The sequence below is a fragment of the Pseudomonas promysalinigenes genome, from assembly GCF_014269025.2.
Lineage (GTDB): Bacteria > Pseudomonadota > Gammaproteobacteria > Pseudomonadales > Pseudomonadaceae > Aquipseudomonas > Aquipseudomonas promysalinigenes.
This window is the reverse complement of sequence record NZ_CP077094.1, coordinates 853276-910153: the sequence shown is the minus strand read 5'-3', so window position 1 is coordinate 910153 and position 56878 is coordinate 853276. Positions and strand designations below refer to the sequence as shown.

Below are 56878 nucleotides of genomic sequence, written 5' to 3'. Positions count from 1 at the left end.
GGGCGATTTCTTCGGCAGACGCAGTGGCAATGAACTCAGCAGCACTGATGCCTTGGCCAGGGTTCATGCGCATGTCCAACGGGCCATCATTAAGGAAGCTGAAGCCGCGCTCGGGGTCATCCAACTGAGGCGATGAAACGCCCAGGTCCAGCAGGATGCCACTGACTTTGCCCGCGAGGCCGCGCTCGGCCACTTCCGCGCCCAGCTCTGCAAAACTGCGCTGCACAATGACAAAGCGGCCGTCTTCGGCCGCCAGCGCTTGCCCAGTGGCAATCGCTTGAGGATCTTTGTCGAAGCCCAGCAGCCGCCCTTGCGGCCCAAGCTTACTGAGGATCAGGCGGCTATGACCGCCGCGCCCGAAGGTGCCGTCGAGATAGCAACCGTCGGCGCGCAGGGCCAATGCCTCGACAGCTTCATCGAGCAGGACGGTGATGTGGTTGAAGCCGCTATCTATGGTCACAGGATCAGGTCACGCAAATCGTCGGGCATGGCGCCCGGTTGTTGGATAGCTGCAAGATCGGCTGCCGAAACCGCGTTCCAGGCATCCTCATCCCACAGCTGGAATTTGTTCAGTTGCCCTACCAGCATCGCCTTCTTGTCCAGCTTGGCGTACTCACGCAGGCGGGGCGGCACCAGAAAGCGGCCACTGCCATCGAGCTCCAGATCAACCGCATTGCCGATCAGCAAGCGCTGCAGGCGGCGGTTTTCCTCACGTAACGATGGCAAGGCGCGCAACTTGGCTTCTATCTGCTCCCACTCATCGAGGGGATAAACACATAAGCAGGGGTCGACTGCGTCGATGGTTACGATCAGCTGACCATTGCACCGCGAATCGAGCTCGTCACGATACCGGCTCGGCATGGCGAGACGGCCCTTGGCATCGAGACTAACGGCGTTGGCTCCGCGAAACACGGTAGCGATCCCCCACAATGTTATCTTTTTTGGGTGGGAAAACCCACTTCATCCCACTTTCTGCCACTTGCGCACACTATAGGAATCCGCCCGCTGCACCGTCAAGGCACGTTCATAAGGAAAACCCTTACAGGACCGAGATTTAGCGCAACAAAGCAACCAGGAAGGACTGCCAGGAAGAAAAAAACACGAGCAAAATCAAACCCACTCAAACGGATGCCGTTCGAAGTTAAAGTAATTTATTAAGAGTAAGATCTTTTTGGTATTACCCAGAGGGATCTGCTATCGATTCAAGCAGGAAGTGAAGAGGTGGAGAGTCGATCTGTAAGCCGGGTTTTGTCGAGGACAGTCATTCCTCTACGACGGCCATCACTGGACGCCTCTAGCAACCTACCCGGTTCCGACGCGGGCCACGCCTGATGGAACCCTATTTGGTCTTGCTCCGAGTGGGGTTTACCTAGCCACGGACTGTTGCCAGCCGCGCGGTGCGCTCTTACCGCACCTTTTCACCCTTACCGGCACCGAAGTGCTTAGGCGGTTGTTTTCTGTGGCACTTTCCGTAGGCTCGCGCCTCCCAGGCGTTACCTGGCACTCTGCCCTGTGGAGCCCGGACTTTCCTCCCCCGATCTTTTGCGGAACAAAAGACGGCAGCGACTGTCCAATCGACTCTCCGCCGACAAGGTTAACGGCACGCGCGCGCAAGAACAAGCAATACCGTGAACTATGTCATAAAGCCACTACTGGGTTTTCTGTTTATCGAGGGCGGCCTGATAAAGCAGATTCTTACGTACGCCGGTAATTTCTGCCGCCAATGCTGCGGCTCTTTTCAGCGGCAGTTCGGCCAGCAGCAAGTCCAGTACACGCTGCGCCTCAGCACTGATCGTCTGCTCCCCTTCAGGCGCCGTCCAGCCACCTACCAGCACAACGCACTCGCCCCGCTGCTGGTTGCTATCAGCGGCGACGAAAGCACGCAGGTCGGCCAGCGGCAGGCCTTTGAGGGTTTCGAAGGTTTTGGTCAGCTCGCGGGCCAGCAGCGCCGGACGATCACCACCGAACACCAACTCCATGTCTTCCAGGCACTCCAGGATGCGGTGCGGCGCCTCGTAGAAGATCAGGGTGCGCGGCTCCTCCCGTACTTGCTCCAGGCGCGCCCGGCGCCCAGCAGCTTTGGCCGGCAGAAAACCCTCGAAGATGAAACGATCCGACGGCAGGCCCGCAGCGGACAGCGCGGCAATCAGCGCGCACGCCCCAGGCACCGGCACTACGCTGACACCCGCCGCCCGCGCCTGACGCACCAAATGGTAGCCGGGGTCGGAAATCAACGGTGTTCCAGCATCGGACACCAGCGCCACATCTTCGCCTGCCAGCAACTTGGTGATGAAGCGACCGCCTTCATCGCGCTCGTTGTGCTCATGACAAGCCGCCAGGGGCGTATCGATACCGAAATGTTGCAGCAGACGAACCGAGTGGCGGGTGTCCTCGGCGGCGATCAGGGAGACATCGGCCAGCACCTTGAGCGCCCTTGCACTCATATCGTCCAGATTGCCGATAGGGGTCGCGACCACGTAAAGCGTCCCCACGGTGGATTTCGAAGTCCCGGCCACATCAGTCACTGCACACACCCTGCCTTTCGGATCAAAGGCGCCATTGTAGCCCGAGCACCAGCAACAGGGCGCAAAGAACTTCATCGGCAGCCGTCACCCTGGCGCCTATAGTGAAGGTTTCGCTAACGGCGGATCGCGCCCTGGCCACTGCTTGGGTACAATTGCCGGCCAACTTGATCGAGTAACAGGACCATTACATGATCGCTTGCCTGCGGCTGTTAACAGCCCTCTGCTTCGCTGCTCTGCTGGCAGCTTGTGCCAGTTCGCCCTCATCCAGCCTGGGCGAACTGCCACGCACCCCCGATGCCAGCATCGAGCAACTGCTCGAAAAGGCCGACAACAGCAAATCCGCCGAGGATGCGGCTCTGCTGCGCCTGAGCGCTGCCGACCTGGCCTACAAGCAGAAGGACTTCCCACGCGCCGCACGCATCCTCGAGCAGGTGCCGATGGACACGCTCAAGCCGGCACAGCAGATTTTCGCCGCCACCCTGGGCGCGGAACTGGCCATGAGCCGCAATCAGCCCAAGGCCGCCCTGGCCGCCTTGTCCCACCCAAGCTTGCAGCACATCGCAGAGCTGCCTGAGCAGCAGCAGGTGCGCACCTACAGCGTCCACGCCGCCGCCCTCGAGGCAGACGGCCAGTCCCTGGCAGCGGCTCAGCAACGGGTATTGCTCGGCGCACTGCTAAGCGCCGAAGCCGCCAGCGCCAACAACGATGCGATCTGGGCCCTGGTCGCCTCGTTACCAGCCGAACAGCTGCAGCAACCTGCCAACAACGCCGTACTGGCCGGCTGGACCAGTCTCGCGCTGGCCGTCAAAAGCGCGGGCACCCTAGAGCAGCAACAGGCTGCCATCGATGCCTGGCGCCAGCAGCACCCTGATCACCCAGCCGCCAAGCAGCTACCCACGGCGCTGACCAAACTCAAAGAGCTGGCTAGCCAGCCACTGACCAAAATCGCCCTGCTCCTGCCTCAGGAAGGCCCGTTGGCGGGCGTTGCCCGTGCCTTGCGTGACGGCTTCATGGCCGCCCACTTCCAGGCTCAGCAGGCCGGCGGGCAAGCGCCGGCGGTTCAGGTCTATGACAGCTCGCGTATTGGCTCGCTGGACGCCTTCTATCGCCAGGCCCAGGCGGACGGCGTACAGTTGGTTGTCGGCCCGCTGGAAAAGCCGTTGGTCAAGCAACTTGCCGGCAACCCTCAGCTGCCAATCACCACCCTGGCCCTGAACTACGCCGACGCAGGCCAAAAGGCGCCGCCGCAACTATTCCAATTCGGTCTGGCTGCCGAAGACGAAGCGCGCGAAGTGTCACGCCGCGCCCGTGCCGATGGCTTGGTCCGAGCCGCAGCCCTGGTGCCGAGCGGTGAGTGGGGCGACCGAGTGCTGGCCGCTTTCCGTCAGGACTGGGAAGGCAATGGCGGTACCATCGTCGCTGCTGAACGTATCGCGCAACCAGTAGCCCTGGCCCAGCAGATCGCCAACCTGTTCCAACTGCGCCAGAGTGAAGGCCGCGCCCAGAGCCTGCAAAGTACGGTTGGTGGCAACATCGCCGCGCAGCCGTCGCGCCGCCAGGACATCGATTTCATCTTCCTCGCCTCTACTCCGCAGCAGGCGCAGCAAATCAAACCCACCCTGAACTTCCAGTACGCTGGCGACGTGCCGGTCTACGCCACCTCGAATCTGTACAGCGCCAGCGGTGACGTGAACCAGTACAACGACATGAACGGCATTCGCTTCTGCGAAACGCCGTGGCTGCTCGACACCAGCAACAGCCTGCGCCAGCAGGTAGTGCAGCAGTGGCCTCAAGCCGCAGGAAGCCTGGGCCGCCTGTACGCCATGGGCGTTGATGCCTACAGCCTGGCGCCTCGCCTGGGCCAGCTCAAGGCACTGCCGGACAACCGTGTACAAGGCCTGTCTGGCAGCCTCAGCATCAATGCAAACCAGCGCGTCGAGCGCCAACTGCCGTGGGCCGAGTTCTCCGGCGGCCAGGTCAAGCGCCTGCCGGACACCTCACGCTGATGCACCGTGCATCGCCCGGCAGCGCTGGCCAGGCAGCAGAAGCCCAGGCCCTTGAACACCTTCAAGGGCAAGGCTTGAAACTGCTGGCGCGCAATTGGCGGTGCAAAGGCGGCGAGCTTGATCTGGTCATGCTCGATGCCGATACAGTAGTATTCGTCGAAGTCCGCTATCGGCTACATGCGGGCTTCGGTGGCGCCCTCGGCAGCATTGACGGGCGCAAGCAGAAACGGCTGGTGCTCGCCGCCACTTCGTTCCTGCAGAAGGAGCCCCGCTGGGCCGATCACCCCTGCCGCTTCGACGTTGTCGCCCTGCAGGGCAGCCAGCATGCCGGCAGGCCGCTTCAATGGCTGAAAAACGCCTTCGAATGCTGAACCCACTTTGTTTTCTTGCTCTACGTTTCGCGGGCTGGCCCTTGTTGCGCGTCGCAAAGGCCACCGCCCCACTTAAGGTCACCAGATGGACATGCAATCCCGAATTCGCCGGCTGTTTCAGGCCAGCATCGACACCAAGCAACAGGCAATGGACATCCTGGCACCGCACATCGAGCAGGCAAGCCTGGTCATGGTCAATGCGCTGCTCAACGAGGGCAAGATGCTCGCCTGCGGCAACGGCGGCTCGGCCGGCGACGCCCAGCATTTTTCTTCGGAACTGCTCAACCGCTTCGAGCGCGAGCGCCCGAGCCTGCCGGCCATCGCTCTGACCACCGACAGTTCGACGCTCACCTCGATCGCCAACGACTACAGCTACAACGAAATCTTCTCCAAGCAGATACGCGCCCTTGGCCAGCCCGGGGATGTGCTGCTGGCGATTTCGACCAGCGGCAATTCTGCCAACGTGATTCAAGCGATCCAGGCCGCACATGATCGCGAAATGATTGTCGTAGCATTGACCGGGCGTGATGGCGGCGGCATGGCATCACTGCTGCTGCCAGAGGACGTGGAAATCCGCGTTCCGTCCAGCGTCACCGCACGTATCCAGGAAGTCCACCTGCTGGCGATCCATTGCCTGTGCGACCTGATCGACAGCCAACTGTTCGGGAGTGAAGAATGACCCCCATACGCCTCGGCCTGATGGCCCTGACCCTGTGCCTAAGCGTCACCGGCTGCAGCTCGGTGCTGACCTCTACTCGCAATTCGCCCATTGAGGACGATCGTGGCACGCGCACCATCGGCAGCAAGATCGACGACTCGCTGATCGAAACCAAGGCTTCGGTGAACATTGCCAAGGCCAGCCCTGACCTGGACAAGGGCTCGCACATCGTTGTCAGCAGCTACAACGGGGTTGTTCTGCTTGCCGGGCAGACTCCACGCGCCGACCTCAAGAGCCTGGCCGAACAAACCGCCAGCCAGGTTCAGCGAGTCAAACGGGTACACAACGAGCTGCAAGTCATGCAGCCCTCCTCCATCCTGGCGCGCAACAACGACGCCTGGCTGACCACCAAGATCAAGGCCCAGATGCTCACTGACAATGCCGTACCCAGCTCGCGGATCAAAGTGATCACCGAGAATGGCATCGTCTACTTGCTTGGCCTGGTGACCCAGCAGGAGGCCAACTCCGCCACGGCCGTGGTGCAGGGCGTTTCGGGCGTGCAGAAGATCGTCAAACTCTTCGAGTACATCGACTGACCATCGGCTCGTCTTGAACCGGAATCTTTCTCAGAAAACCCCGCCCTGCGTTTGGCATGCACAAACGCAGGGGGCGGGCTCAACGGCAACGGGCCCGCAGCAGCAACCTGAATACACCTAGGTCCAAAGGAAATACGCAATGAACAAGCTTCTGCTGCCCGCTCTTCTGCTCGGCAGCCTCGCCACCCTCGCCGGCTGCTCGACCCCAAGCGTGATCACTTTGAACGACGGCCGTGAGATCCAAGCCGTTGACACGCCACAATTCGAGAAAGACACTGGCTTCTACGAATTCAAGCAGCTTGACGGTAAGCGTACCCGCATCAACCGCGATCAGGTGCGCACCATCAGCGACCTTTGAACCCGACGCAGCGATAAAAAAGGCGACCCACACGGGTCGCCTTTTTTGTTACTTGACCACCTTCAGGCTGGGGCGCCCGCTTGGACGCGGTGGCTGGCCACCACCCTCCGGCGGGCCATCGTCGTCAGGCTCGACGCTATCATCTGCCTGCTCATCGTCATCCATCAATGGCGGCTCCAGTTCGAATACCATGCCTTGGCCGTTCTCCCGGGCGTAGATACCCAGAATGGCACCGGCCGGTACGAACAAGGAATGGGATACGCCACTGAAACGCCCTTCGAAGCTCACGGCGTCGTTATCCATGTGCAGGTTACGCACTGCACTGGGCGAGATGTTCAGCACGATCTGGCCATCACTGGCGAAGCCCTGCGGCACTTGGACAGCCGGAAACTCGGCATTGACCAGCATATGAGGGGTGCAATCGTTGTCGACGATCCACTCGTACAGGGCTCTAACCAGATAGGGGCGACTGGAGTTCATCAACGGCTCCTTAAAGCTTGCGCATTTCACGTTCAACGGAAGACAGGCTCGCCACGAAAGGCTCGCGGGCGAATTGTCGCTCCATGTAATCCAGCAGCGGCTTTGCTTGCCGCGGCAACTCGATGCCCATCACCGGCAAACGCCATAGTATGGGCAGTAGACAACAGTCAACCAGGCTTTGCTCCTCGCTCATGAAACAGGCGAACTCGGCGAACAACGGCGAGACACCGGTCAGGCTTTCGCGCAACGCCTTGCGCGCATCGGTGCGGGCTGGCGCAGCGCTACGCGGGTCGAGAATGGTATCAGCCAAGGCACACCAATCCCGCTGTATGCGATGCATCAACAGCCGGCTATTACCCCGCGCTACCGGGTAGACGGGCATCAATGGCGGATGTGGATAACGCTCCTCGAGGTATTCCATCACCACGGTTGGCTCATACAGAGCAAGGTCACGATCGACCAAGGTCGGCAAACTGCCGTAAGGATTCACTTCTGCCAGCTTGGGCGGCAGCCGCGCAGGGTCGACATCGATGACCTGCACGGTGACACCCTTCTCGGCGAGCACCAGACGCACGCGATGAGAATAATGGTCAGCAGGATCGGAATAGCAGGCTAACCGGTTGGTTGCGCCCATGTAGCGCCTCCTCGCAGGGGATGCTTGTAACACTCTAAATGAAAACGCGCCCCTGGAACCCTGGCAGAATTGCCAGGGCTCGAGGGGCGCGTTCAACTACCAGAAATTACTGCGTGATCAATGCACGTCCTTCCAATATTCGCGCTTGAGCAAATAGGCGAATACGAAGAAGAAAGCCAGGTACAGCAACACATAGGTACCGATGCGCTGGCTTTCCAGTTTGACCGGGTTGGCCGAATAGGCCAGGAAGGTCACCAGGTTCTTGACCTTCTCGTCGAACTGCTCGGTGCTCAGGGTACCGGAATTCGGCGTAATGGTCAGCTGGTCACAGGCTTCGTGGGTCAATGGGCTGCCGGTCAATGGGTCATATTGCTTCTTGCCATCGGCCACCATCTGCACCTGCTTGCAGCCAACTACCTGATTACCCTGCAGGCCAACCAATACATTAGGCATGCCCACGTTCGGGAATACCTTGTTGTTTACGCCATATGGACGCGATGGATCTTCATAGAAGCTGCGAAGGTAGGTGTACAGCCAGTCAGTACCGCGTACCCGCGCGACCAATGTCAAATCAGGCGGGGCAGCACCGAACCAGGTCTTGGCATCGTTGGGCTGCATCCCGATCTGCATGTGGTCACCGATTTTGGCCCCCGTGAACACCAGCTTTTCGAGCATCAGTTCATGGGGAATGCCCAAGTCATCGGCCACTCGCTCGTAACGCTGGAACTTGGCGCTGTGGCAGCCCATGCAATAGTTGGCGAAGGTCCGAGCACCGTCTTGCATGGCTGCCTTGTCGGCCAGGTCGATGTCGACCTTGTCCAGCTCAAGGCCGGTCTCTGCAGCGAAGGAAAAGGCAGGCATCACTGCCAGCAACAGTACTGCAATCAACTTTTTCATCAGCCAGTCACCCTTTCCGGAACCGGTTTGGTCTTCTCAAGCCTTGTGTAGAACGGCATCAACAGGAAGTAGGCGAAGTACAGCACCGTACACACCTGCGACAGTAAGGTGCGTCCAGGGGTAGGCGCCTGGACGCCGAGAATGCCGAGGATGACGAAGGAAACGCAGAACACCAGCAGGAAGACCTTGCTGATCCAACCTTTGTAGCGCATTGAACGCACCGGGCTGCGGTCGAGCCAGGGCAGCACGAACAGCACGGCGATCGCGGCACCCATTGCGATTACACCCATCAGCTTGTCAGGCACCGCTCGCAGGATTGCGTAGAACGGAGTGAAGTACCACACGGGCGCAATATGCTCCGGGGTCTTGAACGCGTTTGCTTGCTCGAAGTTCGGTTTTTCCAGGAAGTACCCACCCATTTCCGGGAAGAAGAACACCACGGCGCAGAACACGAACAAGAACACCACCACCCCGACGATATCCTTGACGGTGTAGTAAGGGTGGAAAGGAATGCCATCGAGCGGGATGCCGTTCTCATCCTTTTTCTTTTTGATATCCACCCCATCAGGGTTGTTCGAGCCCACCTCGTGGAGCGCCAGGATGTGCAGTACGACCAGGCCGAGGATGACGATTGGCAACGCCACCACATGCAGCGCGAAGAAGCGGTTCAGAGTGATCCCAGAGATCAGATAATCGCCGCGGATCCATTGCGTCAGGTCACCACCGATCACCGGGATGGCACCGAACAATGAAATGATCACTTGCGCGCCCCAGTACGACATCTGGCCCCAAGGCAGTAGGTAGCCCATGAAGGCTTCGGCCATCAGTGCCAGGTAGATCAGCATACCGAACAGCCAAACCAGCTCACGGGGCTTCTGATAAGAGCCGTAGAGCAGGCCGCGGAACATGTGCAGGTACACCACGATGAAGAACGCCGAAGCACCGGTGGAGTGCATGTAGCGTAAAATCCAGCCGTATTCGACATCACGCATGATGTACTCGACCGAGGCGAAGGCCTCTTCGGCCGAGGGCGTGAAACTCATGGTCAGCCAAACGCCCGTAACGATCTGGTTGACCAGCACCAGTAGGGCCAGGGAGCCGAAGAAGTACAAGAAGTTGAAGTTCTTGGGCGCGTAATACTTGCTCAGGTGGTCTTCCCACATCTTGGTGGCGGGGAAGCGAGCGTCAATCCAGTCCATGAATTTGCTCATCATGCTTTCTCCTGGTCGACGCCGATGACGACTATGTCGTCGGACTCATAGGAATGCGGCGGCACTGGCAGGTTCAAAGGTGCAGGCTGCGATTTGTAGACACGGCCCGCCAGGTCGTAGTGGGAGCCGTGGCAGGGGCAGAAATAGCCGCCAACCCACTTGGGGCCGAGGTCTGCGGGCGCCACTTCTGGGCGGAAGGTCGGGGAGCAACCCAGGTGAGTGCAAAGGCCGACGAGAATGAGAATTTCCGGCTTGATAGAGCGTACTTCGGGGTCGACATAGGTCGGCTGCACCGAGTTCTTGGATTCAGGGTCGGACAGGTCACCTTCGATCTTTTTCAGGTTGCCAAGGATCTCTGGCGTTCGCCGTACAATGAACACCGGCTGGCCACGCCACTCGGCAACCATCTGCTGCCCTGGCTCAACCTTGGCGATATTGACCTTCACCGGTGCGCCGGCAGCCTTTGCCTTGGCACTGGGAAACCATGACCCCACGAACGGTACCGCAGCCCCCACTGCCCCCGCTGCCCCGACCACGGATGTCGCGGCTACGAGGAAGCGGCGCCGGCCTGCGTTGACGCCGTCATTGCTCATTCAGTCCTCTCCCATCAGCTTGCTTGGCCAGTTGAATCTGACCTGTACTTAGGTTGTGTCTGTGGCGCTAAAAATTGGCCGCCATGGTAAGAAACAAAACCACACAGTGACAAGGTGATTAGCCCTGCTGGGGCCTATAACCCGCGCTTTGCTTGATCTGCGTCTATGCGACAAGCGGTCACCGACATGCTGACAGGTTAGTTCAAGGACAAAAAAAAGCCCGGTTCCAAGGAACCGGGCTTTTTTCGACTGCCGAAGCGAGATTAACGCTTGGAGTACTGAGGACGCTTACGCGCTTTACGCAGACCCACTTTCTTACGCTCGACTTCACGAGCGTCGCGGGTGACGTAGCCAGCACGACGCAGAGCGCCACGCAGGGTTTCGTCGTATTCCATCAGAGCGCGGGTGATACCGTGACGGATCGCACCGGCCTGACCGCTGACACCACCACCGGAAACGGTGACGTAGATGTCGAATTTCTCAACGCTTTCGGTCAGCTCGAGCGGCTGACGAACAACCATGCGAGCGGTTTCGCGACCGAAGAACACGTCCAGAGAACGGTTGTTGATGGAAATGTTACCAGTACCCGGACGCAGGAAAACGCGAGCGGTTGCGGTCTTGCGACGGCCAGTGCCGTAATTTTGAGTCGCCGACATAATGAACTTTCCCGTTAGATCTTCAGTTCTTGAGGCTGCTGAGCAGTGTGTGGGTGAGCAGCACCCGCGTACACTTTCAGCTTACGGTACATGTCGCGACCCAGCGGGTTCTTAGGCAGCATGCCTTTGACCGCGGTTTCGATAACACGCTCAGGGGCCTTGGCGATCAACTTCTCGAAGTTGATTTCCTTGATACCGCCTGGGAAACCGGAGTGGGAGTAGTACATTTTGTCGGAAGACTTGGCACCAGTCACACGAACCTGTTCAGCGTTGATGACGACGATGTAGTCGCCGGTGTCAACGTGAGGGGTGTATTCTGGTTTGTGCTTGCCACGCAGACGGGTAGCGATTTCGGTAGCCAGACGACCCAGGGTCTGGCCAGCGGCGTCAACTACGAACCACTCGCGCTTTACTGTTTCCGGTTTAGCAGTAAAAGTTTTCATTCTCTAAAGCCTCAGAGGCCGCCCAGCGAAAAATAGACGGCGAATCTTACTGGATAGTGCACAGCTTGCCAAGGGCAAACGCGCAGCCGAACGCTGACGCTTTTGGGGGCTCGGGTCGGGCACGCCAATGTTCGACGGGGTTCTTCCTGCATGGTGGTGCATCACTTCCGCCACACGGAGAGGGACCGAATTATCCAGATTGCGCGAAAAATTTCAACCTGCTTTGATGGCTTCTTTTGTCAAGGAGTGCCTTTGCGATGCAATACCGTAAGCTTGGCCGTACCGACCTCGACGTCAGCGCCCTGTGCCTGGGGACCATGACTTGGGGCGAGCAGAACACCCAGGACGAGGCTTTCGAGCAGATCGCCCTGGCCAAGGCCAGTGGCATCAACTTCATCGACACCGCCGAAATGTACCCAGTGCCACCGCGGCCGGAAACCTACGCCGCCACCGAGCGCATCATCGGCAACTGGTTCCGTGCCAACGGCGACCGCGACGACTGGGTGTTGGCCAGCAAGGTCGCCGGCCCTGGCAATGGCATCAGCCACATTCGTGACGGCCAGCTCAAGCACAACCGTCAGCACATCGTCGCCGCGCTGGACGAGAGCCTCAAGCGCCTACAAACCGACCGCATCGATCTCTATCAACTGCACTGGCCTGAGCGCAGCACCAACTTCTTCGGCAAGCTTGGCTACCAGCACCTGGCCAGCGACCTGTTCACGCCGCTGGAGGAAACCCTCGAAGTACTCGACGAGCAGGTGCGTGCGGGCAAGATCCGCCACATCGGCCTGTCCAACGAAACACCCTGGGGCACCATGAAGTTCCTGCACCTGGCCGATACCCGCGGCTGGCCGCGCGCAGTCTCCATCCAGAACCCTTACAACCTGCTCAACCGCAGCTTCGAGGTGGGCCTGGCCGAGGTAGCCATCCGTGAGCAATGTGGGCTGTTGGCCTACTCGCCGCTGGCCTTTGGCATGCTCTCGGGCAAATACGAGCACGGCGCCCGGCCAGAAAAAGCTCGCCTGTCCCTGTTCAGCCGTTTTGCCCGCTATTCCAACCCGCAAACCGTGGCGGCTTGCAGCCGGTATGTACAGCTGGCCCAGGCACATGGCCTGGACCCTGCCCAGATGGCCTTGGCATTCGTGACTGGTCAGCCGTTCGTGACCAGTAACATCATCGGCGCTACTGATCTGGTGCAATTGCAGAGCAACCTGGACAGCCTCAAGCTGACCCTGAGCGACGAGCTGCTGGCGGCAATTGAGGCGATTCACCAGGAGCAACCGAACCCGGCGCCTTGAACAGCAGCCCCTGCTGCTTGCTTCGCGGTCGGACCTTGGCTCTAAAGCAGGTTCAACCGCGAACCAAACCGTACGAATGTGCGGGGTAGACACAATCGCCAAAAAATAAGACGATCCAGCCGGTGATTGACCACTCTACCCTATAAGAACAACGACAATGATGCTTACCCAACCCTGCGCGTCGTTGCGGCGCGTCAGCATCCTGGCCATCGACAAGGTGTTCGCTTCGACCCTGATGCAGGCCAAGGATTTCTTCCATCTCGCCAGTTTGCGCTACAGCAAGCAGCTGGGCCTGGGCTTGCAACCGATGTTCGACATCTGCCTGGTGAGCCCTGACGGCCAGCCGGTAGACAGCTTCAGCAACGTGCAGTTGCCGGTCGACGGAGGGCTCGATGATGCCGACGTGATCATCCTGCCAGCGTTCTGGGACGACTTCGACAACCTGATGCAGCGCTACCCCCAGGTACTGCCCTGGCTGCGGGCGCAGCACGCACGCGGTGCGGTGCTGTGCGCAGAAGCCAGCGGGGTGTTCTGGCTGGCCGAGTCCGGCTTGCTCGATGGCAAGGAGGCCACGACCTACTGGCGCTTCTTCGACAGCTTCGCCGAGCGCTTCCCGAAGGTCCGGCTGAACCAGGACAAGCACCTGACCGACGCCGACAACCTGTACTGCGCCGGCGGCACCACATCAGCCTGCGACCTGTACATCTACCTGATTGAGCGGTTCTGCGGCGCCAATGTGGCGCGTGCCGTGGCGCGCGACATCCTGTACGAGGTGCAGCGCAACTACACCCCAGGGCGCATGGGGTTCGGTGGCCAGAAACTGCACCAGGACCTGATCATTCTGCAGATCCAGCACTGGCTGGAGGAGCATTTCGCCGACAAGTTCCGCTTCGAGGACGTTGCCCGCAACCACGGCATGAGCATCCGCAACTTCATGCGGCGCTTCCAGGGCGCGACCGGCGACAAGCCGTTGCACTACCTGCAACGGCTGCGCATCGAGACGGCCAAAGGCTTGCTGTCGAGCACGCGCAAGAGCATCAAGACCATCAGTTACGAGGTCGGCTACGACGATGCCAGTTTCTTTGCCCGGCTGTTTCGCCAACATACCGAATTGTCGCCGAACCAGTATCGCCAGCAATTCATGCAAGAGGCCTGAGGGCAATGGGGGCCGCAAGGCGGCCCCTCAACATCAAGGCTTGTGCGCGCGCGATAGAAACTCGTGCGACTGCATCTCCAACAAACGGCTCAGGGTCCGCTGGAACTCGAAGCTCAGCCGCCCACCGGTGTAAAGGTCTTTGAGTTCTACCTCGGCTGAAATGATCAGCTTGACGTTACGGTCGTAGAACTCATCCACCATATTGATGAAGCGCCGAGCGATGTCGTCGGTGGTGACGCCCATCTGCTCCACGTTGCTCAGCAATACGGCATGGAAGATCTTGCCCAACTCGATGTAGTCGTTCTGGCTACGCGGCCCATCGCACAGGGCGCGAAAGTCGAACCAGGCGACGTCGTCGCAGGTGCGCAGGGCCTGGATCGGGCGGTTCTCGATCATCAGCACGTCGTTTTCGACAGCCTGAGCACATTCAGGCGTCAATGCCTTGAAGCTGGCACGCATGCTCTGGTGCGCCGCATCATTGAGCGGGTAGTGGAACAGCTCGGCTTGCTCCAGGTGACGCAGGCGATAGTCGACGCCGCTGTCGACGTTCACTACGTCGGTGTACTGCTTGATCATGGCGATGGCCGGCAGGAAGCGCGCGCGCTGCAGGCCATCCTTGTAAAGGCCGTCAGGGACGATGTTCGAGGTCGCCACCAACGAGACGCCGTTCTTGAACAGCTCTTCCATCAAGGTGCCAAGGATCATGGCATCGGTGATGTCCGAGACGAAGAACTCATCGAAACAGATGACCTTGGCTTCTTCGCTGAAACGCTTGGCAATGATGGTCAGCGGGTTCTTTTCGCCCTTGAGGGTTTTCATTTCCTCGTGGACACGCTTCATGAAGCGGTGGAAGTGCGTGCGCATCTTCTGCTTGAACGGCAGCGCTTCGTAGAAAGTGTCGACCAGGTAAGTCTTGCCGCGCCCTACCCCACCCCAGAAATACAGGCCTTTGACCGGCGTCTGCTCTTTCTTGCCGAACAGCTTGCCGAACATGCCCGGCTTGTTGTTCTGCGCGTGCACCAGGTCGTCGTACAGGCGCTGCAGGTGACGCACCGCAGTTTCCTGCGCCGCGTCATGGAAGAAGTCGGGACGTTTCAGATCTGCTTGATATCGTTCTAGGGGCGTCATGATTTCGTTAGCGAGGCAACAAAAAACGGGCCGTCACTGTAGCGACAGGCCCGCTCGATGGCAATCAGACTTGCGTCAATATGCCTCATCCAAAGCGATAAGGCGCTCGATGGCAGCGGCTTTATCGGTGTTCGCGGCTAAAGTCGCTCCTACAGTCGTACGGGTACTGGGAAAGCGGCTTTAGCCGGAAATGGGCCGCAACGCAGCCCGAATCGGCTCGATGCGTTTATACGTCCTGGGCCGGGGTCAGGGCCTCGCGCACGTTAGTAATGGCCACGTCACGGGCCTGGGTGGTGTCGAATTGTGGCCCATCGGCAACCTGCTCGCCGTTGAGCCACAGGCCGAAGCTCAGGCCCTCGATACGCACATCAGCTTCGCCACCCTGTTGCAGTTGCTTGCTCACGGCACCAGCACTCTTGCCGTCGGCGAAGCCGCGCGACAGCAGCAATTGTTCGCCATCGGCAGCCAGCAAACGGAAGCGGAAGCTACCGTCTTCGTCACGGAAGCTAACGAAGCGCGCAGTCTTGGCGGCTTTCTTCTTCACTTCAGTGTTGGCCTGCACGCTGCTACGGAACGAGCGCAGGCCAACAGCCTCACGCAGCTGCTCGAGGAATGGAGTGGCGATCTTGCGGGCCTTGGCGGCGCCGGCCAGGAGGATATCCTCGAGGTCCGCCGGGCGAGCGATCAGCTGGTGATAATGCTCGCGTTTCTCGGCCAGCTGGCCGTCGAGCAGCTGGAACAGGCGCTGTTTGGCTTCGCCCCAGCCCAGGCCCTGCAGCAGCTCATCGCGGAACTCGGCGCACTGCGCTGGCGTCGCGAAGGCCTGGAACAAGGTGAACAGGTGCGAGTTGTCCGGGTCCTTGGCTTGGCCAGGGGCGCGCGAATCAGTGACGATGCGCGAAATAGCATCTTTCATGTCCTTGGCGCTGGTGAATAGCGGGATGGTGTTGTCGTAGCTCTTGGACATTTTGCGACCGTCCAGACCAGGTAAGGTCGCCACGCTTTCCTCGATCACAGCCTCCGGCAGGGCGAAGAAATCCTTGCCCTGGCCGAACAGGTGGTTGAAGCGCTGACCGATATCGCGGGCCATTTCCACGTGCTGGATCTGGTCACGGCCGACCGGCACCTTGTTGGCGTTGAACATCAGAATGTCTGCAGCCATCAACACCGGATAGCTGTACAGCCCCATGGTCACCCCAGCATCCGGGTCCTCACCGTTTTCCAGGTTCTTGTCCACCGAGGCCTTGTAGGCATGAGCACGGTTGAGCAGGCCTTTGGCGGCAACGCATGTCAGCAGCCAGGTCAGCTCAGGGATTTCGGGGATGTCGGACTGACGGTAGAACGTCACCTTGGCCGGGTCCAGCCCGCCGGCCAGCCAGGTGGCGGCGATTTCAAGGCGCGAGCGCTGAATGCGCAGCGGGTCGTCGCATTTGATCAGAGCGTGGTAGTCGGCCAGGAAGTAGAACGAGTCGACGCCAGGCTGTTGGCTGGCGACGATCGCCGGGCGGATGGCGCCAGCGTAGTTACCCAGGTGCGGGGTGCCGGTGGTGGTGATACCGGTGAGGATGCGCGTGGTCATGGTGTTCGCTTATTCAGGCTTGGCTCAGTTCGAAAGGCGCGGCAGCAGCAGATCCTTCAGATCGGTCAGCTTGCCATGGAAGAAGTGTCCGCATTCTGCCACTTTCAGCAGCTCATGGGGGCGCCCCAGTGCGTCGGACCATTGGTAAACCAGTTGCGGATCGACGACTTCATCGGCGTCTGGCTGCACGACGGTGATCGCACAGCGCTGTGGCGGCGGGAAGTCAGCAGTCAGGCGCATCACCGCCGGGGCGATCATGAACAGCTGCTGCAGCTCCACACCCTGCGCTTCAAGGCGCCCGGCCAAGCTGGTGGCGACAAAGCCGCCGAACGAAAAGCCCATCAGCACCAGCGGCAGTTCCGGGTGCTTGGCGCGCAGCCACGCCGCCGCAGCCTCGGCATCGGCCACCTCGCCAGCGCCCATGTCATGGCTGCCGGCACTTTGGCCGACACCGCGGTAGTTGAAGCGCAAGGTCACAAAGCCCGCGTCGCGGGCGGTGCGCTGCAGGGTCGAAACAACCTTGTTGAGCATGGTGCCGCCCTGGACCGGGTTGGGGTGGCAGATCAGCACCGCACCGCGAGCGTCGGCCACATCCAGATACAAGGCTTCGAGCTGGCCGATCGGGCCATCGATGAGCAAGGGGGTTTCGCGAACAAGCAAGGCACTACTCCGTGACCTCGAAGGGGGTCGTTTCGTCTAGGTGAGGAATTCTGTTCTGATTTGCGATCGCTCGCGGTATACAGCGCAGGTCTGAGCCGTTAACGTAAAGCAAAGCCGTTTATAGAGGAAGGACTCGTGGAACTCTCGCTCCTTGTTTGGTTGTTGCCAACTTTGGCCTTGGTCATCGGTGTGGCGGTCGGTTTCATCGTGGCCCGCCTGCTGCCCAACGCAGCGCCCAGCAGCACTCAGCGTCAGCTGGACGATATTCAACAGCGCTTCGACAATTACCAGAACCAGGTGGTTACTCACTTCAACAGCACTGCGGTACTGGTCAAGAAACTGACCCAGAGCTATCAGGACGTACAGGATCACCTGGCCGACGGTGCCAACCACCTGGCCCTGGATGAGCTGACCCGTCAGCGCCTGCTCGCCGCTCTGCATTCCGAAAGCGCCCAGGGGCCGCGTGACCGCTTGACCCCGCCGAAGGACACTGCCGAAGTGCCACGTGACTATGCACCCAAGTCGCCGAACTCGCCGGGCATGCTCGACGAGAGCTACGGGCTCAAACGCTGAATATTCCAAAGGCCTCGCAAGAGGCCTTTTTGTTGCACTGCTCAAACCTGCCAAATGACCCCGCCATAGCGGGGCCACTTTCAGCTCACGGCTTGCGCCAGGACTGACCGCCTTCATCGTCGTCACCGCCACCACGGCGGATGACCAAGTCGCGTTCGATTACAGATGCTTTCATGGTGATACTCCTTGAGGATGCGCTGGCCAGTTCGCCAGCACCGCCAGAGTGCCTGCGCCATACCCGAGCAAGGCACTTGGCAGTAATTCCTGACCGTGCCTCATGCGCAAACATGCAGTGCCTGCTCTATATCTGCCAGCAAGTCCTCCACGTCCTCAAGCCCCACCGACAAGCGCACCAGGCCCTCAGAGATGCCGTGGTGCGCGCGTTGTTCAGGCGTGTAGCTCGAATGGGTCATGCTGGCAGGATGTTGCGCCAGTGACTCGGCGTCGCCAAGGCTGACGGCCCGGGCGAAAAGCTGCAGAGCATTCATGAACCGCCGCCCCGCCTCGATGCCGCCTTTGAGCTCGAATGCAATCATACCGCCAGGCAAACGCATCTGCCGTTGTGCCAGTTCGTGCTGAGGGAACGACGGCAGCCCTGGATACTGAATCAGCTCGACCAGTGAGTGGCGTTCAAGGTACTGGGCAATCTGCTGGGCATTGGCGCAGTGGCGGTCCATGCGCAACGCAAGGGTCTTGATACCACGCATCAACAAGGAGGCATCATGTGGTGATAGCACAGCACCGGTCATGTCCTTGAGCCCTTCGTAGCGGATACGGTCAACCAACGCCTTGCGCCCGATCACCAAGCCAGCGGTGATGTCACCATGGCCACTGAGGTATTTGGTTGCCGAGTGCACCACTAGATCGGCACCCAGTTCCAGCGGCCGTTGCAGGTAGGGCGTGCAGTAGGTGTTGTCGACCACTACATGCAAGTCATGGCCCCTCGCCGCTTCAGCCACGGCCGCGATATCCACCAGGCGCATGTTCGGATTAGCCGGGGTTTCGAAGTAGATCATCCGGGTCTTGTGGGTGATCGCTGCTTTTAGCGCCTGGGTGTCGTTGAGGTCGACATGGCGGATCTTCACCCCAAACTCACCAATGCCATGGTGCATAAAGGCAAAGGTGCAGCCATACACCGTGGGCCCGACGATCAGTTCGTCACCGGGGCGCAGCAATGTCCACAACGTCGAGGTGATGGCGCCCATCCCAGACGCCAGCGCCAGGCCCGCCTCGCCCCCTTCAAGCGACGCCATGCGCTGCTCCAGCAAGGCCAGGGTCGGGTTGGAGATGCGGCTGTAGAAGTGCCCACCCTGCTCCCCGGCAAAGCATGCTGCGCCGTATTCGACGTTGGGGAAGGCATACGTTGCAGTCTGGTAAACCGGTGGCACCAGCGCGCCGCCGTGGGAAAGCGGATCGTACCCATGGTGGATGGCGCGGGTGGAAAAACCGGTGTTGTTATGGGAGTCGCGCATGGCAACAGCCTCTGGGGGATTGCTATAAGCTTATGCCACCGTCCCGCCTGAAATTTTCCAAATTTGCCTAGGCGTTGCACTACTCTTTGGAAAGAAAACAACAAATACAATACCAGGAGGGCATAAAATGCCTTCGAGCCTAGACCGCACCGACCGCGCCCTACTCGCGGCCTTGCAGAACAATGCCCGCCTTACCGTTTCCGAACTCGCCGACCAGGTTTCGCTGACCACCTCGCCTTGCTGGCGGAGGGTCAAGCTGCTGGAAGACAACGGGTACATAACCGCTTACCAGGCCATTCTCTCGCCCAAATCGCTGGGGTTCGGGGTGACGGCGTTTGTCAGCATCATGATGGATTCGCATTCCAAAGAGACTGCGTTGGCGTTCGAGCAGCGGTTGATGGAGATTCCGGAGATCGTGGCCTGCCATAACGTCTCGGGGCGTTATGACTTCCTCTTGGAGATATTGGCGCGAGACCTTGAGTCTTTTGGAGAGTTTGCCCGGGAGGTGCTGCAGCGGCTGCCGGGGGTGAAGGAGATTTATTCGAGCTTTTCCTATAAATCCGTCAAGTTCGACCGGGTGATACCTGTATGCGAAAAATATATTTGAAATTTTAAATACCCTTTACTGACCAACGCCTCCAAGCCACTGCGCAAACCAGTGGCGCTTGGTGGTAAACGCTAAAAAATGTAGCTGAACATTATGGGTAATCATGGGGGATTTTAATTAAAGGGTTTGGTAGCGGTGGATAAACGTGCGAGTATATTTTCAGATTACCAGGCAGTCTACCCGGAGCGAAAACTTGCCGGGCCCAGCGGACCTACGCGTTACGGAAGGTGGAACTGTAGGGTTGCTTGTGGTCTGCAACCCATACTAAGGAACCATCGTCTTCCAATATCAGAGTTCCATCGTCCTTAAGGCGCAGTACAAAGCGACCGTTAGCTGACACTTCAACTAGATTGAGGGTTTAGGGAAGTTTTAGGGGCGCCTGGCTTGAGAGTTGTAGCGGGGCGTAAATCGAGCGCCGCCCGCGCGGCGCATCGCGAGCTGCGCTCGCTCCTACGTTTGTTTCGGGCCAAGTGATCTTGTGGGATTTGCGCGCGGACGCCTTGGTGCATGGCGCGATATAGCGTCGTATGACACAGGCGGCCGCGCGCGCCTGTCACAGGCCTTACTGGCCCGGAACAGGCGTAGGAGCGAGCGCAGCTCGCGATGCGCCGCGCGGGCGGCGCTCGATCTCACAAACGCTAAAAATCCCCAGGCGAACCCATAAAAAAACCCCGCCAAAGCGGGGTTTTTCACAAGCCACAATCCTTAGATCGCGCCACGCTGACGCAGCACATCCAGCACCAGCTTCACACCGTCTTCAACACTGACGCTCTGGGTATCGATCACCAGGTCGGCATCCAGCGGCACATCGAACGGGAAGCTCTCGCCCGGGATGTTGTCGCCACCGGCAGCATACAGGCCCTGTGGGTCACGCTCGCGGCACACCAGCGGCGAGGCCTGAACGTAAACGGTCACCAGGCGGTCCTTGCCAATCAGCGCCTTGGCCTGTTCGCGGCCTTCGGCATCCGGGGCAACGAACGCAGCCAAGGTGAGCAGGCCGGCTTCGTTGAACTGACGCGCCACATGAGCGGCGCGGCGCCAATTCTCGGTGCGGCCAGCGCGGTCCTGAGGCAGGCCCTTGTTCAGGTCATGGCGCAGGTTCTGGCCATCGAGCACGTACACTGCACGGCCCATGTCGAACAGCTTGCGCTCTACGGCATAGGCCAGGGTGCTCTTACCCGCCCCCGACAGCCCGCTGAACAGCACAGTCGCCGGCTGCTGACCGAAGCGCAAGGCGCGCTCTTCGGTGGAGACGTGTGCCTGCTTGCCATGCTGGCCAGTGCTGCCGTGCGGCAGAACGGGCGGTGCGATGATCATGCCGGCACCGACGGTGCCGTTGGTCAGGCGGTCGATGACGATGAATGCGCCAGTGGTGCGGTTACTGTCATAGCCGTCCAGTGCGATCGAGGCGTCCAGCGCCACCTTGACCCGGCCGATCTCGTTCAGTTGCAGGGCGCTTGCAGCCCCTTGTTCCAGGGTGTTCACATCGACCTTGTGGGTGATACTGGCGATCGAGCCCGGTACGTAGCTGGTGGCGCGCTTGATGTCGTATTTCTTGCCCGGCAACATCGGCTCTTCGGCCATCCACACCAGCATGGCGTCGAACTGGTCGGTCACCGGCGGCACGTTATCGGCGTGCACCAGCAGGTCGCCACGGGAGATATCGATCTCATCTTCCATGGTCAGAGTCACGGCCTGGCCTGGGCCAGCGCTTTGCAGTTCACCTTCGTAGGTGACGATGGACTTGACCCGGCTGCTCTTGCCCGAAGGCAGCACAACGATTTCATCGCCCTTGTGCACCACGCCACTGGCGAGGGTGCCGGCGAAGCCACGGAAGTTCAGGTTCGGACGATTGACGTACTGCACCGGGAAACGCAGATCGGTGAAGTTGCGGTCGGCCGACACCTCGACGGTTTCGAGGATTTCCATCAGCGTCGGGCCGGCGTACCACGGCGAGCGATCGCTGTGGTTGACCACGTTGTCGCCTTTGAGTGCGGACATCGGCACGAAGTGCAGGCTGCTCGGCGTCAGGTTGATGGCGTCGGCGAATTTCAGGTAATCGGCCTTGATCGACTCGAAGACTTCTTCATCGAAGCCCTTGAGGTCCATCTTGTTGACCGCAACCACGATGTGTTTGATGCCCAACAGCGATGCGATGTAGCTGTGGCGGCGGGTCTGAGTCTGCACACCGTAGCGGGCATCGACCAGGATGATCGCCAGGTCGCACGTCGACGCACCGGTGGCCATGTTGCGGGTGTACTGCTCGTGGCCAGGGGTGTCGGCGATGATGAACTTGCGCTTGGCAGTGGAGAAGTAGCGGTAGGCGACATCGATGGTGATGCCCTGCTCACGTTCGGCTTGCAGGCCGTCTACCAGCAGCGCCAGGTCGACTTCTTCGCCGGTGGTGCCGACTTTTTTCGAATCGCGGGTGATGGCCTCGAGGTGGTCCTCGTAGATCATCTTCGAGTCGTGCAGCAGGCGCCCGATCAGGGTGCTCTTGCCGTCATCCACGTTGCCGCAGGTGAGGAAACGCAGCAGTTCTTTACGCTCGTGCTGAGCCAGATAAGCGAGGATGTCTTCGCTGATCAAATCGGATTGGTGCGACATGGAGTAACCCTGAAAATTAGAAGTAGCCCTGACGTTTCTTGTCTTCCATGGAGCCTGCGCCATCGTGATCGATGACCCGGCCCTGGCGCTCGGACGTGCGCGTCAGGAGCATTTCCTGAATGATGTCGGTGAGCGTTTCGGCTTCGGACTCGACAGCGCCCGTCAACGGGTAGCAGCCGAGGGTACGGAAACGGACCTTCTTCTTGACGATACGCGCCTTTTCTTCCTCGGAAAGATGCTCGAGGATACGATCGTCGTCGATCATGATCAGGGTGCCGTTCTTCTCGATGACTTCACGCTCAGCGGCGAAGTACAGCGGTACGATCGGGATGCCTTCAAGGTAGATGTACTGCCAGATATCCAGCTCGGTCCAGTTCGACAGAGGGAAGACGCGGATCGACTCGCCCTTGTTGACCTTGCCGTTGTACACGTTCCACAACTCAGGGCGCTGGTTCTTCGGGTCCCAGCGGTGCTTGCTGTCACGGAACGAGTAGACGCGCTCCTTGGCCCGCGATTTCTCTTCGTCGCGGCGCGCGCCACCAAAGGCAGCATCGAAACCATGCTTGTCCAGTGCCTGCTTCAGGCCTTGGGTTTTCATGATATCGGTGTGCTTGGAGCTGCCATGAGTGAATGGGTTGATGCCCTGCGCCACCCCCTCAGGGTTGACGTGAGTGATCAGCTCCAGGCCCATCTCCTCGACCATCTTGTCGCGGAAGCGGTACATTTCCTGGAATTTCCACTGGGTGTCGACGTGCATCACCGGGAACGGCAGCTTGCCTGGGAAAAAGGCCTTGCGCGCCAGGTGCAGCATCACGGCGGAATCCTTGCCGATCGAGTACAGCATCACCGGGTTGTCGAACTCGGCGGCCACCTCGCGGATGATATGGATGCTTTCCGCCTCCAGCTGTTTCAAGTGCGTCAGTTTGTCGACCATGGCTACTCACGTAAAACGATCTTATGGACGGCCAGCGGGCCGTGTTCGAGCGAGCCACTGTATCACAGCGGATGCTTCTATTTAGGAGGCTGGCTAGATCGAAAAAATCTAACGATATGACTGCGGGTTTGGGCTGGCACGGTCGGCCTTTCGCGGGTAAACCCCTCCCACGGTGACCGCACCAGCCCCAGGGCGACGCCCTAGAGGTGGAGGCCCGTTCACCATAAAGCAGACGACACAGAAGTCAGATTGGATTCGGGCAATCGATGAACAGGTGCTCCAGGGCAAAGCGCCGCGCCAGGTATTCGCCCAGCGCCTGCACCCCGTATCGCTCGGTAGCATGGTGCCCGGCGGCGATGAAGCTGACGCCGTTCTCACGGGCGCTGTGGTAGGTCTGCTCCGACGCCTCGCCGGTGAGGTACAGGTCTACCCCAGCGGCAATGGCCGTATCGATGTAGCCCTGCCCACCACCTGTACACCAGCCCACCCGACGGATCATTTGATCACCTTCCACCAGCAATGGCTCACGCCCCAGAACGTCCTGGACTCGGCGGGCAAAATCGCGTGCGGTGAGCGGCTCGGCCAGCGACCCGACCAGCCCAACGACCTTGGGGTTCTCTGGGTCCAGTGGGCCTTCGACGGTAATGTCCAGTTGCCGCGCCAGCTGCACGTTGTTGCCAACCTCTGCATGCACATCAAGGGGCAGATGAAACGCCAGCAGGCTGATGTCGTTGTTCAGCAGTGTCTTCAAGCGACGCTGACGGATCCCGGTTACGCAGGGGTTCTCCCCCTTCCAGAAGTAACCATGGTGTACCAGCACCAGGTCAGCCTCGGCCTGCACCGCAGCATCGAGCAATGCCTGGCTGGCGGTGACACCACTGACGATGCGGCTGACCTGCGGCCTGCCTTCGACCTGCAGGCCATTGGGGCAGTAGTCCTGGATCTTCGCGCTGCCCAGGTAGCGCTCGGCTTCCTCGACCAGCGTGTTGAGTGCAACGGCCATGAAAATCTCCTCGAAATCTGGGCTTTCGCGGGGCGCAACGCCTGCAGAACGCCCGTATAATGCCGGCCATTATGGGCCGTCGCTGGCATCGGGGAAACCGGTGTATGATCGCGCGCGCTCATGCACCACTGCACGAGCAACGGCTCTTGCTCTTTTCCAGGACTCATTCATGTTCAAGGCTTTGCGTTACTTCGGCTGGCCCCTGCTCACCGGTATTCTAATCGCCGTGCTGATCATTCAGCGCTACCCGGAATGGGTCGGCCTGCCCAGCCAGGACGTCAACCTCCAGCAAGCACCGCAAACCACACAGGTGATGCAGGGCCCGGTGTCCTATGCCGACGCCGTAACCCTCGCTGCACCCGCCGTGGCGAATCTGTACACCACGAAGGTTGTGAACAAGAGCGCCCACCCGCTGTTCGAGGACCCACAGTTTCGCCGCTTCTTCGGCGACAACCTGCCCAAGCAGCGGCGTTGGGAGTCGAGCCTGGGCTCGGCGGTGATCATGAGCCCGGAAGGCTATCTGCTGACCAACAACCACGTCACCAGTGGCGCCGACCAGATCGTCGTCGCCCTCAAGGACGGCCGCGAAACCCTTGCCAGGGTGATCGGCAGCGACCCGGAAACCGATCTGGCAGTACTGAAGATCGACCTCAAGAACCTGCCTGCCATGACCATCGGCCGCTCCGACAATATCCACATCGGTGATGTGGTGCTGGCCATCGGCAACCCATTCGGCGTTGGCCAAACGGTGACCATGGGCATCATCAGCGCCACCGGGCGTAATCAGTTGGGGCTCAACAACTACGAGGACTTCATCCAGACCGACGCTGCGATCAACCCAGGCAACTCTGGGGGCGCGCTAGTCGATGCCAATGGCAACCTGGTCGGCATCAACACCGCCATTTTTTCCAAGTCTGGCGGCTCCCAGGGCATCGGTTTCGCCATCCCTGTAAAGTTGGCGCTGGAAGTGATGAAGTCGATCGTCGAGCACGGCCAAGTGATCCGTGGCTGGCTGGGCATCGAAGTGCAGCCGTTGAGCCAGGAGCTTGCCGAATCGTTCGGCATGCAAGGCCGGCCAGGCATTGTGGTGGCGGGTATTTTCCGCGACGGTCCAGCTCAGAAAGCCGGTTTGCAATTGGGTGACGTGATCCTGAGCATCAACGGCGAACCGGCGGGTGACGGACGCAAGTCGATGAACCAAGTTGCGCGGATCAAGCCAGGCGACAAGATCAGCATCGAAGTCATGCGCAATGGCCAGCAATTGAAGCTGATCGCCGAGGTCGGGCTACGCCCGCCACCTGCGCCGGCGGCAACCAAAGAAGAGAAGTAAATCAAAAGGGGCCGCATTCGCGGCCCCTTTTGCATCAGTGCAGAATCTGGCTCAGGAACAACTTGGTGCGGTCACTGCGCGGCCGGTCGAAGAAGTCATCCGGCGCCGCCTGCTCGACGATTTCACCTTTGTCCATGAAGATCACTCGGTTCGCCACGGTGCGGGCAAAGCCCATTTCGTGGGTGACGCAGAGCATGGTCATGCCGTCTTCAGCCAGGCCAACCATGGTGTCGAGCACTTCCTTGACCATCTCTGGGTCCAGCGCCGAGGTGGGTTCGTCGAACAGCATGATCTTCGGCTTCATGCACAGCGCCCGAGCGATCGCCACACGCTGCTGCTGACCACCGGACAACTGCCCTGGGAACTTGTGCGCCTGTTCTGGAATACGCACCCGTTCCAAGTAGTGCATGGCAATTTCCTCGGCCTTGCGGCGCGGCATCTTGCGCACCCACATCGGAGCCAAGGTGCAGTTTTCCAGAATGGTGAGGTGCGGAAACAGATTGAAGTGCTGGAACACCATGCCCACCTCGCGGCGGATGGCCTCGATCTGCTTGAGATCGTTGGTCAGCTCCACCCCATCGACCACAATGCGCCCTTGCTGATGTTCTTCCAGGCGGTTGAGGCAGCGGATGGTGGTCGACTTGCCTGACCCCGACGGGCCGCACAGCACGATACGTTCGCCCTGACGCACGTTCAGGTTGATGTCCTTGAGCACATGGAACTGGCCATACCACTTGTTCACGCCCTGCATCTGGATGATGCCTTCGGGGCCGGCAGGCTGCTTGATCGCTTCACTCATTTCGAAACTCCTAACGCTTGTGGCCAGTGTCCAGCTTGCGCTCCAGGTGCATGGAGTAGCGGGACATACCGAAACAGAAAATCCAGAACACCAGGGCCGCGAACACGTAGCCCTCGGTAGCCATCCCCAGCCAGGCCGGGTCGGCAGCGGCTTGCTTGACACTGTTGAGCAGGTCGAACAAACCGATGATGATCACCAGGCTGGTGTCCTTGAACAGGGCAATGAAGGTGTTGACGATGCCGGGGATAACCAGCTTGAGCGCTTGCGGCAGAATCACCAGGCCCATGGCGCGCCAGTAGCCCAGGCCCATGGCCGCAGCGGCCTCGTACTGGCCTTTGGGAATAGCCTGCAGGCCGCCGCGCACCACTTCGGCGACGTACGCCGACTGGAACAGGATCACCCCAATCATGGCCCGCAGCAGCTTGTCGAAGCTCATGCCCTCGGGCAGGAACAATGGCAACATCACCGAAGACATGAACAGCACGGTAATCAGCGGCACGCCACGCCAGAACTCGATGAAAGTGACGCAAACCACCTTCACCGCCGGCATCCTCGAGCGCCGCCCAAGGGCCAGCAGAATCCCCAACGGCAACGCACCGGCGATACCTACGGTGGCGATCACCAGGGTCAGCATCAGCCCGCCCCATTGACTGGTGGCAACCGTGGTCAGCCCCAGCCAACCACCATGTAGCAAGGTGTAGGCGATGATCGGGTACAGCACCAAGAAACCCAGCCCGTAAACGGCCTTGCGCGGGAAGCGGTTGATGAACAGCGGCGCGGCCCCGAGCACGGCCAGCCACACGGTGAGGTCCACGCGCCAGCGCAGTTCCACCGGATAGTAGCCGTACATGAACTGGCCGAAACGTTGCTGCACGAACACCCAGCAGGCGCCTTGCTTGGTGCAGTCGGCACGGGTGGTGCCGACCCAGTTGGCGTCGAGCAATGCCCAGTGCACCAGCGGTGGCACGATCAGCCAAATCAGGTACACGGCGAACAGGGTCAGCAAGGTGTTGAGCCAGCTGGAGAACAGGTTTGCACGCATCCATGCGAGCACGCCGACGGTTTTCACCGGTGGCGGCATGTCGGGTTTGAAAACATGGGCATTCACGGATGTATCCTCACCGCTCGATCAGCGCAATGCGCTTGTTGTACCAGTTCATCAGCAGCGAGATGCTGATGCTGATGGCGAGATAGACACTCATGGTGATGGCGATCACCTCGATGGCCTGGCCGGTCTGATTGAGCACGGTACCGGCGAACAGCGAGACCATCTCTGGGTAGCCGATACCGGCCGCCAGGGACGAGTTCTTCGCCAGGTTGAGATACTGGCTGGTCAGCGGCGGAATGATCACCCGCAGTGCCTGGGGAATGATCACCTTGCGCAGAGTCGGGCCGTCACGCAGGCCGAGCGAATGGGCAGCTTCGGTCTGGCCATGGCTCACCGAGCGGATGCCCGAACGCACGATCTCGGCAATGAATGCCGCGGTGTAGATGGTCAACGCCAGGGTCAAGGCCAACAGCTCCGGAATCAGCACCCAGCCGCCGACGAAGTTGAAACCCTTGAGCTGTGGCAGTTCCCAGTGCACCGGGCTGCCGAACAGTAACGTGCAGGCACCAGGGATGACGATCAACAGCGCCAGGCCCGCCCAGAACTTATGGAACGGCTCGCCGGTTTCGTCGAATCGACGGTTGGCATAACGCACCATCACCACAATCGCCAGCAGCGCCAACACCAAGGCAACGACGAACGGCCAGAAGCCATCAGCCATGACGGCACCGGGCATGTTCAGGCCCCGGTTGCTGATGAAGAAGCTATCGTCGATGTTGATGCTGCCCCTTGGTCCCGGCAGGGTCAGGAACACGGCGAAATACCAGAACAGAATCTGCAGCAGCGGCGGAATGTTGCGGAAGGTTTCCACATAGACGGTTGCCAGCTTGCTGATCATCCAGTTCGGTGACAGCCGCGCCACACCGATGATGAAGCCAAGGATGGTCGCCAGGATCACGCCGATGAAGGTCACCAGCAGGGTGTTGAGCAAGCCGATGACGAACACCCGCGCATAGCTGTCCGATTCCACATAGGGAATAAGGTGCTGGGCGATACCGAACCCTGCGCTGCGCTCTAGGAAGTCGAAACCGGAGGTGATGCCTCGGTGCTGTAGGTTGGTCTGGGTATTGTGGAACAGGTACCAGCCCAGGCCGACCACGAAGACGATGGTAAGTATCTGAAACAGCCAGGCGCGTACACGCGGATCGCTCAGGGAAAACCCTTTGGATACGCCAATTTGATTTTGCATGAAGTGCCCCGAGAAAAAGGGATTCGAACGACCTGCGGCGGCGGGATGCCGCCGCAGGGTGCAGCCATCAGCGCACAGGTGGCGCGTACTGGATGCCGCCGTTGTTCCACAGGGCGTTCATGCCACGGTCGATCTTCAGGTCGGTGCTCTGGCCAAGGTTCTTCTCGAACACTTCGCCATAGTTGCCGACTTGTTTGACGATCTGCACTACCCAGTCTTTGGGCAGCTTGAGGTCTTTGCCGTATTCACCGTCGGCGCCGAGCAAGCGGGCGACGTCTGGGTTCTTGGTGGACTTGGCCTCGGCCTCGACGTTCTTCGAGGTGATGCCGGCCTCTTCGGCATTGATCATGGCGAACAGGGTCCACTTGACGATGCTGAACCAGTCTTCGTCGCCTTTACGCACCACCGGGCCGAGTGGCTCTTTGGAGATGGTTTCTGGCAGCACGATGTACTCGGTCGGCGCGGCCAGCTTGGAACGCTGGGCGAAGAGCTGCGATTTGTCCGAGGTCAGTACATCGCAACGGCCGGACTCCAGCGACTTGGCGCTTTCATCGGAAGTGTCGAAGGTGATTGGGGTGTACTTCAGGCCGTTGGCGCGGAAGTAGTCCGATACGTTCAGTTCGGTAGTGGTCCCGGCCTGGATGCAGATGGTGGCGCCATTGAGCTCTTTGGCGCTTTTGACACCGAGCTTCTTGTTGGCCAGGAAGCCCACGCCGTCGTAATAGGTTACGCCGGTGAAGACAAGGCCCATGCCGGCATCGCGCGAGCTGGTCCAAGTGGTGTTGCGCGACAGTACGTCGACTTCGCCCGATTGCAGCGCGGTGAAGCGCTCCTTGGCGTTGAGCTGGCTGAACTTGACCTTGGTCGCGTCACCGAATACGGCGGCGGCTACGGCACGGCACACATCGGCGTCGATACCGATGATCTTGCCCTGGGCATCAGGTACCGAGAAGCCTGGAAGACCATCGCTCACGCCACACTGGACGAAGCCCTTGCTCTTCACTCCATCAAGAGTGGCGCCGGCGTGGGCGGTGCTTACGGCGCCCAGCGCAGCGGCAGCGGTCAGGACTGCCAGGGTGGTTTTCAACATCTTCATTCACAACCTCCAAATCGCTCTTGTTGTACGAGCCGGAATTGCACCGCACCCTTATGAGGCGCATCCGACCCTTGCTGGCTTGTTATTGGGTCAATTGGCGCAATGGGCTGTTCTGTGACAGCCTTCGCGTGCGAGAGGTGTTACCGTCAGGTTTTGCCATTCGCATCACAGTTTTGATAGCAAGGCGCATACCACATCTGCTGGCTGTAGCGTTTAAGCATTCGTCAAGTACTAAAAGTTGTATCGTTGCGACATTCTTTTTCCGACAATCAAACCCTCTGCCTTCTTTTCACGCATTACCCAACAAGGCACGCACTTTTTCGGAGCAGTCATGACCAACCCGTTGATTCTCGAACCCCAGAAAACCGCCGACGCTTGTGTGATCTGGTTGCACGGTTTGGGTGCCGACCGTTACGACTTCCTACCAGTGGCCGAATTCATGCAGGAGCGTCTGCTGAGCACGCGCTTCATCATGCCGCAGGCACCGACTCGCCCGGTGACCATCAACGGTGGCTACGCAATGCCCAGTTGGTACGACATCAAGGCCATGACGCCAGCGCGGGCCATCGACGAAGCGCAGCTCGAAGAGTCGGCCGAGCAGATCATTGCCCTGATCAAGGCCGAGCAGGCCAAGGGCATCAACTTGTCGCGCATCTTCCTTGCCGGCTTCTCCCAGGGCGGCGCGGTGGTGCTGCACACCGCTTATATAAAGTGGCAAGAGGCGCTTGGCGGGGTTATCGCCCTCTCCACTTATGCACCTACCTTCACCGAGGGTCACCAGCTGAGCGCCTGCCAGCAGCGCACGCCTGCCTTGTGCCTACACGGCGTGCACGACCCCGTGGTGATTCCGTCCATGGGCCGCACAGCGTTCGAATACCTCAATACCTGGGGCGTTGCGGCGCGCTGGCATGAATACGCAATGGAACACGAAGTGGCGGTCGAGGAGCTGAGCGATATCCACGACTGGTTGAGCAAGCAGTTGCAATAAGCCAACTTCATTTGTAGCTGTGGGAGTTTTCTGCTACGCCGCGTTCAGTTCTTGCATTACACTGCCCGGCGTACATTCCTTAACCAGTTGATGAGACGACCGTGCTCAAGGCACTCAAGAAAATATTCGGCAAAGCCGATGCCGCGCCTGAGGCCGCCGCTTCAGCTGCCCAGGTGACGCCAGCGGCCCCCGCCCCCTCAGCCCAGTCCCGGCCCGAGCCCAAGGCGGCCGAGCCCCGCGCCAAGCGCCCGGCCAAGGCAGAAACATTCACTGATGTTGCAGCACCAGCTGCCAATCCGGCCAAGGACAAGCCACGTCGCGAACGCAAACCCAAGCCCCAGGCAAGCCTGTGGAAGCCGGAAGACTTCGTGGTCGAACCGCAGGAGGGCAAGACGCGTTTTCACGACTTCAAGCTGTCCAACGAGCTGATGCACGCTATCCATGACCTTGGCTTCCCTTACTGCACGCCGATTCAGGCGCAGGTGCTGGGTTACACCCTGCGTGGCCAGGATGCCATCGGCCGTGCCCAGACAGGCACTGGCAAGACGGCTGCATTCCTGATTTCGATCATTTCCCAGCTGCAGCAGACGCCGCCGCCCAAAGAGCGCTACATGGGCGAGCCGCGAGCGCTGATCATTGCGCCGACCCGCGAGCTGGTAGTGCAGATCGCCAAGGACGCCATCGCCTTGACCAAGTACACCGGCCTGAACGTGATGAGCTTCGTCGGCGGCATGGACTTCGACAAACAGCTCAAGGCTCTGGAGGCCCGCCACTGCGATATCCTGGTGGCCACACCGGGCCGTTTGCTGGACTTCAACCAGCGCGGCGAAGTGCACCTGGACATGGTCGAGGTGATGGTACTGGACGAAGCCGACCGCATGCTCGACATGGGCTTCATCCCCCAGGTAAGGCAGATCATCCGCCAGACCCCACCCAAGAGCGAACGCCAGACCCTGCTGTTCTCGGCCACTTTCACCGACGATGTGATGAACCTGGCCAAGCAATGGACGACCAACCCGGCGATCGTCGAGATCGAGCCTGAGAACGTCGCCAGCGAAACGGTCGAGCAGCACGTCTATGCAGTCGCCGGCAGCGACAAGTACAAGCTGCTGTACAACCTGGTCACCCAGAACAAGTGGGAGCGGGTGATGGTGTTCGCCAACCGCAAGGACGAGGTGCGCCGCATCGAGGAAAAACTCGTGCGCGATGGCATCAATGCCGCGCAGTTGTCGGGCGACGTGCCGCAGCACAAACGCATTCGCACGCTCGAGAACTTCCGCGAAGGGCGCATCACCGTGCTGGTGGCCACCGATGTGGCCGGGCGCGGGATTCACATCGATGGCATCAGCCACGTGATCAACTTCACCCTGCCGGAAGACCCGGACGATTACGTGCACCGCATCGGCCGCACCGGCCGTGCGGGTACCAGCGGCGTGTCGATCAGCTTTGCCGGTGAGGATGACTCCTACCAGTTGCCAGCGATCGAAACGCTGCTGGGGCGCAAGATCAAGTGCGAGATGCCGCCGGATGAGCTGCTCAAGCCGGTGCCGCGCAAACACCACTGATTCGTGCTGGATGCTTCGCGGGTAAACCCGCTCCCACAGGGGCCGCCCAATCCCTGTGGGTTCACCTGCGAACCGGGGCTAAGCCCTGGTCATCAATCATTGATTCACCAACGCCCCGCCGCATCCTGGTCGCTCTGTTTGCCTTCCACCCAGCGCGGCCCTTCCTGGGTATTTTCCTTCTTCCAGAACGGCGCCCGGGTCTTGAGGTAATCCATGATGAAGTTGCAGGCATCGAACGCCGCCTGCCGGTGGGCGCTGGCCACGCCGACGAACACGATCGGCTCACCTGGCTCAAGCGCACCGATACGGTGCAATACCTCGACCTTCAGCAACGGCCAGCGCTGTTCGGCCTCGACCACGATCTTGGCCAGGGCTTTTTCGGTCATGCCTGGGTAATGCTCCAGGAACATTCCCGCCACTTCGCAGCCATCGTTGAAGTCACGCACATAACCGACGAAACCCACTACCGCGCCAACCCCGACATTGGCCGCCTGCATGGCATTGACTTCGGCACCGGGGTCGAACGCCCCCTGCTGTACTCGCACTGCCATGTTCAGCCTCCGGTCACCGGCGGGAAGAACGCCACGTCATCACCCTCGGCCAGTGGCTCGTCGAGCCGGCACAGCTCTTCGTTGCGCGCACACATGAGGTTCTGCTCGGCCAGCACAGCGTATTGTCCGCCCTTGGCCACCAGCGCCTGGCGCACGTCATCGAGCACGCTGAACTCACCTTCCAGGCGCTCTGCATCGATGCCCAGCAATTCGCGGTAGCGGGCGAAGTACATCACCTTGACCCTCATCATGCCTCCACCTTGTAGTGCCCGCTCTTGCCACCGACCTTCTCCAGCAGGCGCACCTGCTCGATGACCATACCTTTGTCCACGGCCTTGCACATGTCGTAAAGGGTCAGTGCAGCGACGCTGGCGGCGGTCAGTGCCTCCATCTCGACACCGGTTTGGCCCGCCAGCTTGCAGCGGGCCACAATGCGCACTGCATCTGGGCCTTCGGCGTTCAGCTCGACTTTGACGCTGGTCAGCATCAATGGATGGCACAACGGGATCAAATCACTGGTCTTCTTCGCCGCCTGAATACCGGCGATGCGCGCCACGGCGAACACATCACCTTTGGGATGCTCGCCGTCGACGATCATCTGCAAAGTCTGCGGCAACATGCGCACCCGCGCCTCGGCCACCGCCTCGCGTTCGGTTACCGCCTTTTCAGTGACGTCGACCATATTGGCGCGCCCCTGGGAATCAAGATGAGTCAGCACTGCTCAGCTCCTGTGAAGGGAACAGAGAGTGTAAACCCGTGGGTCAGGATTGCGCAGCGCAAATATGCCGGGCGGGGGGCCGCCCGGCCATGTGGGTTACAGATGCGACTCGGCGTACTCGGCCAGCACCGAACGTGGCACACCTTGCAGGGTGATGTGCACGCCATGGGGGAAGTCCTTGAAGCGCTCGGTCAGGTAAGTCAGGCCGGAGCTGGTCGCAGACAGGTACGGCGTGTCGATCTGCGCCAGGTTACCCAGGCACACCACCTTCGAACCGGAGCCGGCGCGGGTGATGATGGTTTTCATCTGGTGCGGCGTGAGGTTCTGGCATTCGTCGATCAGGATCAGGCTCTGCTGGAAACTGCGCCCGCGGATGTAGTTCAGCGACTTGAACTGCAGCGGCACGCGTTCGAGGATGTATTCGACGCTGCCGTGAGTGCTCTCATCGTCCATGTGCAACGCTTCGAGGTTGTCGGTGATGGCGCCCAGCCAGGGCTCCATTTTCTCCGCCTCGGTGCCCGGCAAGAAGCCGATCTCCTGGTCAAGCCCCTGCACGCTGCGGGTGGCGATGATGCGCCGGTAACGCTTGCTGACCATGGTCTGCTCGATGGCCGCAGCCAGCGCCAGGATGGTCTTGCCCGAGCCCGCCGCACCGGTCAGGTTGACCAGGTGGATATCCGGGTCGAGCAAGGCGAACAGCGCCAGGCTCTGGTGGATATCTCGCGGTTTGAGGCCCCAGGCTTCTTGGTGCAGCAATGGCTCCTGATGAAGGTCGAGCAACAGCAGTTCGTCGTTGCGTATGCCTTTGACCCAGCCGACGAACCCTTGCTCATCGATGATGAACTCGTTGACGTGCACCGCCGGCAGGTGTTCGATCATCTGCACCCGATGCCAGGTACGGCCGCGCTCCTGGCGGGTATCGACCTTGCTTACCCGGTCCCAGAACGAGCCCGTGACCGAATGGTAGCCCTTGGAGAGCAAGGACACGTCATCGACCAGCTGGTCGGTGCTGTAGTCCTCGGCCGCGATCCCGCAGGCTCGCGCCTTCAGACGCATGTTGATGTCTTTGGTGACCAGCACCACGTCCAGGTCGGTGCGCCGGCTACGGACTTCCAGCAGGGTGTTGATGATGATGTTGTCGTTGAGGTGTTCGGACAGTAACTTGCTGGGCTCGTTGCGCGGGCTCATCAAGATCGACAGGTAACCCTTTGGCCCGCTCTTGCCGCGCTGAATCGGTACGCCCTGCTCGACGACGCTGGGCGAGGCATCCCCCAGTGTCTGGTCGATCAGGCGGATGGCTTGGCGACACTCTGCCGCGATGCTCTGTTTGCCGGTCTTGAGCTTGTCGAGTTCCTCCAGCACCGTCATGGGAATGGCGACGTGGTGCTCCTCGAAGTTGAGTAATGCGTTGGGGTCGTGAATCAGGACGTTGGTATCGAGCACATACAGGATTGGCTTGCTGGAGGAAGTGGTGCGTCCTTGGTCATCCATACTCGGTCACCTTATGTCGAAGCCACACGGCGCGTGCTGTGACACGCCGCAGAGTGACCGCCGTTCTTCCCGTATCCGCGTTGCTACGGGCGGGAAGCGTACCTGGCAAAGTGGGCCTGGATGACGCCACCTGTGCTGCAGGGATCGGCTGTCTGGTTTCTTCATACCGCAAAAGCGATGACTCTAAAAAGCATTTTTACGTGTTTTTGAAGTTTATTTTTCCGATTGACGATCAGGGCTTGGCGGCGAGGCGATACGCGACTACAGTCAGAAGTCATACCGGCTATTGGCGCTGCGCGTAATCGTGACAACCCTCCCAGCCGATACCGCTCTGGGCCGTGCTGCGCAGCAACCACTCCAGCGCTGGCTGTGCCTTAGGTAGGGTGTCATGCAGCTGGATCACACCTTTACGCCATAGCAGCATCAAGGTCACCACACGCTGGGCCGACGCCTCGGCAGACAGCGGCCCATCATCCTGGGCATCGATATCCCACAACGATACCTGCAATTGCTGGCTAGCCATGAACGCTTCGCCGTCAGCACGGCGCTGGCCGTAGGGCGGGCGGAACAGCGGCACGTACTGGGCGGGCAGGTCAGCCTGAACCTGGGCCTGAGCCCGCCTGATCGAGTCCTGCCAGCCCTGCCACTGGGCATGAGAGCGGTATTCCCAACCCTGTATCCCGACGCACTGGCCGGCGTATAGCTGGCCAAGCGCATTGGCCGGGCCCGCATCGCGGCGCTGCTGCAAGCGAGTGCCCAGCACAAAGAACGTAGCTTGCAGTTTCTGCTTGCGCAGGTAGCGGGTGAGCGCATCGGTACTACCGCCGGCAGGCGTCGGGCCACCGACGAAGGTCAATAGGAACATGCGGTCGTTGAGCTCATCACCATTGCGCTCACGGCTGGATAGCCGTTCGACCTCGCTGCTGGTCTGCCCCAGCAAGGCGGCCTTGCGCAGTTGCTCATCCAGATAGCGGGCGTGGAACTGATAACTGGGTTCGATCCAGCCGGTGTAGAACTTGCCGACGTCTGTGGCAAATGTAGCAGCCGTGGTGCGCAAATCGGCCATGGATTCGAGCAGATAGCAGAAAGAAGCATCCTGTTCGCAGCTCAGCTGCGCCTGTTGATAACCCAACCACAAGCGCTGCCACATTTGCGCGCGCACGGCGCGAATTTTCTGCAGATTGATCTGGCGTAAGCCAAGGCGCGCCGCCAGCGCAGCGTCATCGAGCAGCTCGCTTTCATGCAACACACGGGCAAACGACAGGATCTCTGCCCGAGAGGCAACGTCGAACAAAGCCGGGCTGTCCAGTTGTTCGGGCCACAGACTGCGGTCCAGGCTGGCCGGGGGTATGGGTGCGGCCTGGGCCGCCAGGCTCAACAGGGTGGCCAGCAAGGCCCCGGCAATGCGCACGATCGGTCTCTCCGTGATGGCCAAAACGCGCACTATAGCGCCTGCTTCGGCGATGGTCTGTGACTATTGTCGCCATAGTTTGGCGTTACTGGCCGCGGCCCGTAGAATTCACCGAATCGACTTCAGGAGCCGAACCGATGCTGACGGTGATTTCCCCCGCCAAGACCCTCGACTATGACACCCCCCCAGTGACTCAGCGGTTCACCTTGCCGCAATACCTGGACGATTCCCAGGTACTGATCGAGCAACTGCGGGAGTTATCGCCAGCGCAGATCAGCGAGCTGATGCACCTGTCCGACAAGCTTGCAGGCCTGAATGCTGCCCGCTTCGGCAGCTGGACCCCAGACTTCACCCCGGCCAATGCCAAGCAGGCGTTGCTGGCGTTCAAGGGTGACGTCTACACGGGCCTCGATGCCGAAACCCTCGGTGAGGACGACTTCAGCTATGCCCAACAGCACCTGCGCATGCTCTCGGGCCTCTACGGCCTGCTGCGCCCGCTCGACCTCATGCAACCCTACCGCCTGGAAATGGGCACCAAGCTGGCCAACGCCCGCGGCAAGGACCTGTATGCCTTCTGGGGTACGCGCATCAGCGAGTGGCTGAACCAGGCCCTGGCCGAACAAGGCGACGACCTGCTGTTGAACCTTGCGAGCAACGAGTATTTCAATGCGGTCAAGCGCAGCGCGCTGAAGGCTCGGGTGATCAACGTCGATTTCAAAGACCTGAAGAACGGCCAATACAAGATCATCAGCTTCTACGCCAAGAAAGCCCGCGGCATGATGAGCCGCTTCGTGATTCAGGAGCAGGTCAACGACCCTGAGCAACTCAAGCGCTTCGATGTGCAGGGTTACTATTACAGCGCCGAGCAATCCAAAGCGGATCATCTGGTGTTCTTGCGCGATCATTCGGCTGAGTGATTGACGCAGGAGCCGCTTGGCGGCTCGGCGCGCGCATTACATACCCACCCTGCAGCCCGTTCACCTCGATGCCCTGCAATCCCATCGAACCAGGCACCACAGGCACTTTGCGCGGTGCATCGGACGCATCAGGCGGTTGCGTTCGATAGCCCGCTGATCGGCGTCGGCACAGGCCATCGCGCTCCCGTACAGCAGGTGCGCACCGCCACAAGGCTGATCGAGTAGGCCTAAGAAGTGGAGCAGTGTGCGTTTGCCAGAGCCGGACGCACCGACGATGGCGCAGGATTGGCTTGCGGGTATGGAAAACAAGCCTTCACGCCTTATCCATGTGCTCAATGGTTGAGACGCCCCCAGTGGCCATTGGTGTGGGCTGCCCAAGACGTTCCATCGTTCATGGACAGCTCTTCGGAGCGTCCGGAAGGCTTAACGGCAAGCCAAAAAAAGCCTTAGTATTTTTGAGGCTACGAGTGTTGCGAAATGCTCGCCACCCCATTGGCACAACTGTTCACAGTGCCATCATGCCAAAATAAAGACGCCAAAAATTCGACTCCGCACCTCTGGCCGCTACCTGTCTTGAGACCGTTCGTACCTTTTTTGACGAATTTTGAAAAAAAATTTCTGGTGATAGCAGAACAATATCCTCGCTCAGTTTGCCCCTTTATGGCTGGGGGTAAAACTGCTGTGTGCTATCAAATTGAAAGTATTTATCATTGAAAAATTATTTAGAAATCTTTCATGCGTTCCGAAGCCACCCAGGAACTTCTGTCGCAAGTGACCGCTCATAGTGCCGTAACGAATTTCATGGCCTCAGGTTGTGAGAAATGACTTACAGATGACAACCGGCAGAACTCTTTTTTCTGCCTGATTAACTTCAAAAGGTGCAGCGGGTCTTTTCAGAACCCGCCTCAATAGAGGAATGACGCGCCCTCAGAATCGTCCTAGTGGTTGATTTCAATAGGTTTTTCCATTTGAAAGAACAAGCACAGCAAAGCGTCTAGTTGCGCTTTGCAGAAAGGACGGCTGCATTTCAGGGCACGCCTTTAGATAACCGGCGAATAACTGCCAACTTTTAGTGCACGACATTGTGCATGACGGATTTATTCATGCCTGCGCTCGGCGAAGTGTGCATTTCGCCATGTAACCGTGCGCCCGAAAACTGTTGTTAATCAACCCAGTCCGGCTCTTCTTCAGGAGCTGGCGTGATAAACACATGAGGTGATAGCGATGCGTATCAGCATCTTTGGTTTGGGTTATGTGGGTGCAGTCTGTGCAGGTTGCCTGACGGCGCGGGGCCATGACGTGATTGGTGTGGATGTGTCCAAGACCAAGATCGACCTGATCAACCAGGGCAAGTCGCCCATCGTCGAACCTGGCCTGGAAGCACTACTGCAACAAGGCATCGCCAATGGCCGACTGCGCGGCACCACCGATTTCGCCGAGGCCATTCGCGCCAGCGACGTTTCGATGATTTGCGTAGGTACGCCAAGCAAGAAGAACGGCGACCTGGGCCTTGAGTACATCGAGTCGGTGTGCCGCGAAATCGGCTACGTGCTGCGTGACAGCCAGCGCCGCCACACCATCGTAGTGCGCAGCACCGTGCTGCCAGGCACCGTGAAGAATGTGGTGATTCCGATTCTGGAAGATTGCTCGGGCAAGAAAGCTGGCGTGGATTTCGGCGTAGCAGTGAACCCGGAGTTCCTGCGTGAAAGCACCGCGATCAAGGACTACGACCACCCGCCGATGACCGTCATCGGTGAATTGGACACCGCCAGCGGCGACGTGCTGCAGGCACTGTACGAAGAACTCGATGCCCCGGTCATCCGTAAGCCGATCGAAGTGGCCGAGATGATCAAGTACACCTGCAACGTGTGGCACGCCACCAAGGTCACTTTCGCCAACGAAATCGGCAACATCGCCAAAGCCGTCGGCGTCGATGGCCGTGACGTGATGGAAGTGGTCTGCCAGGACAAAGTGCTGAACCTGTCCCAGTACTACATGCGCCCAGGCTTTGCCTTCGGGGGCTCGTGCCTGCCCAAGGATGTGCGTGCCCTCACCTACCGCGCCGCCTCCCTCGATGTACGGGCACCTCTGCTGGACTCGCTGATGCGCAGCAATGAGTCGCAGGTCCAGAACGCCTTCGAAATCATCGAAGCCCACGACAAGCGCAGGGTTGCCCTGCTGGGCCTGAGCTTCAAGGCCGGCACCGACGACCTGCGGGAAAGCCCGCTGGTAGAGCTGGCCGAACGCTTGATCGGCAAAGGCTACCAGTTGGACATCTACGACGAGAACGTCGAGTACGCCCGCGTGCATGGGGCGAACAAAGAGTACATCGAGTCGAAGATTCCGCACGTGTCGTCGTTGCTCAACGCCGACTTCCAGAAGGTCATCGACAACGCCGACATCATCGTCCTGGGCAACCGTGACGAGCAGTTCCGTGCCCTGGCCGAGCAAGCGCCGGCCGGTAAGCAGGTGATCGACCTGGTCGGCTTCATGAGCAAGCCCAGCTGCTCCACCAGCCGTACCGAAGGCATTTGCTGGTAATGCCTGATCGGGCAGCGGTGGCCTCCCCACCACCGCTGCCCACCTTTTCCCGAATTTTCCACGGATGCTGAACATGCAAAGGCTCCAGACAGTGCTGTTGCAGTGCGCCGGGTGGCTGCTCTACATGAGCCTGCTCATGCTGATCGCCCTGGCCCTGCCAGCCGAAATCTTCGACTCGCAGTCCAAGCACTTCATCTTCCTGGTCGGCGCAGTCGGCATCTGGCGCTATTCCATGGGCGCCACTCACTTCATCCGCGGCATGATCTTCCTGTACGGCGTGTACCCCTACCTGCGCCGCAAGGTGCAGAAGATGGGCGATGCCGCTGCGCCATCGCACGTCTACCTGATGGTCACCAGCTTTCGTATCGAGGCACTGACCACCGCTCAGGTGTACAGCTCGGTGATTCGCGAAGCCATCGAATGCGGCTACCCCACCACCGTGGTGTGCTCGCTGGTGGAGATGTCCGATGAGCTTCTGGTCAAGAGCCTGTGGGCCAAATACAACCCCCCTTCCCATGTCACCCTGGATATCGTGCGCATCGCTGGCACCGGCAAGCGCGATGGCCTGGCTTATGGTTTTCGAGCGATTTCGCGGATGTTGCCCGACGAGAACGCCGTAGTGGCAGTCATCGACGGTGACACCGTGCTCGGCGAAGGCGTAGTTCGCAAGACCGTGCCGTGGTTCAAGCTGTACCCCAACGTCGGCGGCCTGACCACCAACGAGTTCTGCGAGGTGCGCGGCGGCTACATCATGAGCGAATGGCACAAGCTGCGCTTCGCCCAACGCCACATCAACATGTGCTCCATGGCCCTGTCCAAGCGCGTGCTGACCATGACCGGGCGCATGTCGATGTTCCGCGCCAGCGTGGTGACCAACCCCGAGTTCATCGCCGACGTCGAAAGCGACTCGCTGATGCACTGGCGCCTGGGCCGCTTCAAGTTCCTCACCGGTGACGACAAGTCCAGCTGGTTCAGCCTGATGCGCCTTGGCTACGACACCTTCTACGTGCCAGATGCGGCGATCAACACGGTCGAGCACCCGCCAGAAAAGAGCTTCCTCAAGGCCAGCCGCAAGCTGATGTACCGCTGGTATGGCAACAACCTGCGGCAGAACTCCCGGGCGCTGGGCCTTGGTCTGCGCCGCCTGGGGCTGTTCACCAGCATCGTGCTGTTCGACCAGCGGGTGTCGATGTGGACCAGCCTGCTCGGCCTGACCGTGGCGGTGATCGCCAGCCTCAAATTCGGCATGGCGTACCTGCTGGTCTACCTGCTGTGGATCGGCATCACTCGCCTGATCCTCACCATCATGTTGCTGTGCTCTGGGCACAACGTGGGCCCGGCCTACCCGCTGATTCTCTATTACAACCAGATCGTCGGCGCGTTGATGAAAATCTATGTGTTCTTCCGCCTCGACAAGCAGTCCTGGACCCGCCAACCGACTGCCCTCAAGCGTGACCTCGCCAGTTTTCAACAATGGTTCAACACCTGGTCCTCGCGGACCATGACCTTCTCGGCTGCCAGCATTTTCGTTGCTGTGCTGTTCATGGTCGTGTGAGCCCAACCCGGATCGGAATTAACAGGAACAAACCAAGATGAATACCGCCGTGAACGTCAACGTCGTGCATGAGTCCGAAGCCCAGCGCCAACACGCCCGGGTGCGCATCCCGGCCAAGTTGCGCTTTCTGGACAAAGACCGCCAGGCTCAGGATGTGAAGGTCGATGACCTGTCTGCCGGCGGCCTGAGTTTCCACAGCAAGCAGCCGCTGTCGGTCGGTGAAGTGCTGCGCGGTCGCCTGCAGTTCACGGTAGACAACCTGGGCCTGTCGATGGACATCGAGTTCCAGGTGCGCGCTTATGACAACGCCACCGGCCGCACCGGCGCGCAGTTCCAGAACCTCGAACCTCGCGATATCGCGACGCTGCGCCATATCATCACCAGTCACCTTTCCGGTGAGCTGATCACCGCAGGCGATGTGCTGAGCACCCTGCAGCGCGACAACTTCACCAAGGCACGCAAGCAAAAAGACAGTGGCTCAGGCCTGTCGGCCTTCGGCCGCCTGAAGGCCGTGACCGTGACCCTGGGGGTGTTCGTGGTAGGCGTGGCCGCTTTCGGCTTCGTCGCCAAATCGCTTTACGGCATGTACTTCGTCAGCCATGCCGAAGCCGGGGTGGTCGCCGTCCCAACTTCTACCGTGACCATGCCGCGTGACGGTACCGTCAACAGCCTGGCCGAAATCGGCGGGCAAATCGCCAAGGGTGCGCCGCTGGCCAGCTTCACCACCAGCATGTTGGACATGCTCAAAGGGAGCCTGGACGACTCGCAGCTGGAGCCTGCAAAAATCGAGGAACTGTTCGGCAAGCAGCTCTCCGGCACGCTCACCAGCCCATGCGATTGCGTCGTCGCCCGCCAACTGGTGGACGACGGCCAGTACGCCGCCAAGGGCCAGCCGATCTTCCAACTGATACCGCGCACCACCCAGCCGATGGTCGAAGCGCGCTTCAGCTATCGCCAGTTCGACGAGGTCAAGCCAGGCACCCGAGTCAACTTCCAGGTAGCTGGCGAAGACGAAGTGCGCACCGGCCAGATCGTCAGCAGCGCCAGCCTCAACAGCGACGACCTGGCCTCTGACATCCGTGTACAGATCAAACCCGACAGCGCCATGCCGGCTGAACTGGCCGGCCGCCCGGCCTCGGTCAACGCTGACCGCGGTCCATCGCTGAACGGGCTGATCGACAAAGCCTCGGCCCACGGCCTCTAAGAGGGAACGCCGATGACCAGCAGACTCCTCGAGCACCGTGGCCCCTGGCTTGGGCTTTGCGCCCTGGCCGCCGCGGTCAGTTTGGCCGGCTGTGCCGGCCTGCCCGACCAGCGCCTGGCCAACGAAGCCCTCAAGCGCGGTGACACGGCGCTTGCCGAACGCAATTACAAGGCCCTGGCAGACCTTGGCTACAGCGACGCGCAGGTGGGCCTTGCCGATATCAAGGTCGCCACGCGCGACCCTGCCAAGATTCAGGAAGCCGAGGCGACGTACCGTGCTGCCGCTGCCACTTCGCCGCGAGCTCAAGCACGCCTGGGCCGCCTGCTGGTGGCCAAGCCAAACAGCACCCAAAGCGAACGTGAAGAAGCAGAAACGCAGCTCATGCTCGCCGCCGAGCAAGGTCAGGGCAATACCCTGATCCCGCTGGCAATGTTGTACCTGAGTTACCCGCAAAGCTTCCCGAAGGTCAACGCCCAACAGCAGATCGACCAGTGGCGCGCCGCCGGCAACCCGGAAGCGGGCCTTGCCCAAGTACTGCTGTACCGTACCCAGGGCACCTACGAGCAGCACCTGACCGAAGTCGAGCGCATCTGCAAGGCAGCGCTCAGCGCCACCGACATCTGCTATGTGGAATTGGCCACGGTCTATCAGAAGCGTGCCCAGGCCGATCAGCAGGCTGCGTTGATCAGCCAGCTCAAGTCCGCGTACGCCCGTGGCGCCGTACTGGCCAGCCGGGTCGACAGTGTCGCCCGCGTGCTGGCTGACCGCAGCCTTGGCCAGACCGACGAGAAAACCGCCAAAAACCTGCTCGAACAGGTCGCCCCAGCCAACCCAGCGTCCTGGGTCAGCCTGGCGCAGCTGCTGTACGAATTCCCCGAACTGGGCGATACCGACCAGCTGATGGCTTACATCGACAAAGGCCGAGAAGCCGAGCAGCCCCGCGCCGAACTGCTGCTGGGCCGCCTGTACTACGAAGGCAAAAGCCTGCCTGCGGACGCGCCAAAAGCCGAGCAGCACCTCAAAGCTGCCGCCGACGCAGGGGAAACCAGCGCCCATTACTACCTTGGCCAACTGTACCGCCGCGGCTATCTGGGCAGCGTCGAGCCGCAAAAGGCCGTCGATAACCTGCTCGCCGCGGCCCGTGGCGGCCAGAACAGCGCCGACTATGCGCTCGCCCAACTGTTCAGCGAAGGCCATGGCATTCGCCCGCAACCAGACAACGCTTGGGTATTCGCGCAATTGGCCCAGGCCAACCCGACGCCGCAGTCCAGCGAACTGCTGCAACAGCTCGACCAACAGCTCACGCCCGAGCAGCGCAGCCAGGCCCAGCACGTGCTGGCCCAGGAACAGCAAGCCCGCGGCAGCATGGCGCAGGGTGCCAACAGCACCCTGGCACTCGAAGCCCTGCAGGACGACGACAAAGAAGTAGACGGTGAGGACTCGCTATGACGCTCAACCCTTTCGTGAAAGCCGGCATCGGCCTGAGCTTCGCTTTGCTGTGGTCCTGCCCGACCCTGGCGGAAATGACCGCTGAAAAGAACTTCGGCCTGGATGTGAAAATCACCGGCCAATCCGAAGACGACCGTGACCTTGGCACTCGCTCAGGTGGCGACGTCAACGGCCTGGGCCTGGACTTGCGCCCTTGGGTGTACGGCGAGCGCGGTAACTGGAGCGCCTTCGCCATGGGCCAGGCGGTCAGCGCCACCGACACCATCGAAACCGACACGTTGCGCCAGAACGACGACGGTACCACCACCGACACCGCCGCCGACGGGCGCAAGCAGGACAAGAGCTACCTGGCCATGCGCGAGTTCTGGGTTGGCTACAGCGGGCTTACGGCCTACCCAGGGGAGCAACTGCGCCTGGGCCGCCAGCGCCTGCGCAGCGACGATGGGATGTGGCGCGACACCAACATCGAAGCGCTGAACTGGACCTTCGATACCACCCTGCTCAAGGCTGACCTGGGCGTGGCTCAGCGCTTTAGCGAGTACCGTACCGACCTTACCGAGTTGGCCCCGCAAGACAAGGACCGTACCCACCTTTACGGCAACGTCGCCGCACAGTGGACACCGGGTCACTGGGTCGGCCTGCGCGCGCATCACACCCACGACAGTGGCAGCCTGAAAAACCCCGGCGAAACCGTCGATGCGCTGGACAAGACCCGCACCGGCGACCTGACCTGGCTGGGCCTTGAGGCCAACAGCGACGCCTACAACTGGCGCAACCAGCACACCGTCAACTACTGGGGCAGCGTCACATGGCTGACCGGCGACCGTGACACCCTCAGCAGCCAGACTGTCGCTGACCAGACCGTCGCGACCGGCAAGCAGAGCGGCAACGTCAACGCGTGGGCCACCGACTTGGGCATCCGTCTGCGCCTGGACCCGCAATGGCAGGTTGGCGCCGCCTATGCCCGTGGCAGCGGCGGCGGTGGCGACGATGGCTCAGGCAACTTCGAGCAGACCGGACTTGAAAGTAACCGCTCCAACTACACCGGCACCCGCTCGCGGGTGCATCGCTTCGGCGAAGCGTTCCGTGGCGAGCTGGGCAACTTGCAGGCCGCCACGCTGTTCGCCTCCTGGCAGCTGCGCGATGACTACGACGCCAGCCTGATCTACCACAAGTTCTGGCGGGTCGACGGCAACCAGAACATCGGCTCCAGCGGCATCAATGCAGTGGTCAACGACAACGGCGTGAATCGCCAGCTGGTCGATGGCGAAAAAGACCTCGGCCAGGAAATGGACCTGGTCGTCACCAAATACTTCAAGCAAGGCCTGCTGCCGGCTTCGATGAGCCAGGCAATCGACGAGCCCTCTGCCCTGGTGCGCCTGCGCGCTGGTGTGTTCAAGCCGGGCGACGCCTACGGCAAGGAAGCGGATTCGTACATGCACCGCGCCTTCGTCGACGTGATCTGGCGCTTCTGAAGCCGGGAGAAACCTGATGAACCTTCACCCGCACTTGCGTCACAGCCTTCTAGCCAGCGCCCTGCTGCTGACCAGTGGCCTGGCTTTCGCCGCAGAACCACAGACGCTCGCCAAGGGCCTGCAGCAGGCCAAGACTTATACCGTGGCCAGCGCACCGATCGAGCCGCTGCAGATGGACCCGCCAAAACTGCCCGACCTCAGTGGCTACACCGCCCAAGCCGTGCAGAAGAAAATCGACCGCAGCCACAAGGGCAAAGTCAGCGTGCGCCGCATGTTCCAGGAGGACACCCTCAAGGAATTCATCGGCGGCGACAACAAAGCCGCCGAGTGGGTGCAGCGCCAGCACGGGATTCCTCAAGCGATCTTCGTCGATGACGGCCATGTCGACCTGGTGGAGCTGAGCAAGCAGGTACCCAAGCAGTACCTGCGCGAGGTAGAACCTGGCGTGTACATGGCGCGCCTGCCGATCGTGGTCGGGCATAAGGGCATCCTCGAGATCGACCGTAAGGTCAAGCAGCTGCGCCTGTCCCAGGAGGGCGGCGCGTTTGTGATCAACGATGGCAAGCTGTTCGTCACCGACACCCAGGTAACCGGCTGGCGCGAGAAGGACAACGGCCCCGCGACCTTCCGCTCGCCCAAGGAATTCCGCCCGTTCCTGCTCTCGTGGGGGGGCACCGAGACCTACATCGTCAACACCCAGATGGCCAGCTTTGGCTATTCCAAATCCAAGTCGTATGGTGTGAGCATTTCGCAATACACCCCCAACATGTCCAAGCGCATGGGCCGCGCCGAGCCTACCGGCTGGATCATCGGCTCGACCTTCAGCGACATGTGGTATGGCTTCTACTGCTACGAAACCCAGGACTTCGTGGTCAAGGACAACACCTACCGCGACAACATCGTCTATGGCATCGACCCGCACGACCGTTCGCACCGCCTGATCATTGCCGGCAACACCGTGTACGGCACCAAGAAAAAGCACGGGATCATCATTTCCCGTGAGGTCAACGACAGCTGGATCATCAATAACAAGAGCTACGACAACAAGCTCTCGGGCGTGGTGATCGACCGTAACAGCATCAACAACCTGGTGGCCTACAACGAGATCTATCGCAACCACACCGACGGCATCACCCTGTACGAAAGCGGCGACAACCTGATCTGGGGCAACAAGCTGATCAATAACCGTCGCCACGGCATCCGGGTGCGCAACAGCGTGAACATTCGCCTGTACGACAACATCGCCATGGCCAACGGGCTGGTCGGCGTGTACGGGCACATCAAGGACCTGTCCGATACCGACCGCGACATCGCCCTGGACCCCTTCGACACCAAGGTGTCGCTGATCGTGGTCGGGGGCGAGCTGGCGGCCAATGGCTCCGGCCCGCTGTCGATCGACTCACCGCTGTCGGTCGAGCTGTACAAGGTGTCCATGCTCGCCCCGCGCAAGGCTAGCGGCATCAGCCTCAACGGCGTGCTTGGCGAGCGTCAGGACGAAATCCTCGACCTGCTGGTGCGCCAGCAGAAGGCCGTGCTGATCGACCCGGTCGAGCGCCAGAGCGAAATGATCGATTAAGGAAGCCCAGACCATGACTCCACACCTGATGAAACTGCTGGGCCTGTCCGCTGCGCTTTTGGCCGTTAGCCAGGGCGTGCGCGCCGACCAGATAAAGGCCCCGACCTTCACCGCCGAGCCGTGCTGCCAATTGTGCCCCGAGGCACACGACGCCAGCCGGTACACCACCCGCTATCAGCAGAACTTCACCACGCTGGTGCAGGCGCAGGGCGACTGGTTGTTCCGTACCCGTGAAGACCTGCGTACCGAGTTCAACACCACGCCGGCCGGCTACAAACGCTTGCAGCAGGTGCACGACGCGTTCAAGAAGCGTGGCGTTGAGTTGGTGGTGGTCTACCAGCCGACCCGGGGCCTGGTGAACCGCAACATGCTCAACCCCAAAGAGAAAGCCGCCTTTGATTACCAGAAGGCGCTGGGCAACTACCAGGCGATGCTCAAGCGCTTCGCCAGCATGGGCTACAACGTGCCAGACCTGTCGCCACTGACCAACGAGCAGCTGGCCGCCGCCGACCAGGGCAAGGATTTCTACTTCCGCGGTGACCAGCACTGGACACCCTACGGTGCCCAGCGCGCGGCCAAGATCGTGGCCGACACGGTGCACCAGATGCCGGCCTTCGAAGGCATACCACGCAAGGAATTCGAAACTCACAAGTCCGGGCGCATGGGCAAGACCGGCACCTTGCACAATGTCGCCGGCCAACTGTGCGGCACCAGCTATGCGGTGCAGTACATGGATCAGTTCGCCACCGAGCCGAAAGGCTCCAGCGGCGGCGACGACCTGTTCGGCGATGGCGGCAATGCCCAGATCACCCTCGTAGGCACTAGCCACAGCGGCAAAAACTACAACTTCGCCGGCTTCCTCGAACAATACATCGGCGCCGACGTGCTCAACGTCGCCTTCCCCGGTGGCGGTTTGGAAGGCTCGATGATCCAGTACCTGGGCAGCGAAGAGTTCCAGAAAAACCCACCAAAAATCCTTATCTGGGAATTCTCGCCGCTTTACCGCCTGGACCAGGAAACCATCTGGCGGCAGATCCTCGCCCTGCTCGACGACGGCTGCGACGACCGCCCAGCGCTGATGAGCGCCAGCACCACCCTCAAGCCCGGCAAGAATGAGCTGATGGTCAACGGCAAGGGCGGCGTGATCAAGAACCTGGTCAACCGCAACCTGCAGATGGATGTGAAGTTCGACGACCCATCGGTGAAGGTGCTGCAGGCCACCCTGTGGTATCTCAATGGCCGTCACGAGGACATCAAGCTGGAGAAGCCGGAAACCTCCGACACCGATGGCCGTTTCGTCTTCCAGATGCGCGAAGACGAGGACTGGGCCAACCAGAGCCTGCTGGCCTTCGAAGTCCAAGGGCCGCAAAGCGGCACCCAGAAAGTCCAGGCCAAACTCTGCAAACGCAACAACTTTGCCGGGCCCGCGCAGACCGCGCAGGCCGGCCAGTGAGGCGCCCATGACCCATTTCAAGCAGTTGTTCCGCCCTGCCCTGCTCGCCCTGGCCCTGTGCGGCGGCGCCGCGCACGCCGCGCTGGTACCCCCGCAGGGCTATTACGAGGGAATCGAGAAGCCCAAGACCGGCGACGGTAATTTCCGTTGTGAACCGGCACCCAAGCCGTATACCGGTGCGCTGCAGTTTCGCAGCAAATACGAGGGCTCGGACAAGGCCCGGGCGACGTTGAACCTGGCTTCGGAAAAGGCCTTTCGCACGTCCACCGAAGACATCACCACGCTGGAAAAAGGCGTCAGCAAGATGGTTGGCCAATACATGCGTGACGGCCGCCCCGCACAGCTGGACTGCACCCTGACCTGGCTCGGCACCTGGGCGCGCGCCGACGCGCTGATGTCCACCGATTACAACCATACCGGCAAATCCATGCGCAAATGGGCGCTGGGCAGCATGAGCGGGTCTTGGCTGCGGCTTAAGTTCTCCAACGCACGCCCGCTTGCCGCGCACCAGGCCCAGGCCGAACAGATCGAGAAGTGGTTTGCCCGCCTTGCCGAACAAACCGTTCGCGACTGGAGCAACCTGCCGCTGGAGAAAATCAACAACCACAGCTACTGGGCTGCCTGGTCGGTGATGGCCACGGCCGTGGCTACCGACCGCCGCGACCTGTTCGACTGGGCCGTGAAGGAATTCAAAATTGGCGCCAATCAGGTCGACGAGCAGGGCTTTTTGCCCAACGAAATCAAACGCCGGCAACGTGCCTTGGCCTATCACAACTACGCCTTGCCGCCGCTGGCGATGATTGCCAGCTTCGCCCAGGCCAATGGTGTGGATCTGCGCCGCGAAAACAACTTTGCCTTGCAACGCCTGGGCGAAGGCGTGCTGGCAGGTGCTCGCGATCCACGTCTGTTTGCCGCCCGTGCCGGTGAGAAGCAGGACATGAAGGACCTGAAGGTCGACAACAAATATTCCTGGCTCGAGCCCTGGTGCGCGCTTTACCACTGCGTCGGCGACACCCTCGAGCGCAAGCACGGCATGCAACCGTTCAACAGCTTCAGGCTGGGCGGTGATGTGACCCGGCTCTACGACCCGAACGCAGAATCGAAAAAGTAACGTAATCCCCTGTGTGGGCGGGTTCACCCGCTCCTCGGGTGGCTTGGTATCCCTCGCCGTTTGCGTGGGGGGTTTGGGGGGCGCTGTGCCCCGGATGCTGTGAACAACTAGGAGAACCGGGATGGTCTTCTCGTCCAACGTGTTCCTGTTCCTGTTCTTGCCGGTCTTCCTCGGCCTGTACTACTTGAGCGGACAACGCTATCGCAACCTGCTGCTGCTGGTCGCAAGCTACATCTTCTACGCCTGGTGGCGGGTCGACTTCCTTGCCCTGTTCGCTGGCGTAACCCTGTGGAACTACTGGATCGGCCTGCGCGTGGGTGCGTGCGGCGTGCGCACCAAGCCAGCCCAGCGCTGGCTGCTGCTGGGCGTGGGTGTAGACCTGGCGATCCTCGGCTACTTCAAATATGCCAACTTCGGTGTCGAGAGCCTCAACGCGATCATCACCTCGTTCGGTATGCAGCCGTTCATCCTCACCCACGTGCTGCTGCCTATCGGCATTTCGTTCTATATCTTCGAGTCGATCAGCTACATCATCGATGTGTATCGCGGTGACACCCCGGCCACACGCAACCTGATCGACTTCGCGGCGTTCGTGGCGATCTTCCCCCACCTGATCGCAGGCCCTGTGCTGCGCTTCAAGGATTTGGTAGACCAGTTCAACAACCGTACCCATACCCTGGACAAGTTCTCCGAAGGCTGCACCCGCTTCATGCAAGGCTTCATCAAGAAAGTGTTCATCGCCGATACCTTGGCCGTGGTAGCCGACCACTGCTTCGCCTTGCAGCACCCCACCACCGGTGACGCCTGGCTTGGCGCCTTGGCCTACACCGCGCAGCTGTACTTCGACTTCAGCGGCTACAGCGACATGGCCATCGGCCTGGGGCTGATGATGGGCTTTCGCTTCATGGAGAACTTCAAACAGCCCTACATCAGCCAGTCGATCACCGAGTTCTGGCGGCGCTGGCACATCAGCCTGTCCACCTGGCTGCGCGATTACCTGTACATCACCCTGGGCGGCAACCGCAAAGGCACTTTCAACACCTACCGCAACCTGTTCCTGACCATGCTGCTCGGTGGCCTTTGGCACGGTGCCAACTTCACCTACATCATTTGGGGTGCCTGGCACGGCATGTGGCTGGCGATCGAGCGGGCGCTGGGTATCGACACCAACCCACAGCGTTTCAACCCGGTGAAATGGGCCGTCACCTTCCTGCTGGTGGTGGTCGGCTGGGTGATCTTCCGTGCCGAAAACCTCGACGTCGCCGCCCGCATGTATGGCGCCATGTTCAGCTTCGGCCAGTGGCAGCTGTCAGAGCTCAACCGCTCCCAGCTCACCGGCCTGCAGGTGGCGACCCTGGTGATCGCTTACCTCAGCCTGGCGTTCTTCGGCCTGCGCGATTTCTACCGCCACGCCACGCCGGCGGCAGCCATGCGCAGCCCGGCGCAGGTCAATGCCGATGGCTCGATCGGCCTGGACTGGGCACGGGTGATGACGCGCGCGCTGATCCTGCTGCTGTTTGCAGCCTCGATCCTCAAGCTTTCGGCGCAGAGCTACTCGCCGTTCCTGTACTTCCAGTTCTGAGGGGCACGCCATGAACCGGACATTACGTATCACTTACTCCCTGTCGTTCCTTGGCCTGCTGGTAGGCATGGGCGTGTGGTCCACAGGCGGTTTTGAAGGCTTTCACCGTACCCAGCAGATGACCCTGCTCAACGGCAAGCTGGCCAAGGCCGCAGAAACCCACTACGACGAGCAGTTCCCCATCAAGCGCCTGGGTACCAACCTTTGGGCCGCCCTGGACTTCAAACTGTTCAACGAAGGCCGCCCTGGTGTGGTCTTGGGCCGCGATCAGTGGCTGTTCACTGACGAAGAGTTCAAGCCTACTGCCAATGCCGAGCAGCAGATGCAGGAGAACCTTGCACTGATCCAAGGCGTGCGCGACACCCTGCGCAAGCACGGCAGCCACTTGGTGCTGGCGATCATCCCGGCCAAGGCGCGGGTGTATGCCGAATACATCGGCAAACAGCAACCGGCCAGCCTGCACGATCAGCTGTACAACCGCTTCCATGCCCAGGCGCGTCAGGCCAATGTGTTCGCCCCCGACCTGATGCCCGCACTGGAGCAGGCCAAAGCTCGCGGCCAAGTGTTCTTGCGTACCGACACCCATTGGACGCCGATGGGCGCGCAAGTCGCGGCCCAGACGCTGGCAGATGCGGTCAGCCGTCAGCGCCTACTCGACGGCGAGCCTCAGGCGTTCATCACCGACGCTGGCAGCACCGCTCCCTACAAGGGCGACCTGACCAACTTCCTGCCGCTGGACCCACTGTTCAGCGACCTGCTGCCGGCTCCGGACAATCTGCAACAACTCACCACTCGCCCGGCCGAAGCTGATGCTGCCGGCGGCGACGCGCTGTTCGCCGATACCCAGATCCCGGTGGCCCTGGTGGGCACCAGCTACAGCGCCAATGCGCACTGGAACTTCCTCGGCGCGTTGCAGCAGGCGCTGCACAGCGATGTCGCCAATTACGCCGAAGACGGCCACGGCCCATTGCTGCCGATGCTCAAGTACCTGCAAAGCGATGCCTTCAAAAACGCCCCGCCCCAGGTTGTGGTGTGGGAATTCCCCGAACGTTATCTGCCGATGACCAGCGACCTCAGCAGCTTCGACCCGCAGTGGATCGCGCAGCTCAAGCACAACCGTAAATCCGAAGAAAACCTGGCCATGTCGTCCACCCGGACGCATCACTGATCGATAGAGAGGAAATGCACATGACTACCAAAACTTCCATTGCCAAAGCCCTCACCCTCGCGGCCGGGCTTTCCCTGGCGTCCATGCAGGCGTTCGCCGGAGCCGACGCCGCGCTGTATGGCCCAAGCGCGCCCAAGGGTTCGAGCTTCGTGCGTTTGTATAACGCGGCCAGCGCACCGGCTGCAGCCAGCGTGGGCAACACCCAGATCAAGCAGGTTGGCGCCCAGGCCAGCAGCGACTTCAGCTTCCTGCCAGGTGGCGACTACACCGCCCAGGTAGGCGGTAAGAGCGTGCCGGTGCAACTGGCCGCCGACAAGTACTACACCCTGGTCAACAGCAGCAGCGGCAACCCGCAGCTGATCGAAGAGCCGCCTTTCAAGAACAAGCAAAAGGCGTTGGTGCGGGTGCAGAACCTCAGCGACCAGGCCCTGACCCTGAAAACTGCCGACGGCAAGACCGAAGTGGTGCCATCGGTGGCCACCAAAGGCCGCGGCGAGCGGGAAATCAATCCGGTCAAGGTCAACCTGGCCTTGTTCGAGGGCAACAAGAAAGTCAGCGACCTCAAACCGGTCGCCCTGGAGCGTGGCGAAGCGGCCGTGCTGTACGTAACGGGTTCCGGCAGCAACTTGTCGCCGGTGTGGGTAACTCGCCCCGTGGCTAGCAACTGATCCCCCTGCCTCATAACGACTATTGGAGAAACACGATGATCCCGGTAATTCTTTCTGGTGGTAGCGGTTCGCGTCTGTGGCCTTTGTCGCGCAAGCAGTTCCCCAAACAATTCCTGGCGCTGACCGGGGAGAACACCCTGTTCCAGCAAACCCTCGAGCGCTTGCGCTTCGAAGGCATGGACAGCCCGGTCGTGGTCTGCAACAAGGATCACAAGTTCATCGTTCAGGAACAGCTCGCTGCCCTGAACCTGGAAACCCAAGGCATCCTGATGGAGCCGTTTGGGCGCAATACTGCGCCAGCGGTGGCTTTGGCAGCCATGAAACTGGTCAACGAGGGTTGCGACGAGCTGATGCTGGTGCTGCCCGCCGACCATGTGATCGATGACCAAAAGGCCCTGCAACGCGCCTTGGCCTTGGCCACCGTGGCCGCCGAGCGCGGCGAAATGGTGCTGTTCGGCGTGCCGGCCACCAAACCGGAAACCGGCTACGGCTACATCCGCTCCAGCCAGGATGCGCTGCTGCCTGAAGGCGTGGCCCGAGTTGCCCAGTTCGTCGAAAAACCCGATGAAAAGCGCGCTGCCGAGTTCGTCGCCGCGGGCGGCTACTTCTGGAATAGCGGCATGTTCCTGTTCCGCGCCAGCCGCTTCCTCGAAGAGCTGAAAAAACACGACCCGGACATTTATGACACCTGCGTACTGGCCCTTGAGCGCAGCAGCGAAGATGACGATGTGCTGAGCATCGACGAGGCCACCTTCGCCTGCTGCCCGGACAACTCGATCGACTACGCGGTGATGGAGAAGACCCAGCGTGCCTGCGTGGTGCCGATGTCGGCAGGCTGGAGCGATGTGGGCTGCTGGTCATCGCTATGGGAGGTGCACGACAAGGACGCCGACGGCAACGTCACCAAAGGCGACGTAGTGGTGCAGGACAGCCGCAACTGCATGATCCATGGCAACGGCAAGCTGGTGTCGGTGATCGGCCTTGAGAACATCGTGGTGGTCGAGACCAAGGACGCGATGATGATCGCCCACAAGGACAAGGTCCAGGGCGTCAAGCAGATGGTCAAGACACTCGACGAGCAGGGCCGGAGCGAAACCCAGAACCACCTGGAAGTCTATCGCCCTTGGGGCTCGTACGACTCGGTGGACATGGGCGGGCGCTTCCAGGTCAAGCACATCACCGTCAAGCCCGGCGCCAGCTTGTCGCTGCAGATGCACCACCACCGTGCCGAGCACTGGATCGTGGTCTCCGGCACGGCCGAGGTGACCTGTGACGAGAATGTGTTCCTGCTCACCGAAAACCAGTCGACCTACATTCCGATCGCCTCGGTCCACCGCCTGCGCAACCCAGGCAAGATCCCTCTGGAGATCATCGAGGTGCAATCGGGCAGCTACCTGGGCGAGGACGACATCGAACGTTTCGAAGACGTGTATGGACGCACATCGACACCCGTCGAGCGGGGGGTGTCCGTCAAGACGATTGCGCAATAACCAACACGAGCAGGCACCGTTGCGGTGCCTGCTTGCTTTGAACGGGTCAAGGTGCGAGTTAGGACAGATCGACTTCCAACGTACCCTCTGCTTTATGTTGAACGTTAAGGAGCCAGGTCTCGAATTCGAAATCCAGTGTCAGCACGCCATTTTTCACAGCTGCTTTAACGTTCGGGCTTGTATCGATATGCGCCATAGAGCCCTTCACAATGAACGCGTTTACGGCTGTAGGTGCCTCGGCAGTACCGGTGATATAAAAAGCCACGCCCAATTCACCCTGAAAGCCCTTATCATCCGTAAAGTTCTGTACAGCTACCACGAACAGCGGGAATGTCTTTTGCGTGACGCGAATTTCATTGGTTGTGAACGTGTCTCTCGAAAGAATGGCCGGTTTAAAAGTGCCCTCTGCTCGCCCCGGTAGATTAAGTTTTTTTTCAGCACTCAGTCCAAGCTTGCTCAATTGCTGCTCAAGTTTAATTCCGGTCCCTTGTTCGCTGGAAGCCATCATGAGTTCCTCATCTACAAGATTAACGTTCGTAAAAAACTTTCAGGCTACGTCAGACGAAATCACACTATGACAGCCTCCCGAACGTCACAACTGGCAAAAATACCAGGTCCGCCCCCCTACTCGACGACTCTGAGCCGCTAAACTGCCGGCGCTTCCAGAACAACTCGCTTTATCGCTACCATGTGTTCAAGGCAATCAGGAGACCTCTTGGCCATGATCATCGGCGCACTGCTCGTTCTCACTTGGCTGGTGCTGCTGTTGCGCTACCCCGCCAAGGCCCTGCCGATCTCCCTGGCGGCCGTTTGTGGGCTGGGGCTGGTGGCACTGCTGGTGGCCTGGCAGGACAATCGCGAAACCGCGCAGCTGGCACGCCTTGACCTGCGCCTGAGCTACGCGCCGCAACAATGCCCTGACGACCGAGCGCTGCTGGTACACATGAAAAACGGCAATCAGGTGCCACTGACCGAACTGCATTGGCGGGTGGCCGCGTATGCGCCGGGCGACACCGTTAACCTTGCAGAGGCTAGCTACAACGCACCGCGCTACCGCGGACCAGGCGAGCTGCAGCCAGGCGCCGAGTGGACTGACTGCCTGCCTTTGCCACCGCTGCGCAGCGGGTATCGGCCACAAACCCTGGAATTTCGCGCAGAACACCTGCAAGGCTCATTCGCCAATTAATCGAAGGCTCTCCCTATGCCCAGCGTTTTGATCACCGGTTGTTCCAGCGGCATCGGCCGCGCCCTGGCCGATGCCTTTCGCGATGCCGGCCATGATGTGTGGGCCACGGCTCGCAAGCCTGAAGATGTCGAACAACTGTCCGCTGCCGGCTTCACCGCAAGGCAACTGGACGTCAACGACGAACAAGCCCTCGCGCGCTTGGCCGATGAGCTGCAAACAAAGCTCGGTGGCCTGGACGTCTTGATCAACAATGCCGGCTTCGGTGCCATGGGCCCGCTGCTCGATGGCGGCGTCGATGCCCTGCGCCAGCAATTCGACACCAACGTGTTCGCGGTCGTCGGGGTCACCCGCGCACTGTTCCCACTGCTGCGTCGTGCGCGAGGGCTGGTGGTCAATATCGGTAGCGTCTCCGGGGTGCTGGTCACCCCTTTCGCAGGCGCCTACTGTGCGTCCAAGGCTGCCGTGCATGCCCTGAGCGATGCGCTGCGCCTTGAGCTTGCGCCGTTCGGCATCCAAGTGATGCAAGTGCAGCCCGGAGCCATTGCCTCGCAATTTGCCAGCAATGCCCAGCGCCAGGCGGATCAGGTGCTGGCGGCGGACTCGGCATGGTGGCCGCTGCGCGAGCATGTGCAAGCCCGGGCACGCGCTTCGCAGGACAAACCTACGCCAGCGGCCGAATTTGCCAAGGGCGTGCTGGCAGCCGTCGGCAAAGCGCCTGTGCCGCCGTTGGTGCGCTTGGGCAACGGCAGCACGGCGTTGCCGTTGATGGCCCGACTGCTGCCACGGCGGCTGCTGGATTGGGCCCTGCGCAA

General features: G+C 60.5%; 54 protein-coding genes and 1 other RNA gene (2 of these 55 running past the window's edge). 27 read left to right on the top strand and 28 right to left on the bottom strand.

Features of this window, described 5'->3' with window-relative positions:
- From rsmH to rsmI, 4 genes are all read right to left on the bottom strand, one after another.
- A protein-coding gene (gene rsmH / locus HU725_RS04285) for a 16S rRNA (cytosine(1402)-N(4))-methyltransferase RsmH (RefSeq protein ID WP_437180310.1) crosses the window boundary here: on the bottom strand, positions 1 to 460 show its start. It extends 488 nt beyond the left edge of the window; only the first 460 of its 948 coding nucleotides appear in the window; the start codon lies at positions 458 to 460; its stop codon lies off the left edge, out of view.
- Positions 457 to 912 (bottom strand): division/cell wall cluster transcriptional repressor MraZ, encoded by a 456-nt coding sequence (gene mraZ, locus HU725_RS04280; protein ID WP_011535546.1) that lies wholly within the window; start codon positions 910 to 912, stop codon positions 457 to 459. Before mraZ ends, rsmH begins: the two co-directional genes overlap by 4 nt.
- A gap of 309 nt (positions 913 to 1221) precedes the next feature.
- Positions 1222 to 1582, bottom strand: an RNA gene (gene rnpB / locus HU725_RS04275) — RNase P RNA component class A.
- A 67-nt stretch (positions 1583 to 1649) separates the two neighbouring features.
- Positions 1650 to 2525: a 16S rRNA (cytidine(1402)-2'-O)-methyltransferase gene (gene rsmI / locus HU725_RS04270; RefSeq protein ID WP_186477482.1), complete on the bottom strand. Its 876-nt coding sequence runs from the start codon at positions 2523 to 2525 to the stop codon at positions 1650 to 1652.
- Between the two features lie 188 nt (positions 2526 to 2713).
- Between rsmI and HU725_RS04265 the strand changes: the two genes are divergently transcribed.
- From HU725_RS04265 to HU725_RS04245, 5 genes are all read left to right on the top strand, one after another.
- Positions 2714 to 4531, top strand: coding sequence for a penicillin-binding protein activator (locus tag HU725_RS04265; protein WP_186477481.1), 1818 nt, complete (start codon positions 2714 to 2716; stop codon positions 4529 to 4531).
- A complete protein-coding gene (locus HU725_RS04260) occupies positions 4531 to 4902 on the top strand; it encodes a YraN family protein (protein ID WP_186477480.1) in 372 nt (123 codons plus the stop codon). Before HU725_RS04265 ends, HU725_RS04260 begins: the two co-directional genes overlap by 1 nt.
- Before the next feature lie 85 nt (positions 4903 to 4987).
- A complete protein-coding gene (locus tag HU725_RS04255; protein ID WP_060479586.1) occupies positions 4988 to 5581 on the top strand; it encodes a phosphoheptose isomerase in 594 nt (197 codons plus the stop codon).
- The gene (locus HU725_RS04250; RefSeq protein ID WP_060479585.1) at positions 5578 to 6156 is read left to right on the top strand and encodes a BON domain-containing protein; all 579 of its coding nucleotides are present in this window, start codon (positions 5578 to 5580) and stop codon (positions 6154 to 6156) included. The genes HU725_RS04255 and HU725_RS04250 overlap by 4 nt, the downstream gene beginning before the upstream one ends.
- A 139-nt stretch (positions 6157 to 6295) precedes the next feature.
- Positions 6296 to 6514, top strand: a complete 219-nt coding sequence (locus tag HU725_RS04245; RefSeq protein ID WP_060479584.1) for a YgdI/YgdR family lipoprotein — start codon at positions 6296 to 6298, stop codon at positions 6512 to 6514.
- A 48-nt stretch (positions 6515 to 6562) separates the two neighbouring features.
- On the opposite strand, the gene HU725_RS04240 is transcribed toward HU725_RS04245, so the two are convergent.
- The 7 genes from HU725_RS04240 to rplM all read right to left on the bottom strand — a co-directional run bounded on the left by HU725_RS04240 (position 6563) and on the right by rplM (position 11428).
- Positions 6563 to 6994 carry a ClpXP protease specificity-enhancing factor gene (locus HU725_RS04240; protein WP_060479583.1) on the bottom strand — a complete coding sequence of 144 codons (432 nt, stop codon included), beginning with the start codon at positions 6992 to 6994 and terminating at the stop codon, positions 6563 to 6565.
- Positions 6995 to 7004: 10 nt separating this feature from the next.
- Positions 7005 to 7628: a glutathione S-transferase N-terminal domain-containing protein gene (locus HU725_RS04235; RefSeq protein WP_186477479.1), complete on the bottom strand. Its 624-nt coding sequence runs from the start codon at positions 7626 to 7628 to the stop codon at positions 7005 to 7007.
- A gap of 117 nt (positions 7629 to 7745) precedes the next feature.
- A complete protein-coding gene (locus tag HU725_RS04230; RefSeq protein WP_186477478.1) occupies positions 7746 to 8525 on the bottom strand; it encodes a cytochrome c1 in 780 nt (259 codons plus the stop codon).
- Positions 8525 to 9736: a cytochrome b gene (locus HU725_RS04225; RefSeq protein WP_186477630.1), complete on the bottom strand. Its 1212-nt coding sequence runs from the start codon at positions 9734 to 9736 to the stop codon at positions 8525 to 8527. Before HU725_RS04225 ends, HU725_RS04230 begins: the two co-directional genes overlap by 1 nt.
- On the bottom strand, positions 9736 to 10329 hold the full coding sequence (gene petA / locus HU725_RS04220; protein WP_186477477.1) for a ubiquinol-cytochrome c reductase iron-sulfur subunit: 594 nt from the start codon (positions 10327 to 10329) through the stop codon (positions 9736 to 9738). Before petA ends, HU725_RS04225 begins: the two co-directional genes overlap by 1 nt.
- Positions 10330 to 10592: 263 nt before the next feature.
- Positions 10593 to 10985, bottom strand: a complete 393-nt coding sequence (rpsI, locus tag HU725_RS04215) for a 30S ribosomal protein S9 (RefSeq protein ID WP_003251821.1) — start codon at positions 10983 to 10985, stop codon at positions 10593 to 10595.
- Between the two features lie 14 nt (positions 10986 to 10999).
- Positions 11000 to 11428: a 50S ribosomal protein L13 gene (gene rplM / locus HU725_RS04210; RefSeq protein ID WP_003251819.1), complete on the bottom strand. Its 429-nt coding sequence runs from the start codon at positions 11426 to 11428 to the stop codon at positions 11000 to 11002.
- A gap of 257 nt (positions 11429 to 11685) precedes the next feature.
- On the opposite strand from rplM, the gene HU725_RS04205 reads away from it, so the two are divergent.
- Positions 11686 to 12726, top strand: a complete 1041-nt coding sequence (locus HU725_RS04205; RefSeq protein ID WP_186477476.1) for an NADP(H)-dependent aldo-keto reductase — start codon at positions 11686 to 11688, stop codon at positions 12724 to 12726.
- A 235-nt stretch (positions 12727 to 12961) separates the two neighbouring features.
- Positions 12962 to 13882 (top strand): GlxA family transcriptional regulator, encoded by a 921-nt coding sequence (locus HU725_RS04200; RefSeq protein ID WP_186477629.1) that lies wholly within the window; start codon positions 12962 to 12964, stop codon positions 13880 to 13882.
- A gap of 33 nt (positions 13883 to 13915) precedes the next feature.
- Here the strand turns inward: HU725_RS04200 and zapE are convergent, their stop codons facing one another.
- The 3 genes from zapE to HU725_RS04185 form a co-directional block, all read right to left on the bottom strand.
- Complete coding sequence (gene zapE, locus HU725_RS04195) at positions 13916 to 15010, bottom strand: cell division protein ZapE (RefSeq protein WP_060479577.1); 1095 nt, start codon at positions 15008 to 15010, stop codon at positions 13916 to 13918.
- A gap of 226 nt (positions 15011 to 15236) precedes the next feature.
- The gene (locus HU725_RS04190; protein WP_060479576.1) at positions 15237 to 16589 is read right to left on the bottom strand and encodes a tryptophan--tRNA ligase; all 1353 of its coding nucleotides are present in this window, start codon (positions 16587 to 16589) and stop codon (positions 15237 to 15239) included.
- A gap of 24 nt (positions 16590 to 16613) precedes the next feature.
- The gene (locus HU725_RS04185) at positions 16614 to 17249 is read right to left on the bottom strand and encodes an alpha/beta hydrolase (RefSeq protein ID WP_186477475.1); all 636 of its coding nucleotides are present in this window, start codon (positions 17247 to 17249) and stop codon (positions 16614 to 16616) included.
- 135 nt (positions 17250 to 17384) lie between these two features.
- On the opposite strand from HU725_RS04185, the gene HU725_RS04180 reads away from it, so the two are divergent.
- A complete protein-coding gene (locus HU725_RS04180; RefSeq protein WP_060479574.1) occupies positions 17385 to 17822 on the top strand; it encodes a Z-ring associated ZapG family protein in 438 nt (145 codons plus the stop codon).
- 275 nt (positions 17823 to 18097) lie between these two features.
- Here HU725_RS04180 and HU725_RS04175 read toward each other — a convergent pair whose 3' ends face one another.
- Positions 18098 to 19294 carry a methionine gamma-lyase gene (locus HU725_RS04175; protein ID WP_186477474.1) on the bottom strand — a complete coding sequence of 399 codons (1197 nt, stop codon included), beginning with the start codon at positions 19292 to 19294 and terminating at the stop codon, positions 18098 to 18100.
- A gap of 127 nt (positions 19295 to 19421) precedes the next feature.
- Between HU725_RS04175 and HU725_RS04170 the strand changes: the two genes are divergently transcribed.
- Positions 19422 to 19901 (top strand): Lrp/AsnC family transcriptional regulator, encoded by a 480-nt coding sequence (locus tag HU725_RS04170; protein WP_186477473.1) that lies wholly within the window; start codon positions 19422 to 19424, stop codon positions 19899 to 19901.
- A 705-nt stretch (positions 19902 to 20606) separates the two neighbouring features.
- On the opposite strand, the gene cysN is transcribed toward HU725_RS04170, so the two are convergent.
- From cysN to HU725_RS04155, 3 genes are all read right to left on the bottom strand, one after another.
- Positions 20607 to 22508, bottom strand: a complete 1902-nt coding sequence (cysN, locus tag HU725_RS04165) for a sulfate adenylyltransferase subunit CysN (protein ID WP_060478998.1) — start codon at positions 22506 to 22508, stop codon at positions 20607 to 20609.
- A 16-nt stretch (positions 22509 to 22524) separates the two neighbouring features.
- Complete coding sequence (gene cysD / locus HU725_RS04160; RefSeq protein ID WP_054884652.1) at positions 22525 to 23442, bottom strand: sulfate adenylyltransferase subunit CysD; 918 nt, start codon at positions 23440 to 23442, stop codon at positions 22525 to 22527.
- A gap of 244 nt (positions 23443 to 23686) precedes the next feature.
- Positions 23687 to 24445: a Nif3-like dinuclear metal center hexameric protein gene (locus tag HU725_RS04155; RefSeq protein ID WP_186477472.1), complete on the bottom strand. Its 759-nt coding sequence runs from the start codon at positions 24443 to 24445 to the stop codon at positions 23687 to 23689.
- A gap of 169 nt (positions 24446 to 24614) precedes the next feature.
- Here HU725_RS04155 and algW point away from each other — a divergent pair, with 169 nt between their 5' ends.
- Positions 24615 to 25775: a Do family serine endopeptidase AlgW gene (gene algW / locus HU725_RS04150; RefSeq protein ID WP_186477471.1), complete on the top strand. Its 1161-nt coding sequence runs from the start codon at positions 24615 to 24617 to the stop codon at positions 25773 to 25775.
- Between the two features lie 34 nt (positions 25776 to 25809).
- Here the strand turns inward: algW and HU725_RS04145 are convergent, their stop codons facing one another.
- The 4 genes from HU725_RS04145 to HU725_RS04130 all read right to left on the bottom strand — a co-directional run bounded on the left by HU725_RS04145 (position 25810) and on the right by HU725_RS04130 (position 29967).
- A complete protein-coding gene (locus HU725_RS04145; protein ID WP_054899237.1) occupies positions 25810 to 26574 on the bottom strand; it encodes an amino acid ABC transporter ATP-binding protein in 765 nt (254 codons plus the stop codon).
- Between the two features lie 10 nt (positions 26575 to 26584).
- Entirely contained in the window at positions 26585 to 27682 is a 1098-nt protein-coding gene (locus HU725_RS04140) for an amino acid ABC transporter permease (RefSeq protein WP_060478995.1), read from the bottom strand.
- A 10-nt stretch (positions 27683 to 27692) separates the two neighbouring features.
- Positions 27693 to 28871, bottom strand: coding sequence for an amino acid ABC transporter permease (locus tag HU725_RS04135; RefSeq protein ID WP_186477470.1), 1179 nt, complete (start codon positions 28869 to 28871; stop codon positions 27693 to 27695).
- A gap of 67 nt (positions 28872 to 28938) precedes the next feature.
- Positions 28939 to 29967: an amino acid ABC transporter substrate-binding protein gene (locus HU725_RS04130; protein WP_186477469.1), complete on the bottom strand. Its 1029-nt coding sequence runs from the start codon at positions 29965 to 29967 to the stop codon at positions 28939 to 28941.
- A gap of 331 nt (positions 29968 to 30298) precedes the next feature.
- On the opposite strand from HU725_RS04130, the gene HU725_RS04125 reads away from it, so the two are divergent.
- Positions 30299 to 30955 carry an alpha/beta hydrolase gene (locus HU725_RS04125; protein ID WP_186477468.1) on the top strand — a complete coding sequence of 219 codons (657 nt, stop codon included), beginning with the start codon at positions 30299 to 30301 and terminating at the stop codon, positions 30953 to 30955.
- A 101-nt stretch (positions 30956 to 31056) separates the two neighbouring features.
- On the top strand, positions 31057 to 32520 hold the full coding sequence (gene rhlB, locus HU725_RS04120; RefSeq protein ID WP_186477467.1) for an ATP-dependent RNA helicase RhlB: 1464 nt from the start codon (positions 31057 to 31059) through the stop codon (positions 32518 to 32520).
- Positions 32521 to 32624: 104 nt separating this feature from the next.
- Here rhlB and moaE read toward each other — a convergent pair whose 3' ends face one another.
- From moaE to HU725_RS04095, 5 genes are all read right to left on the bottom strand, one after another.
- Positions 32625 to 33071: a molybdopterin synthase catalytic subunit MoaE gene (gene moaE / locus HU725_RS04115; protein ID WP_186477466.1), complete on the bottom strand. Its 447-nt coding sequence runs from the start codon at positions 33069 to 33071 to the stop codon at positions 32625 to 32627.
- 2 nt (positions 33072 to 33073) lie between these two features.
- Positions 33074 to 33319, bottom strand: a complete 246-nt coding sequence (locus HU725_RS04110; RefSeq protein ID WP_060478989.1) for a MoaD/ThiS family protein — start codon at positions 33317 to 33319, stop codon at positions 33074 to 33076.
- On the bottom strand, positions 33319 to 33789 hold the full coding sequence (gene moaC, locus HU725_RS04105; RefSeq protein ID WP_186477465.1) for a cyclic pyranopterin monophosphate synthase MoaC: 471 nt from the start codon (positions 33787 to 33789) through the stop codon (positions 33319 to 33321). Before moaC ends, HU725_RS04110 begins: the two co-directional genes overlap by 1 nt.
- Positions 33790 to 33885: 96 nt before the next feature.
- On the bottom strand, positions 33886 to 35280 hold the full coding sequence (locus tag HU725_RS04100; protein WP_060478987.1) for a PhoH family protein: 1395 nt from the start codon (positions 35278 to 35280) through the stop codon (positions 33886 to 33888).
- A 283-nt stretch (positions 35281 to 35563) separates the two neighbouring features.
- Complete coding sequence (locus tag HU725_RS04095; protein ID WP_186477464.1) at positions 35564 to 36691, bottom strand: polysaccharide deacetylase family protein; 1128 nt, start codon at positions 36689 to 36691, stop codon at positions 35564 to 35566.
- Between the two features lie 137 nt (positions 36692 to 36828).
- Here HU725_RS04095 and yaaA point away from each other — a divergent pair, with 137 nt between their 5' ends.
- From yaaA to HU725_RS04030, 13 genes are all read left to right on the top strand, one after another.
- Positions 36829 to 37608 (top strand): peroxide stress protein YaaA, encoded by a 780-nt coding sequence (yaaA, locus tag HU725_RS04090; RefSeq protein WP_186477463.1) that lies wholly within the window; start codon positions 36829 to 36831, stop codon positions 37606 to 37608.
- 1224 nt (positions 37609 to 38832) lie between these two features.
- A complete protein-coding gene (locus HU725_RS04085; protein ID WP_060478984.1) occupies positions 38833 to 40149 on the top strand; it encodes a nucleotide sugar dehydrogenase in 1317 nt (438 codons plus the stop codon).
- A gap of 73 nt (positions 40150 to 40222) precedes the next feature.
- The gene (locus tag HU725_RS04080; protein WP_081016667.1) at positions 40223 to 41704 is read left to right on the top strand and encodes a glycosyltransferase family 2 protein; all 1482 of its coding nucleotides are present in this window, start codon (positions 40223 to 40225) and stop codon (positions 41702 to 41704) included.
- Between the two features lie 37 nt (positions 41705 to 41741).
- The gene (locus HU725_RS04075; protein WP_060478982.1) at positions 41742 to 42908 is read left to right on the top strand and encodes an alginate biosynthesis protein Alg44; all 1167 of its coding nucleotides are present in this window, start codon (positions 41742 to 41744) and stop codon (positions 42906 to 42908) included.
- Positions 42909 to 42920: 12 nt separating this feature from the next.
- Positions 42921 to 44357 (top strand): alginate biosynthesis TPR repeat lipoprotein AlgK, encoded by a 1437-nt coding sequence (gene algK / locus HU725_RS04070; RefSeq protein WP_186477462.1) that lies wholly within the window; start codon positions 42921 to 42923, stop codon positions 44355 to 44357.
- Positions 44354 to 45832: an alginate export family protein gene (locus tag HU725_RS04065; RefSeq protein ID WP_186477461.1), complete on the top strand. Its 1479-nt coding sequence runs from the start codon at positions 44354 to 44356 to the stop codon at positions 45830 to 45832. Before algK ends, HU725_RS04065 begins: the two co-directional genes overlap by 4 nt.
- 16 nt (positions 45833 to 45848) lie before the next feature.
- Positions 45849 to 47408 (top strand): mannuronan 5-epimerase AlgG, encoded by a 1560-nt coding sequence (gene algG / locus HU725_RS04060; RefSeq protein WP_186477460.1) that lies wholly within the window; start codon positions 45849 to 45851, stop codon positions 47406 to 47408.
- Positions 47409 to 47421: 13 nt separating this feature from the next.
- Positions 47422 to 48861 carry an alginate O-acetyltransferase gene (locus HU725_RS04055; protein WP_060478978.1) on the top strand — a complete coding sequence of 480 codons (1440 nt, stop codon included), beginning with the start codon at positions 47422 to 47424 and terminating at the stop codon, positions 48859 to 48861.
- A 7-nt stretch (positions 48862 to 48868) separates the two neighbouring features.
- Positions 48869 to 49972, top strand: a complete 1104-nt coding sequence (locus HU725_RS04050) for a mannuronate-specific alginate lyase (protein WP_186477459.1) — start codon at positions 48869 to 48871, stop codon at positions 49970 to 49972.
- Between the two features lie 121 nt (positions 49973 to 50093).
- Positions 50094 to 51554, top strand: coding sequence for an MBOAT family O-acyltransferase (locus tag HU725_RS04045; RefSeq protein ID WP_186477458.1), 1461 nt, complete (start codon positions 50094 to 50096; stop codon positions 51552 to 51554).
- 10 nt (positions 51555 to 51564) lie between these two features.
- Positions 51565 to 52722 carry an alginate O-acetyltransferase gene (locus tag HU725_RS04040; protein ID WP_186477457.1) on the top strand — a complete coding sequence of 386 codons (1158 nt, stop codon included), beginning with the start codon at positions 51565 to 51567 and terminating at the stop codon, positions 52720 to 52722.
- Positions 52723 to 52742: 20 nt separating this feature from the next.
- Positions 52743 to 53390 carry an alginate O-acetyltransferase AlgF gene (locus HU725_RS04035; protein ID WP_060478974.1) on the top strand — a complete coding sequence of 216 codons (648 nt, stop codon included), beginning with the start codon at positions 52743 to 52745 and terminating at the stop codon, positions 53388 to 53390.
- Between the two features lie 35 nt (positions 53391 to 53425).
- The gene (locus HU725_RS04030; RefSeq protein WP_186477456.1) at positions 53426 to 54880 is read left to right on the top strand and encodes a mannose-1-phosphate guanylyltransferase/mannose-6-phosphate isomerase; all 1455 of its coding nucleotides are present in this window, start codon (positions 53426 to 53428) and stop codon (positions 54878 to 54880) included.
- A 58-nt stretch (positions 54881 to 54938) separates the two neighbouring features.
- Here the strand turns inward: HU725_RS04030 and HU725_RS04025 are convergent, their stop codons facing one another.
- Complete coding sequence (locus HU725_RS04025) at positions 54939 to 55388, bottom strand: hypothetical protein (RefSeq protein WP_186477455.1); 450 nt, start codon at positions 55386 to 55388, stop codon at positions 54939 to 54941.
- Between the two features lie 213 nt (positions 55389 to 55601).
- On the opposite strand from HU725_RS04025, the gene HU725_RS04020 reads away from it, so the two are divergent.
- Both HU725_RS04020 and HU725_RS04015 read left to right on the top strand, forming a co-directional pair.
- Complete coding sequence (locus HU725_RS04020; RefSeq protein WP_186477628.1) at positions 55602 to 56066, top strand: multidrug transporter; 465 nt, start codon at positions 55602 to 55604, stop codon at positions 56064 to 56066.
- A gap of 15 nt (positions 56067 to 56081) precedes the next feature.
- On the top strand, positions 56082 to 56878 hold the 5' portion of the coding sequence (locus HU725_RS04015; protein WP_186477454.1) for an SDR family oxidoreductase. It continues 28 nt past the right edge of the window; only the first 797 of its 825 coding nucleotides appear in the window; the start codon lies at positions 56082 to 56084; its stop codon lies off the right edge, out of view.

Coding starts and splice junctions, on each gene's coding strand:
- HU725_RS04110 (WP_060478989.1), bottom strand. CDS start 33,319: ATGAGGGTCAAGGTGATGTACTTCGCCCGCTACCGCGAATTGCTGGGC.
- HU725_RS04125 (WP_186477468.1), top strand. CDS start 30,299: ATGACCAACCCGTTGATTCTCGAACCCCAGAAAACCGCCGACGCTTGT.
- HU725_RS04050 (WP_186477459.1), top strand. CDS start 48,869: ATGACCCATTTCAAGCAGTTGTTCCGCCCTGCCCTGCTCGCCCTGGCC.
- cysD (WP_054884652.1), bottom strand. CDS start 23,442: ATGGTCGACAAACTGACGCACTTGAAACAGCTGGAGGCGGAAAGCATC.
- HU725_RS04040 (WP_186477457.1), top strand. CDS start 51,565: ATGAACCGGACATTACGTATCACTTACTCCCTGTCGTTCCTTGGCCTG.
- HU725_RS04170 (WP_186477473.1), top strand. CDS start 19,422: ATGCCTTCGAGCCTAGACCGCACCGACCGCGCCCTACTCGCGGCCTTG.
- HU725_RS04265 (WP_186477481.1), top strand. CDS start 2,714: ATGATCGCTTGCCTGCGGCTGTTAACAGCCCTCTGCTTCGCTGCTCTG.
- HU725_RS04080 (WP_081016667.1), top strand. CDS start 40,223: ATGCAAAGGCTCCAGACAGTGCTGTTGCAGTGCGCCGGGTGGCTGCTC.
- moaE (WP_186477466.1), bottom strand. CDS start 33,071: ATGGCAGTGCGAGTACAGCAGGGGGCGTTCGACCCCGGTGCCGAAGTC.
- HU725_RS04225 (WP_186477630.1), bottom strand. CDS start 9,736: ATGAGCAAATTCATGGACTGGATTGACGCTCGCTTCCCCGCCACCAAG.
- rplM (WP_003251819.1), bottom strand. CDS start 11,428: ATGAAAACTTTTACTGCTAAACCGGAAACAGTAAAGCGCGAGTGGTTC.
- HU725_RS04240 (WP_060479583.1), bottom strand. CDS start 6,994: ATGAACTCCAGTCGCCCCTATCTGGTTAGAGCCCTGTACGAGTGGATC.
- algG (WP_186477460.1), top strand. CDS start 45,849: ATGAACCTTCACCCGCACTTGCGTCACAGCCTTCTAGCCAGCGCCCTG.
- HU725_RS04025 (WP_186477455.1), bottom strand. CDS start 55,388: ATGATGGCTTCCAGCGAACAAGGGACCGGAATTAAACTTGAGCAGCAA.
- rpsI (WP_003251821.1), bottom strand. CDS start 10,985: ATGTCGGCGACTCAAAATTACGGCACTGGCCGTCGCAAGACCGCAACC.
- HU725_RS04230 (WP_186477478.1), bottom strand. CDS start 8,525: ATGAAAAAGTTGATTGCAGTACTGTTGCTGGCAGTGATGCCTGCCTTT.
- HU725_RS04030 (WP_186477456.1), top strand. CDS start 53,426: ATGATCCCGGTAATTCTTTCTGGTGGTAGCGGTTCGCGTCTGTGGCCT.
- HU725_RS04020 (WP_186477628.1), top strand. CDS start 55,602: ATGATCATCGGCGCACTGCTCGTTCTCACTTGGCTGGTGCTGCTGTTG.
- HU725_RS04200 (WP_186477629.1), top strand. CDS start 12,962: ATGCAGGCCAAGGATTTCTTCCATCTCGCCAGTTTGCGCTACAGCAAG.
- HU725_RS04045 (WP_186477458.1), top strand. CDS start 50,094: ATGGTCTTCTCGTCCAACGTGTTCCTGTTCCTGTTCTTGCCGGTCTTC.
- HU725_RS04250 (WP_060479585.1), top strand. CDS start 5,578: ATGACCCCCATACGCCTCGGCCTGATGGCCCTGACCCTGTGCCTAAGC.
- yaaA (WP_186477463.1), top strand. CDS start 36,829: ATGCTGACGGTGATTTCCCCCGCCAAGACCCTCGACTATGACACCCCC.
- zapE (WP_060479577.1), bottom strand. CDS start 15,010: ATGACGCCCCTAGAACGATATCAAGCAGATCTGAAACGTCCCGACTTC.
- petA (WP_186477477.1), bottom strand. CDS start 10,329: ATGAGCAATGACGGCGTCAACGCAGGCCGGCGCCGCTTCCTCGTAGCC.
- HU725_RS04145 (WP_054899237.1), bottom strand. CDS start 26,574: ATGAGTGAAGCGATCAAGCAGCCTGCCGGCCCCGAAGGCATCATCCAG.
- HU725_RS04065 (WP_186477461.1), top strand. CDS start 44,354: ATGACGCTCAACCCTTTCGTGAAAGCCGGCATCGGCCTGAGCTTCGCT.
- HU725_RS04155 (WP_186477472.1), bottom strand. CDS start 24,445: ATGGCCGTTGCACTCAACACGCTGGTCGAGGAAGCCGAGCGCTACCTG.
- cysN (WP_060478998.1), bottom strand. CDS start 22,508: ATGTCGCACCAATCCGATTTGATCAGCGAAGACATCCTCGCTTATCTG.
- HU725_RS04260 (WP_186477480.1), top strand. CDS start 4,531: ATGCACCGTGCATCGCCCGGCAGCGCTGGCCAGGCAGCAGAAGCCCAG.
- algK (WP_186477462.1), top strand. CDS start 42,921: ATGACCAGCAGACTCCTCGAGCACCGTGGCCCCTGGCTTGGGCTTTGC.
- HU725_RS04235 (WP_186477479.1), bottom strand. CDS start 7,628: ATGGGCGCAACCAACCGGTTAGCCTGCTATTCCGATCCTGCTGACCAT.
- HU725_RS04135 (WP_186477470.1), bottom strand. CDS start 28,871: ATGCAAAATCAAATTGGCGTATCCAAAGGGTTTTCCCTGAGCGATCCG.
- HU725_RS04130 (WP_186477469.1), bottom strand. CDS start 29,967: ATGAAGATGTTGAAAACCACCCTGGCAGTCCTGACCGCTGCCGCTGCG.
- HU725_RS04075 (WP_060478982.1), top strand. CDS start 41,742: ATGAATACCGCCGTGAACGTCAACGTCGTGCATGAGTCCGAAGCCCAG.
- HU725_RS04255 (WP_060479586.1), top strand. CDS start 4,988: ATGGACATGCAATCCCGAATTCGCCGGCTGTTTCAGGCCAGCATCGAC.
- HU725_RS04190 (WP_060479576.1), bottom strand. CDS start 16,589: ATGACCACGCGCATCCTCACCGGTATCACCACCACCGGCACCCCGCAC.
- HU725_RS04100 (WP_060478987.1), bottom strand. CDS start 35,280: ATGGATGACCAAGGACGCACCACTTCCTCCAGCAAGCCAATCCTGTAT.
- HU725_RS04085 (WP_060478984.1), top strand. CDS start 38,833: ATGCGTATCAGCATCTTTGGTTTGGGTTATGTGGGTGCAGTCTGTGCA.
- HU725_RS04205 (WP_186477476.1), top strand. CDS start 11,686: ATGCAATACCGTAAGCTTGGCCGTACCGACCTCGACGTCAGCGCCCTG.
- HU725_RS04035 (WP_060478974.1), top strand. CDS start 52,743: ATGACTACCAAAACTTCCATTGCCAAAGCCCTCACCCTCGCGGCCGGG.
- HU725_RS04245 (WP_060479584.1), top strand. CDS start 6,296: ATGAACAAGCTTCTGCTGCCCGCTCTTCTGCTCGGCAGCCTCGCCACC.
- HU725_RS04175 (WP_186477474.1), bottom strand. CDS start 19,294: ATGCGCGACTCCCATAACAACACCGGTTTTTCCACCCGCGCCATCCAC.
- algW (WP_186477471.1), top strand. CDS start 24,615: ATGTTCAAGGCTTTGCGTTACTTCGGCTGGCCCCTGCTCACCGGTATT.
- HU725_RS04055 (WP_060478978.1), top strand. CDS start 47,422: ATGACTCCACACCTGATGAAACTGCTGGGCCTGTCCGCTGCGCTTTTG.